Below are 56,851 nucleotides of genomic sequence, written 5' to 3'. Positions count from 1 at the left end.
GTTCGATCCACGCACGCTGTGGGACATCGCCGACGACCTGCGCGCCGGGCGCTCGCCCGCCTCGCCCGACGGCACCGCTCCGCCGCCGCAAGCGCCCCGCCAATGACGATGCCGACCGCCGCCCGCGAGGGCTACGCCAGCTGCCACGCATGCGGGCTCGTGCAGACGATCGACCATCCGCACGCGCACTGCGCGCGCTGCGGCAGCACGCTTCACTTCCGCACGCCGAACAGCATCATGCGCACGTGGGCGCTGCTGATCGCGGCCGCGATCCTCTATATTCCGGCGAACCTGCTGCCGATCATGCGCACGTCGTCGATCGTCGGCTCGCAGGAGGACACGATCATGAGCGGCGTCATCTATTTCTGGACGTCCGGCGACTGGCCGCTCGCGGTCGTCGTGTTCGTCGCCAGCATCCTCGTGCCGATGCTCAAGCTCGGCGTGCTGACGCTCCTCGTCGGCACCGCGCAGCGGCGCACCGTGTGGCGGCCGCTGCAGCGCACGCGCCTGTACCGGATCGTCGAGCGGATCGGCCGCTGGTCGATGCTCGACATCTTCGTCGTGACGCTCACCGTCGCGCTCGTCCATTTCCGTTCGCTCGCCGTCATCACGGCCGGACCCGGCGCGCTCGCGTTCGGCTCGGTCGTCATCCTGACGATGCTCGCGTCGATGCAGTTCGATCCCCGCCTGATCTGGGATCCAGTCGAAACCTCAGGGAAACACCATGAATAGTCCGCAAGGCCCGCAGCAAGACGCGTCCCGGCCGCCCGATCCGGCGATCTCGACGAAAAGCGGCTGGCTGCCGTCGCTCGTCTGGCTCGTGCCGCTGATCGCCGCGCTGATCGGTATCGGCCTCGTGATCAAGTCCGTGCGCGAGCGCGGCCCGGAAGTCTCGATCAGCTTCCACAGCGCGGAAGGGCTCGAGCCGGGCAAGACGCAGGTCAAGTACAAGGACGTCGAGATCGGCATGGTCAAGACGATCAAGCTGTCGAAGGACCTGTCGCGCGTGCTCGTCCAGGTGCAGCTGAAGAAGGAGGCCGAGGACTTCGCGGTCAAGGGCTCGCGCTTCTGGATCGTGCGTCCGCGGGTCGGCGCGACCGGCGTGTCGGGGCTCGGCACGCTGCTGTCAGGCGCGTACATCGGCGTCGATGCCGGCCACGGGCAGGACACGCAAACCGACTTCACCGGCCTCGAGACACCGCCGGCCGTGACCGGCGACCAGAAGGGCACGCAGTACGTGCTGCGCGGCGACTCGCTCGGCTCGGTCGACATCGGCTCGCCCGTCTACTACCGCCGCGTGCCGGTCGGCCAGGTGGTCGGCTTCTCGCTCGACAAGGACGGCACGGGCGTCACGTTCAACGTGTTCGTCAACGCGCCGTACGACCAGTACGTCGGCGTGAACTCGCGCTGGTGGCAAGCGAGCGGCGTCGACCTGCGGCTCGATTCGAGCGGCCTGAAGCTGAACACGCAGTCGCTCGCGACGGTGATCCTCGGCGGCATCGCGTTCCAGACGCCGCCGAACCAGGACAGCGGCGCGACGGCGCCGAACAACACGACCTTCCGCCTCGGCTCCGACGAGACGGACGCGATGCGCGATCCGGACGGCCAGCCGCTGCAGGTCGTGATGAACTTCAACCAGTCGCTGCGCGGGCTCGCGGTAGGCGCGCCGGTCGACTTCCGCGGCATCGTGCTCGGCGAAGTGACGAACATCGGCATCGACTTCGATCCGAAGACGAAGAACTTCCTGATGCCGGTGACGATGAACGTGTATCCGGAGCGGCTCGGCCCGCGCTTCCGCGAAACGATCGAGAGCAAGGGCGAAGCGGGCCGCCGCGAGATCGTCGAGCGCCTCGTCAGGCACGGGCTGCGCGGCCAGCTGCGCACCGGCAACCTGCTGACGAGCCAGTTGTACGTCGCGCTCGACTTCTTCCCGAAGGCGCCGGTCGTGAAGATCGACGCGGCACGCCAGCCGCTCGAGCTGCCGACCGTGCCGAACACGCTCGACGAACTGCAGCTGCAGGTCGCCGACATCGCGAAGAAGCTCGACAAGGTGCCGTTCGACCAGATCGGCGCGAACCTGAACAGCGCGCTGTCGAACGCCGACAAGCTGTTCAAGCAGCTCGACACGCAAGTCGCGCCGGAAGCGCGCGACACGCTGTCGGCCGCGAAGCAGACCTTCTCGACCGCCGAGGCGACGCTGCAGCAGGATTCGCCGCTGCAGTCCGACGTGCGCGGCGCGCTGAAGGAACTCACGCGCACGCTGCAATCGCTGAACGCGCTCGCGGACTATCTGGAGCGCCATCCCGAATCGCTGCTCAAGGGCAAGCCAGGAGATCAATAATGACGACGACACGCGTGAACATCCTCGCGAGCGGCGCGGCGGCAGTCTTCGCCGCGCTCGCGCTCGCCGCGTGCAGCTCGCCGCCCGCGCGGTTCTATACGCTGAGCCCGGCCGACGCTGCCGCGCCCGTACGCACCGCGCCCGCCAACCCGTCGTTCCTGATCGAGGTGCCGTCCGTCGGCGTGCCCGAGCAGGTCGCGAAGAACCAGCTCGTCGTGCAGAAGAACGCCGCGCAGGTCGACGTGCTCGAGCAGGAGCGCTGGGCCGCGCCGCCCGCCGACGAAATCCGCCGCGCGTTGTCCGACGACCTCGCCGCGCAGCTCGGCACGATCGACGTCGCGAATTCCGCGTATCCGGCCGGCGTGCCCGTCTATCGGATCAGCGTGAACGTGCAGCGCTTCGAGTCGTGGCCCGGCAAACGCGCGGCGATCGATGCGGTGTGGAGCGTGCGCGCGCTCGGCACGCAGGCCGTGATGACGTGTCGCACGAGCGTCGCGGAACCGGTCGCCGACGGCTACGACGCGCTCGTCGCGGGCCACCGGCGCGCGCTCGACGTGATCGCATCGCAGGCCGCGTCCGGCGTGCGCGCGATGGCCGCGCGGCGCGGCGCCGCGGTTGCGTCGACCACCTCGACGACCGCATCCGGCAAGGCAACGGCCGCCGCGCCCGCCGTGCCCTGCCCGGCCAGTCCGACACCCGGCGACGACGTGGGCGCGACCGGCAAGTCCGGTGCGTAAGCGCGACGCGCGGGCCGGCGTCCGATAAACGTCGTCGGCATCGATCCGCGTGCGCGCGCGACCGCGCACGCGAACCTGCCGCTCTCGCCGCCCTCGCCGCTTCGGCCGACACTGCTCGGCATCCATCGGCCGGACGGCGGGTTTGCATTGTTTGTCAAAATCTGCCGGAACCGGCACCACGCAACACGGTCGGCTTGCGTTTTCGCGCCCGATTGACGATCCTACGCACTTTCCGGCTCGCGCCGCTCGTCGTGCGCGCCCGCCGGCGGCGATCCGCCCGTCGTGTCCGGTCCGATCGCCGCGTCTCCTGGGGCGCGCATGCGTGTCCGCGTGCACCGCACCGGGGCAGCCGCATCGCGGGTCGCCGTGCGTCGTCCGGCCACCCGGCCAGCCTCACCGTTCTCCCCGGCGCCGCGCCGTGTTCCGGCCGGCATCCCGAACCCGCCCGTCCAGGGCTTTCGCTATTCCGTTTATGTTTCGTTCCCTGACGACCCTGATCAAGAAGTGGCGCGCGTCGCGCAATGCGGGCCACCAGCTCGATGCGCTGCTCGCGCATGCCGACGCGGACGCGCCGTACGCCGAGCGCAGCGAATGGCTGATCGAGCTCGCGCACTGGCTGCGCCGCAACGGCGCGATGCAGGTCGCGCACGACGCGCCGGCCGAACGCGACGCCGACGCGCGCGCATATCCGGCGCACGCGCGGCTGCGCTACCTGTTCCACGTGCTCGACCGCAATCCGGCATGGAAATCACACGCCGCACGCATCCTGCGCGGGATCCTGCGCGAATGCGACGGCATCTCGCTGCTGTGCGACGCGGGCATGCCCGTGCATTCCGGCTTCTTCGGCGCGCTGTTCGAGCGCATCGACACGTCGCTGATCCCGCCCGCGCCGAACCGCCGCGAACTGACGGCGCTGTTCACGCTGATGTTCCCGACGCCCGAAGACGTGCAATGGATCGAGGCGCTGCCCGACGACCTGCTCGCCCGCCTCGCCGAGCTGATCTCATTCGACGTCACCGACGAAGAGCGCCACGAGCCCGGCTCGTTCTCGCGCGACCTGCTCGCCGCCCTGCACAACCTGACCTGCCAGATCAGCTCGACCGGCCTGTCGCAGACGGTGCGCAGCCGCCTGTCCGACGACGACGCACGCAAGCCGCTCGAAACGCAGCCGTTCTATCGGCTCACGCGCGCGATGCTCGCGGTCGAGACCGCGCACGCGGCCGTCGAGGACGGCGGCGACCCGAGCAAGCTGCTGCACGAGGTGAACTACCTGCGCGTGCTGCTCGACGAATGCCGGATCGCCGTCGACGACGTGTTCGCGCACCTGTACCGCAACGGCGTGTCGGTCGACATCGTGTTCCAGGTCGAACGGATGCGCATGCGCATCCTGCGCGCGGAAATGCTGCTCAACGCGTGGATGGCACGCGACGATCTGCGCGGGATGGCGCGCCTGACGGCCGAGCTCGTCGACGCGAACCAGAACAGCCAGAGCGTGTCGCACCTCGTGCGCAGCAACTTCTCGCTGTTCGCGCGCAAGCTCGTCGAGACCAACGCGGACACCGGCGAGCACTACATCTCGCGCGGCCGCGCCGAGTATCTGAAGATGCTGCGGATGGCCGCGGGCGGCGGGCTCGTCACCGTCGTGACGGTGTGCGTGAAGTTCGCGATCACCGGCGCGCACCTGCAGTCGATGCTCGAAGGGCTGCTCGCGGGCGTCAATTACGCGGCGAGCTTCATGCTGATGCACTTCCTGCACTTCACGCTCGCGACCAAGCAACCCGCGATGACCGCGCCGACGCTCGCGCGCGAGCTCGACGACACCGGTCACGAGGCAGGCGTGAAGGCGTTCGTGGCATCGGTGATCGCGCTGATCCGCACGCAGGCCGCGGCGATTTCCGGCAACGTGCTCGTCGTGCTGCCCGTGTGCCTGCTCGTGCAGCTGTTCGCGGGCAACCTGATGCACGCGAACCTGATCTCGCCGGAGAAGGCGCACGCGACGCTGCACTCGTTCTCGCTGCTCGGCCCGACGCCGCTCTACGCGGCGCTGACCGGCGTGCTGCTGTGGGCGTCGAGCCTGCTCGCGGGCTGGGCCGACAACTGGTTCGTGCTGCATCGGGTCGGCGACGCGCTGACGTACAACCGACGGCTGCGGCTCACGCTCGGTGCGTCGGGTGCCGCGAAACTCGCACACTTCTGTCGCTCGAACGTCGCGGGCGTGGTCGCCAACGTGGGTCTCGGCCTGATGCTCGGCTTGGTTCCGGCGATCGTCACCGTGTTCCTGTTCCCGTTCGAGGTGCGCCACGTGACGCTGTCGGCCGGGTCGATCGGGATCGCGCTCGGCGTGCTCGGCAAGGGCGCGCTCGGCACGCCTGAGCTGTGGTGGGCCTGCGCCGGCGTCCTGAGCATGGCGATCCTCAACGTGCTCGTGAGCTTCGCGCTCGCGTTCACGATGGCCGTGCGCTCGCGCAGCCTGCGCCGCACCAAGGTGCGCGCGCTGGTCGGCGCGATCGTCCGCACGGTGCTGTCGAAGCCGTCCGCGCTGTTCTGGCCGGCCGGCACCCCGGCCGCGCGGGCCAGCCAGCCGGGCTCGCACTGATTCTTCGACGGCGGCGTGCCATCCGGGTGGGCGCCGCCGCACGGGCCCGCCGGCTCGCCGTCGCGGCCGGCGCACCGGCGCCGGCGTCCCGAATCGGATGCAACGCCGGCTCCGGCCGCTCGCGCCGCGTACAATAGTGGACTTTTGCACGTCCTCACCCGCCTTATGTCCTCGCCCACCCTGTACGAATTCTTCGCTCCCTGCCCGCGCGGCCTCGAAGCGGCGCTTGCCGCCGAGCTGGCCGAAATCGCCGGCCGACATCTGGACGGCTCGCCGTTCACCGCGGGCGCGCAGGTGCCGGGCGGCGTTCATTTCCGCGGCGGCTGGGCCGCCGGCATGGCCGCGAACCTCCATTCGCGAATCGCGAGCCGGATCCTGCTGAAGATCGCGCACCGCCCGTACCGCACCGAGCAGGACGTCTACGCGCTCGCGCTCGAGCAGCCATGGGAACGCTGGTTCGCATCGACGCAGACGCTGCGCGTCGACATCACCGCGATCAAGTCGCCGCTGAAGAGCCTCGAATTCGCGACGCTGCGCGTGAAGGATGCGATCTGCGACCGGATGCGCGACAAGACCGGCGCACGCCCGAGCATCGACACCGGCGCGCCGGACGTGCGCGTGTTCGCGTTCCTGACGGCCACCGAGTGCACGCTGTACCTCGATACGTCGGGCGAGCCGCTGTTCAAGCGCGGCTGGCGCCTCGACAAGGGCGCGGCGCCGCTGCGCGAGAACCTCGCGGCCGGCATCCTGCGCCTGACGGGCTGGACGCCCGGCACGCCGCTGTACGACCCGATGTGCGGCAGCGGCACCTTCCTCGCGGAAGCCGCGCAGATCGCGCTCGGCGTCGCACCGGGCGTCGAGCGCCGGTTCGGCTTCGAAAAGCTCAAGCAATACGACATCACCGCATGGCAGGGCCTGAAGGTCGCGGCGCTCGACGCGAAGCGCGCGGCGCGCGGCAAGCGCGATTCGCTCGGCGTGTACGGCAGCGACATCTCGGGCGACATGCTCGAGAAGGCGCGCGCGAACCTCGAGCGCGCGGGCGTGCCGTCGGTGTGGCTCAAGCAGGTCGACGCGCGCGGGATGACGCCGCCGTGCGACAGCCCGGGCATCATCCTCGCGAACCCGCCGTACGGCGAGCGGATCGAGGTCCGCGGCCGCAGCGCGCGCGGCGAGGTGCGCGAGACCGGTCGCAACCGCGGCAACGACGACGCTTTCCGCCGCACGCACACCGACGCGCCGGACAGCGAATTCTTCAACGCGCTGGGCGATGCGCTCAAGCAGCGCTTCACGGGCTGGCAGGCGTTCCTGCTGACGTCGGACCGGTCGCTGCCGGGCCAGTTGCGCCTGCGCGAATCGGCGAAGACGCCGCTGTTCAACGGCGCGCTCGAATGCCGGCTGTTCCGCTTCGACCTGATCGCCGGCAGCGTGAAGGCACGCCCGGCCGCGCCGGAAGGCGACGCCTGACACGCGAGACGGCCATCGCGGCCGCCTGCTGACACCCCACGACGCCCGGCCTGTGCCGGGCGTTTTTCTTTCCACCGCCCCCACGCGGGCGGCGCCCCGCGTGCCGCCCCGCCACCCCGCGCGCCGATGCGGTTCCCGCACCGCCCTTACCCGCCCAGGCCGTCAGGTTCGCCCTTTTGTCAGCACCGCCACGACTACTGACAGCACGCTGTCAGCAGCCCCCGATCACACTGCAATCCCGGCGCAATGCAAGGCTGGTTTCCATCAAGAACCCGAACAACAAGGAGCTCGTCATGACGTCCGCAACTGCAACCGCAACCCTGGAACGCGCGATCGCGTGGTTCGACATCCCGTCCCTCGATTTCGACCGGGCGATCCGTTTCTACGAAACCGTGCTGCAGACGACGCTGCAGCGCGAAGTCATCGGCGGCGTGCCGATGGCCGTATTCGATCACGAAGCGTCGAGCACGGGCGGCAGCATCGTGTTCGATCCGCAGCAGATGAAGCCGAGCGCGAACGGCGTGCTCGTGTACCTGAACGCCGGGGAATCGGTCGTCGCGGCGCTCGAACGCGCGAAGCGCGCGGGCGGCGTCGTGCAGGGCTCGGTCGTCGAGCTGCCGAACAACTACGGCTACATCGGCTACCTGATCGATACCGAAGGCAACCGCGTCGGCCTGCACGCACCGAAATGCCACTGAGCGCATCCACGATCCGGCCGGCACGGCGCTATCATCGCGAAGTCCCCGTAGCCGTTGGAGTCGAGGTTCAGCCATGACGCGCCGTGCCGACCGCCTGTTCCAGATCGCCGAGCTGCTGCGCGGGCGTCGTCTCACGACCGCGCAGCAGCTCGCCGACTGGCTGTCGGTGTCGCCGCGCACGGTCTATCGCGACGTGCGCGACCTGCAACTGTCAGGGGTGCCGATCGAAGGCGAAGCCGGCATCGGCTACCGGCTGAACCGCAACGCGAGCCTGCCGCCGCTCACGTTCACGGCCGAGGAGCTCGCGGCGCTCGCGGCCGGCGCGCGGATGCTCGAGACCTGGGGCGGCGCGCGCTTCGCGGGCGGCGCGCGTTCGGCGCTCGCGAAGATCGCGTCGGCGATGCCGGCCGACAAGCGCACCGCGCTCGATCGCCTGCCGGTGTTCGCGCCGTCGTTCCACATCGACGAGACGTTCTGCGCGAAGGTCGACGCGATCCACCAGGCGGTCGACACGCACCACATCGTCAGCTTCGACTACCGCGACCGGCTCGGCGCGCACACGAAGCGCCGCGTGTGGCCGCTCGGGCTCGTCTACTGGGGCGGACGCTGGACGATCGGCGCGTGGTGCGAGCTGCGCGACGACTTCCGCACCTTCGACATCGCGCGGATGGGCGACATCACCGTGCACGAGCAGTTTCCGGACATGGAAGGCCGGCGCATCGCCGACTACATGCGAATCGCGGAAGCGCCGATGCGCTGACGCGCGCCGCCGCCATTCGCAAGCCGGGGCGTCCGCGCCCCGGCAACGCCCGTCATTCCCCGAACACGACCGACCGCTTCGGCCGCTCGTCGACGTGCAGCGAAAACACGTCGGGGCGCGCATAGTGCCCGACCACGTCGAAGTCGTAACGCGCACGCACGAGCTCGTCCGTATCGATGCGCGCGGTCACGAGCCCGGCCTCGCCGATCAGCGGCTCCGTCAGCAGGTCGCCGAGCGGCCCGACGATCACGCTGCCGCCGCGGATCAGCGGCCGCTCGGGATCCCAGCCCGGCACGTCGATGCCGAGCGCGCGCGGCGACGGCTGCACCTGGCACGCGCTCACGACGAAGCAGCGCCCTTCGTGCGCGATGTGCCGCATCGCGCTTTGCCACAGGTCGCGCTCGTCGACGGTCGGCGCGCACCAGATCTGCACGCCTTTCGCATACATCGCGCAGCGCAGCAGCGGCATGTGGTTCTCCCAGCAGATCGCGGCGCCCGCACGGCCCGCGGCCGTGTCGATCACCGGCAGTGTCGAGCCATCGCCCTGCCCCCAGATCAACCGCTCAGTGCCGGTCGGCATCAGCTTGCGGTGCTTCGCGACGAGCCCGTCGCGCGGATCGAAGAACAGCGCCGTGCAGTAAAGCGTGCTGCCGCCACGCTCGATCACGCCGATCACGAGGCTCGCGCCCGTGCGCTGCGACAGCGCGGCCAGTTCGTCGGTTTCGGGCCCCGGCACGTCGATCGCCTGCGCGGCGTAGCGCGCATACGCGTCGCGGCCCTCGGGCAGCCGGTAGCCGAGCCGCGTGCCGAAGATCTCGCCCTTCGGATAGCCGCCGAGCACGGCCTCGGGCAGCACGACGAGCGACGCGCCGCTGTCGCTGATCGCGGCTTCGTAGCCGAGGATCGTGTCGAGCGTGGCGCGCGTGCCGGCGGGCGATGCGCCGATCTGCAGCGCGGCGATGACTGAGGTGGACATGAAGGCGTCTCCGGTGAGTGGGTGACGCCATCTTTATCGATATCATTTCATCGATCAAATCGATAAAACGATAACTGACATGAATACGGATGATATCGCCGCGCTCGACCTGAATCTGCTGAAAGTGTTCGAGGCGCTGTACGAGGAAGGCGGCGCGAGCCGCGCGGCGCTGCGGCTCGGCCTCACGCAATCGGCGGCGAGCGCGGCGCTCGCGCGGCTGCGCGTGATCTACGCCGATCCGCTGTTCGTGCGCACCGGCCGCGGGCTCGCGCCGACGCCGCGTGCGGACGAACTGAAGCCGATCCTCTCCGATGCGCTCGACCGCTGCCGCGCAAGCCTCGCGATCGCGGCCGACGGCGGCGAGCGGGTCGGCCGTACGATCTCGGTCGGGCTGTCGGACGACTTCGAGATCGCGCTCGGCCGCGCGCTGATCGACGCGGTCGCCCGCGAAGCCGCGGGCATCCGGCTGATCTTCCGGCAGACGCACAGCGGCATCGCGGGCGACGCGCTGCTACGGCACGGCGTCGATCTCGCGATCGCGTCGGGCGGATTCTCGGCGAACGGGCTGAGCCGGCGCGCGGTCGCGACGGGCGGCTACGCGTGCCTGATCGATCCGGCCGGCCGCGCGCACGCGCCGCGCACGCTCGCGCTCGCCGATTTCGTGCAGCGCGATCACCTGCTCGTGTCGTCGGGCGGCGTGATCGGGATCGTCGACGAAGCGCTGGCCGCGCTCGGACACAAACGGCGCGTCGCGGCGTCGACCACGCATTTCGCGGCGCTGCCGTACCTGCTCGCCGGCTCCGACGCGGTGGCGACGATTCCGGCGCACGCCGCTCGCGCGATCGCGCAGTCGACGTCGCTGCGCGCGCTCGCGTGCCCGGTCGAACTGCCGCGCTACCCGGTGGAAATCGGCTGGCGCACGAGCACGCAGCGTGACCCGGCGATCGTGCGCGTGCGGGACACAATCGCCGCCTGCGTCGCGACGATCGTCGCGCCATGAAAAACGGGGCGCGATTCGCGCACGTGGCGGTCCGATCCTCCCGCCCCAGCCGGCCACCGACCGAGGCAGGCCGCGCCGCCGACGTGCGTCGCGGCAATCGGCAAGGCCTGCGGCGCCGCAACAATGACCGGGGTCGGATTCGTCTAACCTGACGGCCGGCAGCGCCCGGGCGCAACCGGTAAAATGCCGAACCATGAAACCCGAAATCTGGACCCCGCATGTGACCGTCGCGGCGCTCGTCGAGCGTGCCGGTCGCTTTCTCGTGATCGAGGAAGAAACCTCGACGGGCCTGCGCATCAACCAGCCGGCCGGCCATCTCGAAGCCGGCGAGACGCTCGCCGACGCCGTGATCCGCGAGACGCTCGAGGAAACCGCGCATCCGTTCGTGCCCGACGCGCTCGTCGGCGTCTATCTCGCGCACTACGACCGCCCCGGCAGCGCCGGTGCGACCTACCTGCGCTTCACGTTCTGCGGCACGGCCGGCGAACCGCTGCCGGGCCACATGCTCGACGACGGCATCGTCCGCACGCTGTGGATGAGCGCCGACGAACTGCGCGCGTGCAGCGAGCGCCACCGCTCGCCGGCGGTGATGCGCTGCGTCGACGACTATCTCGCCGGGCGGCGCATTCCGCTCGATTTCGTGCACACGCATTCGGTCGCGCCGCGCCCGGAAGCATTCGACCGTCAGGCGGTAAACAAATGAGCAAGCGCCGTGTAGTAGTGGGCATGTCGGGCGGCGTCGATTCGTCGGTGACCGCGTGGCTGCTGAAGGAACAGGGGTACGACGTGGTCGGCCTGTTCATGAAGAACTGGGAAGACGACGACGACGGCGAATACTGCTCGACGCGCCAGGACTGGATCGACGTGGTGTCGGTGGCCGACCTGATCGGCATCGACGTGGAAGCCGTGAACTTCGCGGCCGAATACAAGGACCGCGTGTTCGCCGAATTCCTGCGCGAATATTCGGCCGGCCGCACGCCGAACCCGGACGTGCTGTGCAACGCCGAGATCAAGTTCAAGGCGTTCCTCGACCACGCGATGTCGCTCGATGCGGAAATGATCGCAACCGGCCACTACGCGCGCGTGCGCGAGCGCGACGGTCGCTTCGAACTGCTGAAGGCATTCGATCACACGAAGGACCAGTCGTACTTCCTGCACCGGCTGAACCAGGCGCAGCTGTCGAAGACGATGTTCCCGCTCGGCGAGATCCCGAAGACGAAGGTGCGCGAGATCGCCGCGCAGATCGGCCTGCCGAACGCGAAGAAGAAGGACTCGACCGGTATCTGCTTCATCGGCGAACGGCCGTTCCGCGACTTCCTGAACCGCTATCTTCCGACGAAACCCGGCCCGATGAAGACGCCCGACGGCAAGGTGGTCGGCGAGCACATCGGCCTCGCGTTCTACACGTTCGGCCAGCGCAAGGGCATCGGCCTCGGCGGCAGCAAGGACGGCAGCGGCGAACCGTGGTTCGTCGCGGCGAAGGACATCGCGTCGAACACGCTGTACGTCGTGCAGGGCCACGACCACCCGTGGCTGCTGTCGCGCGAGCTCGTCGCCGGCAACGTGAGCTGGGTCGCGGGCGAGCCGCCGGCCGAAGGCTTCTCGTGCGGTGCGAAGACGCGCTACCGGCAGGCCGATGCGGCCTGCACGTTCGGCCGGGCCGCGCTCGGCCGGGCCGACGGCGAGCGCTTCTCGCTCGCGTTCGACGACGCGCAATGGGCGGTCACGCCCGGCCAGTCGGCCGTGCTGTACGACGGCGAGATCTGCCTCGGCGGCGGCATCATCGAGTTCGCGGCCACCGGCCAGCCCGGCCAGACGGCGCCGGCGGCAACGCACGCGGGCGCGCTCGCGGAAGCACGCTGACATCCATTCGGTTTAGACTTGCGGCACGCCGCGCCCGGCGGAACACGATTCCGCCGCGGCCGGTGCGCCGCCGCGCAGCGTACGCATGGCGGCATTTCAAGATGCTTACGGAGCCCCCATGCTTTCACGACGCTACCTCGCGATGTGGTGTGCCGTCCTGCTGCTCGTTGCCGCGGCCGCACTCGCGTCGATCCACGTGCTTTCCTGGCTGTGGATCATCATCCCCGTCGCCCTCGTCGCTCTCGGCCTGTACGACCTGAACCAGGACCGCCACGCGATCCTGCGCAATTACCCGCTCTGGGGCCATTTCCGCTTCCTGTTCGAGTTCATCCGCCCCGAGATCCGCCAGTATTTCGTCGAGGACGACACCGACGAGAAGCCGTTCTCGCGCGCGCAGCGCAGCCTCGTCTACCAGCGCGCGAAGAACGTCGCCGACAATCGCCCGTACGGTACCGAGCTGAACGTGAAGGCCGTCGCGCACGAATGGATCAGCCACTCGCTCGCGCCGACGAAGCTGCCGAACCATGACTTCCGCATCCGGGTCGGTGCGAATCGCGCGCAGCCGTACGACATCTCGATCTTCAACATCTCGGCGATGAGCTTCGGCTCGCTGTCCGCGAACGCGATCCGCTCGCTGAACCTCGGCGCGAAGAAAGGCGGATTTGCGCACGACACCGGCGAAGGCTCGCTGTCGAAGTACCACCGCGAGAACGGCGGCGACATCATCTGGGAAATCGCATCCGGCTACTTCGGCTGCCGCAACGACGACGGCACGTTCAATCCGGACAAGTTCGCGAAGCAGGCCGCCGATCCGCAGGTCAAGATGATCGAGATCAAGCTGTCGCAAGGCGCGAAGCCGGGCCACGGCGGCGTGCTGCCGGCCGCGAAGATCACGCCCGAGATCGCCGAGACACGCGGCGTGCCGATGGGCAAGGACTGCATCTCGCCCGCGACGCACTCGGAATTCTCGACACCGCGCGGGCTGCTCGAATTCGTCGAGCGGTTGCGCACGCTGTCCGGCGGCAAGCCGACCGGCTTCAAGCTGTGCATCGGCCATCCGTGGGAATTCTTCGGGATCGCGAAGGCGATGGTCGAGACGGGCATCGTGCCGGACTTCATCGTCGTCGACGGCGCGGAAGGCGGCACCGGCGCGGCGCCGCTCGAATTCACCGATCACGTCGGCGTGCCGCTGCAGGAAGGGCTGCTGCTGGTGCACAACACGCTCGTCGGCATCGGCGTGCGCGACCGCGTGAAGATCGGCGCGAGCGGCAAGATCATCACCGCGTTCGACATCGCGCGCACGCTCGCGATCGGCGCGGACTGGGTGAATTCGGCGCGCGGCTTCATGTTCGCGGTCGGCTGCATCCAGGCGCAGCACTGCCACACCGACCGCTGCCCGACCGGCGTCGCCACGCAGGACCCGGTGCGCCAGCGCGCCATCGTCGTGCCCGACAAGGCCGAGCGCGTGTACAACTTCCACCGCAATACGCTGCATGCGCTGCAGGAACTCGTGCAGGCGGCCGGCCTCGGCCATCCGTCCGAACTGCGCGCGCATCACATCGTGCAGCGGGTCGCGCCGCACGAGGTGCGGCTGATGTCGCAGCTGCTGAAGTACCTGAAGCCCGGCGCGCTGCTCGACGGCCAGACCTGCGGCTATACGCTGTACGACAAGTGGTGGCCGATCGCGCGCAGCGATTCGTTCGTGCTCGGCGAAACCGTTTACACGTCGATCGAGTAACGCGATCGCCAGCCGCCGGGCGGCTCGCCATAAGAAAAGCGCCCCGCGGGGCGCTTTTCTTTTGTCTGCGCGATCCGCCGCCGGCGGTCGGTCAGCCCTGCGGCAGCGTGTCGACGAACGTCTGCCGCTGCGACAGCTTCACGAAATGCTTGTCGAGGTTCGGATGGCGGTCGCGCCAGTTGAGTTCGGGCATCCGGAAGTCGAGGTAGCCGAGCGCGCAGCCGAGTGCGATGTCGGCGAGCGTGTAATGATTGCCGACGCACCACGTCTTGCCGCCGATGCCCTGCGACATCGCGACGAGCGCGTCGTCGATCTTGCGCTGCTGACGCGAGACCCAGCTCGCGCTGCGCTGCGCTTCGTCGCGCAACGTGTGTTCGAGACGAATCGCCACGGCCGCGTCGAGCACGCCGTCACCCAGCGCTTCCCAGCACCGCACTTCGACACGTTCGCGCCCCGACGGCGGAATCAGCTTGCCGACCGGCGACAGCGTATCGACGTATTCGCAGATCACGCGGGAATCGAACACCGCGGCACCATCCTCCATCACGAGACACGGGACCTTGCCGAGCGGATTCGATGCATGAATGTTCGTATCCGGCGCCCACACGTTCTCGAGCTCCAGCTTGTAGTCGATCTTCTTTTCAGCAAGCACGATCCGCGCCTTTCGGACGTACGGGCTGCTGAGCGAACCGATTAATTTCATCATCTGCCTTTTTAAGGGAACCGCCGAGAGTATACGTTGTCGCCGATCATAACCGGCCGGCGTGGCCGGGCAGAAAATCTGCCCGTCCGGCCTGTGGATGGTTTGCAACAGCCGTCGCCGAGCCCCGTCCGGCGCGGCTTGCAGCCGCGCCTCTCACACACCGCGTCCGGCGGCGCTACAATCGCACGATGAATGCGCCCCTCGATACCGCCATCGCCGTCGACGTCTACCGCCAGCGCCGCGAACGCGTGCTTGCCGCACTGCGCGCCGCGGGCGGCGGCGTCGCCATCGTTCCCACCGCGCCGGAAATGCTGCGCAACCGCGACACGGCCTTCCCGTACCGGCATGACAGCTACTTCCACTACCTGACGGGCTTCACCGAGCCGGATGCCGTGCTCGTGCTGAACGCCGCCGGGTCGCAAGGCACGCCGGAATCGATCCTGTTCTGCCGCGCGAAGAATGCCGATCGCGAGATCTGGGAAGGTTTCCATTACGGACCCGAGGCCGCGCGCGATGCGTTCGGCTTCGACGCGGCCTACGCGGTCGACGTGATCGACACCGAGATGCCGCGCCTGCTCGCCGATGCGGGCACCGTGCACTATCGGTTCGGCGCCTCGGCCGAGTTCGACCGCCAGCTCGCCGGCTGGATCGATGCGGTGCGTGCGCAGGCGCGCACAGGTGTCGCCGCGCCGGACGCGCTGCTCGACCTCACGCCGCTCGTCGACGACATGCGGCTCGTGAAGGACGAACACGAACTCGCAATCATGATGCGCGCCGCGCACATCTCCGCGCTCGCGCACCGTCGCGCGATGCAGGTGTGCCGCCCGGGGATCCGCGAATACGAACTCGAGGCCGAGCTGCTGTACACGTTCCGCAAGCATGGCGCGCAGGCGCCCGCGTATGGCTCGATCGTCGCGGCCGGCGCGAACGCGTGCGTGCTGCACTACCCGGCCGGCAACGCGGCCGCGCAGGACGGCGACCTGATCCTGATCGATGCCGCGTGCGAACTCGACGGCTACGCGTCGGACATCACGCGCACGTTCCCGGCCAACGGGCGCTTCTCGCCCGCGCAGCGCACGCTGTACGACATCGTGCTCGCCGCGCAGCAGGCCGCAATCGACGCGACGCGCGCGGGCGTATCGTTCGAGGCACCGCACGACGCGGCCGTGCGTGTGCTGGCGCAAGGGCTGCTCGATACGGGCATCATCCCGAAGACGCGCTTCTCGAACGTCGACGACGTGATCGCCGAGCGCGCATACGCACGCTTCTACATGCACCGCACGGGCCACTGGATCGGCATGGACGTGCACGATTGCGGCGACTACCGCGAGCGGCTCGCCGCGCGCGACGCCGACGGCGCGTTGCCGTGGCGCACGCTGAAACCCGGCATGACGCTTACCGTCGAGCCGGGCCTGTACGTGCGGGCCGCCGACGACGTGCCGTCCGAATACTGGAACATCGGCATCCGCATCGAGGACGACGCGATCGTGCGCGAGCACGGTTGCGAGCTGATCACGCGCGACGTGCCGGTGGCGGCTGCCGAGATCGAGGCGTTGATGCGCGCTGGCGCGGCGCACGGCGCGTGAGCGTGCCGCAGGTTGCCCTCGCCCCGCTGTCGAGCCACCGTCGACTCGCTGTTGACCGCCGTTGACCGTTACCCCGTTTCACGAACATTGATGACGACCGCTTCCTCCCCGGCCACGCCGGACTACGATCTCGCCATCGTCGGCGCCGGCCCCGTCGGGCTCGCGCTCGCCGGCTGGCTCGCCCGCCGCAGCGCGACGCAGCACGCGTCGATCGCGCTGATCGACGCGCGCGAGCCGGCCGCGAGCGCGAACGACCCGCGCGCGATCGCCGTATCGCACGGCAGCCGCGTGCTACTCGACACGCTCGGATGGCCGGGCGACGCGACGCCGATCGAACACATCCACGTGTCGCAGCGCGGCCATTTCGGCCGCACGCTGATCGACCGCGACGAGCACGACCTCGCCGCGCTCGGCTACGTCGTGCGCTACGGTTCGATCGTGCAGGCGCTCGCGCAGGCCGTGCGCGGCACGCGCGTCGACTGGCTCACGTCGACCACCGCACGCACGCCGCAACAGGACGCCGACGGCGTCACGCTGACGCTCGACGGTCCGCAAGGCGAGCGTACGCTGCGCGCGCGCATCGTCATCAACGCCGAAGGCGGGCTGTTCCACGAACAGCAGGCCGATACCGGCAAGCATCGCCGCGACTACGGTCAGACCGCGATCGTCGGCACGGTCACGGTCTCGGCGCCGCGCCCGAACGTCGCATGGGAACGCTTCACGCACGAAGGCCCGCTCGCGCTGCTGCCGCTCGGTGGCCCACGCCAGGCCGAGTATTCGCTCGTATGGTGCTGCACGCCCGACGAAGCTGCCCGCCGCGCCGGCCTTCCCGACGACGCGTTCCTGCGCGAACTCGGCGCTGCCTTTGGCGAGCGGATGGGGCAGTTCGTCGCGATCGCGGGGCGCGCCTCGTTCCCGCTCGGGCTGAACGCGGCACAAACGCTCGTCAACGGGCGCATCGCGATCGTCGGCAACGCCGCGCAAACGCTGCATCCGGTCGCCGGCCAGGGGCTCAATCTCGGGCTGCGCGATGCGCATACGCTCGTCGACGCGCTGTCCACCCAAGGCTTCGAACCGACCGCGCTCGCAACCTTCAACGCGCGGCGTGCACTCGACCGGCGCTTCACGATCGGCGCGACCGACACGCTCGCGCGGTTGTTCACGGTCGACACCGGCCCCCTTCCGCTGTTGCGCGGCGCGGCGCTCACCGCACTCGAATTCGTACCGCCGCTGAAGAAGGCGATCGCGCGCCAGATGATGTTCGGCCAGCGCAACTGACGCGCGGCGCGGCGCGCGTTGCGTGTCGTCGGCGCCGTGCAAACCGGGTCAAATCGGCGGGGCATGGGAATACGGTAAAATGCGCGTTTTCCCTCCGCCCTTTTTTGCCCGCGACGCCCGGCGCTCGCGGGCGGTGCCATTGCGATGCCCGTTATCGGCCCTCACGTATTGCGTAACAACCTGTTCGTCGCCCCGATGGCCGGGGTGACGGATCGCCCGTTCCGCCAGCTGTGCAAGCGGCTGGGGGCCGGATACGCCGTGTCCGAGATGGTCGCGTCCAATGCGCAGCTGTGGAAGAGCGCGAAGACGATGCGGCGAGCGAACCACGAAGGCGAAGTCGAGCCGATCGCGGTGCAGATCGCCGGCGCCGATCCGGCGATGATGGCCGAAGCCGCCCGCTACAACGTCGACAACGGCGCGCAGATCATCGACATCAACATGGGCTGCCCGGCGAAGAAGGTCTGCAACGTCGCGGCCGGCTCCGCGCTGCTGCAGAACGAGCCGCTCGTGCAGCGGATCGTCGAGGCCGTCGTCGCGGCGGTCGGCACGGGGCCGGATGCGGTGCCCGTCACGCTGAAGATCCGCACCGGCTGGGATCGCGAGCACAAGAACGCGATCACGGTCGCGCGCCTCGCCGAGGCGGCCGGCATCTCGATGCTGACCGTGCACGGCCGCACGCGCGCCGACCTCTACCGCGGCGACGCGGAATACGACACCATCGCGGCCGTGAAGGCGGCCGTGCACATCCCGGTCGTCGCGAACGGCGACATCACGTCGCCGGCGAAAGCGAAGGCCGTGCTCGACGCAACCGGCGCCGACGCACTGATGATCGGTCGTGCCGCGCAAGGTCGGCCCTGGCTGTTCCGTGAAATCGATCATTTCCTGCAAACCGGCGAGCTGCTGCCCCCGCCGCGGATCGACGAGATCCAGCACGTGATGAACGAACACCTGGAAGACCACTACGCGTTCTATGGTGAATTCACCGGCGTCCGTACTGCGCGCAAGCACATCGGCTGGTACACTCGCGGCCTTTCCGGTGCCAACGGGTTCCGGCACAGGATGAACACGCTCGATTCCACCCGCGAGCAGCTCGCCGCCGTCAATGCATTCTTCGAGGCGCAAAAAGCGCTGTCGGACCACCTCGTCTACGTCGATGACGAAGAGGAAAACGGCCAGGGCGAGTCGGACGACCATAACCAGTTAGCAGCATGAGCAAGCACAACATCGAACAATGTGTCCGCGAGAGCCTGGACGTGTATTTCCGGGATCTAGACGGCTCCAATCCGCACGACGTCTATGAAATGGTGATGTCCTGCGTCGAAAAGCCGATGCTCGAGGTCGTGCTCGTACAGGCCGGCGGCAACCAGTCGCTCGCCGCCGAGTACCTCGGCATCAATCGCAATACGCTGCGCAAGAAGCTGCAGCAGCACGGCCTGCTGTAGGCAGCCGTCCCGTCCCCGTTTCCCTGGCTATTGGTGGTTCCATCATGATCAAGCAAGCGCTCATTTCCGTTTCCGACAAGACCGGCATCGTCGACTTCGCGAAGTCGCTGTCCGACCTCGGCGTCAAGCTGCTGTCGACCGGCGGCACCGCGAAACTCCTCGCCGACGCGGGCCTGCCCGTTACCGAAGTGGCCGACTACACGGGCTTTCCGGAAATGCTCGATGGGCGCGTGAAGACGCTCCACCCGAAGGTGCACGGCGGCATCCTCGCCCGCCGCGACCTGCCCGAGCATATGCAGGCGCTGGAGCAGCACGGCATCCCGACGATCGACCTGCTGGTCGTGAACCTGTATCCGTTCGTCGCGACGATCGCGAAGGACGACTGCACGCTCGCCGACGCGATCGAGAACATCGACATCGGCGGCCCGACGATGCTGCGCTCGGCCGCGAAGAACCACCGCGACGTGACGGTCGTCGTCGATCCGGCCGACTACGCGGTCGTGCTCGACGAAATGAAGGCGAACGGCAACGCGATCGGCTACGCGACCAACTTCCGCCTCGCGACCAAGGTGTTCGCGCACACGGCGCAATACGACGGCGCGATCACGAACTACCTGACGAGCCTGACCGACGAGCTGCAGCACGCATCGCGCAGCGCGTACCCGGCCACGCTGAACATGGCGTTCGACAAGGTGCAGGACCTGCGCTACGGCGAGAACCCGCACCAGAGCGCAGCGTTCTACCGCGACCTCGCGGCACCGGCCGGCGCGCTGGCGAACTACCGCCAGCTGCAGGGCAAGGAGCTGTCGTACAACAACATCGCGGATTCGGACGCGGCGTGGGAATGCGTGAAGACGTTCGACGCGCCGGCCTGCGTGATCATCAAGCATGCGAACCCGTGCGGCGTCGCGGTCGGCAACGACTCGGCCGATGCGTACGCGAAGGCATTCCAGACCGACCCGACGTCGGCATTCGGCGGCATCATCGCGTTCAACCGCGAAGTCGACGAGACGGCCGCGCAGGCGGTGGCGAAGCAGTTCGTCGAAGTGCTGATCGCGCCGTCGTTCTCGGACGCCGCGAAGCAGGTGTTCGCCGCGAAGCAGAACGTGCGCCTGCTCGAAATCGCGCTGGGCGACGGTCATAACGCGTTCGACCTGAAGCGCGTGGGCGGCGGCCTGCTCGTGCAGTCGCTCGATTCGAAGAACGTGCAGCCGAGCGAGCTGCGCGTCGTCACGAAGCGTCAACCGACCGCGAAGGAAATGGACGACCTGCTGTTCGCATGGCGCGTCGCGAAGTATGTGAAGTCGAACGCGATCGTGTTCTGCGCCAACGGCATGACGCTCGGCGTCGGCGCCGGCCAGATGAGCCGCGTCGATTCCGCGCGCATCGCGAGCATCAAGGCACAGAACGCGGGCCTTACGCTGGCCGGCTCGGCCGTCGCGTCGGATGCGTTCTTCCCGTTCCGCGACGGCCTCGACGTCGTCGTGGCGGCTGGCGCGACCTGCGTGATCCAGCCGGGCGGCTCGATGCGCGACGACGAAGTGATCGCGGCGGCCGACGAGCACGGCATCGCGATGGTCCTGACGGGCGTGCGTCACTTCCGTCACTGATCGCACGCGGCCCGCGCGGCCGCTGCATGCAAACCCGGCGGCATCACACCCGCCGGGTTTTTTATTGCGCGGCGCCGGCGCACACGACCATGCGGCCGGCACCGCACACCATTCGTTGTAGTATCGCTGCATCAGGTTTTTCTCCTCACTCATGCGAATTCTCGGCATCGACCCCGGCCTGCGCGTCACCGGCTTCGGCATCATCGACGTCAGCGGCCATCGGCTCGCCTATGTCGCGAGCGGTGTGATCCGCACGCCAACAGCCGACCTGGCCACCCGACTCGGCACGATCTTCCAGGGCGTATCGACGCTCGTGCGCGAACACGCGCCCAATCAGGCCGCGATCGAGCAGGTGTTCGTCAACGTGAACCCGCAGTCGACACTGCTGCTCGGTCAGGCGCGCGGCGCCGCGATCTGCGGGCTCGTCGCCGGCGGCTTGCCGGTGGCCGAATACACCGCGCTGCAACTGAAGCAGGCCGTCGTCGGTTACGGCCGCGCGACCAAGTCGCAGATGCAGGAGATGGTGACGCGGCTGCTCAATCTCACGGGCCAGCCGGGCAGCGACGCGGCTGACGCGCTCGGGATGGCGATCTGCCATGCGCACAGCGGTAATACGCTCGGCACGATCAGCGGCCTCGCGCCGGCGCTCGCGAAAAAGGGGCTGCGGGTGCGGCGCGGACGGCTCGTCGGCTGACGCAAACGGCACGCATGTCTACGGCGCGTCGCGCATTGCACCTGCAACCGCCCTGCCCACCCGATCGCCTCATCGCCCTGCATCACGCACGCGTGTCGCATCGCCCCGACCTGAAGGCCAACCCATCGGCATTGCGCCGCACCTGCGCTACACTCGCGCTTTCTTCCTCGCTTCCCGCCATCCATGATCGGTCGCATCGCCGGCATCCTGCTCGAAAAGAACCCGCCCCACCTGCTCGTCGACTGCAACGGCGTCGGCTACGAGATCGACGTGCCGATGAGCACCTTCTACAACCTGCCGCAGACCGGTGAGCGCGTCGTGCTGCTCACGCAGCAGATCGTGCGCGAGGACGCGCACCTGCTGTACGGCTTCCTGACGCCGCAGGAGCGCACGACCTTCCGCGAACTGCTGAAGATCACCGGTATCGGCGCGCGCATGGCGCTGGCCGTGCTGTCCGGCATGAGCGTGCAGGAACTCGCGCAAGCGGTGACGATGCAGGACGCCGCACGTCTCACGCGCCTGCCCGGCATCGGCAAGAAGACCGCCGAGCGCCTGCTGCTCGAGCTGAAGGGCAAGCTCGGCGCGGACCTCGGTGCGCTCGCCGGCGCCGCATCCCAGTCCGATCACGCGACCGACATCCTCAACGCGCTGCTCGCGCTCGGCTACTCGGAAAAGGAAGGCCTCGCCGCGATCAAGAACGTGCCGGCCGGCACCGGCGTGTCCGAGGGCATCAAGCTCGCGCTCAAGGCACTGTCGAAGGCGTAACACCCGCCCGAACCGGCTTTCGGAGCCAGTGTCGCGCCGCCGTGCGGCGCGCACCAGTCGGCCGTTCGGCCAGTTCGACCGCGTGACCGCGCGCGGTACAATGGCCGCATGATTGAAACCGACAAACTCGCCGCCGAGCGGATCATCGCCGCCACGCCCGCCTCGTCGCATGAGGAGGTGTTCGAACGCGCGCTGCGGCCGCGCCAGCTCGACGACTACGTCGGCCAGGAAAAGGTGCGCGGCCAGCTCGAGATCTTCATCGAGGCCGCGAAACGCCGCTCCGAGCCGCTCGACCACGTGCTGCTGTTCGGACCGCCGGGCCTCGGCAAGACCACTCTCGCGCACATCATCGCGCGCGAGATGGGCGTGAATCTGCGCCAGACCTCGGGCCCCGTGCTCGAGCGCGCGGGCGATCTCGCCGCGCTGCTGACCAACCTCGAAGCGAACGACGTGCTGTTCATCGACGAAATCCACCGGCTGTCGCCGGTCGTCGAGGAAATCCTGTATCCGGCGCTCGAGGATTACCAGATCGACATCATGATCGGCGAAGGGCCGGCCGCGCGCAGCGTGAAGCTCGACCTGCAGCCGTTCACGCTGGTCGGCGCGACCACGCGTGCGGGGATGCTGACCAACCCGCTGCGCGATCGCTTCGGGATCGTCGCGCGCCTCGAGTTCTACGATGCCGACCAGCTGTCGCGCATCGTGCGGCGCTCGGCGTCGCTGCTGAACGCACAGATCGATCCGAACGGCGCACTGGAAATCGCGAAGCGCTCGCGCGGCACGCCGCGGATCGCGAACCGGCTGCTGCGTCGCGTGCGCGACTATGCGGAAGTGAAGGCCGACGGCCAGATCACCGCGGCCGTGGCCGACGCCGCGCTCGCGATGCTCGACGTCGATCCGGTCGGCTTCGACCTGATGGACCGCAAGCTGCTCGAGGCGATCCTGCACAAGTTCGACGGCGGCCCGGTCGGTATCGACAACCTCGCGGCGGCGATCGGCGAGGAGCGCGACACGATCGAGGACGTGCTCGAACCATACCTGATCCAGCAGGGCTTCCTGCAGCGCACGCCGCGCGGGCGCGTCGCGACACTGCTCACGTACCGCCACTTCGGGCTCTCCGCGCCCGATGCCGGCAATACCGAACGCGGAATGTGGGATACCGCCGACGGGAAGTAACCCGCCGCCCACGCCACACCTGCCATGACCACGCCGCCCAGCCCGCACCCCGCCACGCCCACGCCGGGTCCGCGCTGGGTCGAACCGATCCGCAAGCGGCTCGTGGCCGGCATCACGCACCTGACGACGGGCGGCGGCGGCCCGTCGATCGACCTGTCGTCGCCACCCGGAGACCCGGGGCTGTTCGGCCCCGACGCCATCTGCTGGCGCGTGCATGCCGATTTCACGTCGATGATGACGGGCGGCATCGCCGCGCTGCTGCTGCAGGCGCTCCATCCGCTCGCGCTCGCGGGCGTCTGGGATCACTCGTCGTTTCGCACCGACATCCTCGGCCGCTTGCGGCGCACCGCAACGTTCATCACGGGCACGACGTTCGGCAGCCGCGCGGACGCACTCGCGCTGATCGAGCGCGTAAAAACGATCCACGCGCGCGTATCGGGTACCGCGCCCGGCGGCAGGCCGTACCGAGCCGACGATCCGGCGTTGCTGACCTGGGTGCATGTCGCGGAAGTATCGAGCTTCCTCGCCGCACATTTGCGCTATGTGAATCCGTCGCTGTCGGGCGAGCAGCAGGACGGCTACTACGCCGAGACGGCATTGATCGCCGAGCTGCTCGGCGCCCGGGATGTTCCCCGTTCGCGTGCGGAAGTGGCGGCCTACTTCACGCGCATGCAATCCGAACTCGAAGCAGGGCCACGCACCTTCGACGTCATGGACATCCTGCTGAATGTGCCGATCTCCACGCCCGCGCTGAGGCCGGCCGCGTCACTGATCATGCACGCGGGCATAGACCTGCTGCCGCACTGGGCGCAGCGCATGCTCGGCGTATCGACGTTCGCGCCATTGCGACGCGCGGTGGTCCGGCCCGGTGTCAGGGCGGTCGCGCCCGTGCTGCGCTGGGCGCTCGTCAACGGCGCCTCGAAACGCGCACGCCGACGCGCGACGGCGACGCCGCCCGACGGTACCCCGCCCGCCTGACGATCCGTTTCTTAGGATCATTTCAATTTGCCGTGACCGTGATATTCCCGTGACCGCCGCGTCGATGCGATCGATGGCGGCAAGAAATACCCGAAAGGAGAATTCGACAAGCTGCGCCAGCCGATTACGGCCGACAAGCCCGGCAGGATCGCGTACGCGCTCGGCTACAGGACGCGCCAGGCACTGCCGCACCAAACCTGAAATGGAGGGGGCCACCCCCGCCCGATCACGCCGGCGGCACCGGCATGACCGCATCAAAATCAAAGTACCTTGCGATACCCGTCGTCGTCGCTCGCGGTATCCAGATGCGACACGTCGGCCCATTGCACGACTTGCGCACGGCCATCGACGTAATCGACGACGTTGATGCTGGTGTTGAGCAACTGATAGCTGCGCGGCGCCGAGAGGTCGAGACCGTTGGCAAAGCGATACACGCAATCGAGCACGCCGCCGTGCGCGACGCAGGCGATGCGCCCGCCCGGATGCGCGGCGACGATCGGCTCGAGTGCATGCAGCACGCGATGATAGAACTCGCGCTGCGACTCGCCGCCGTCGGGCGCGAAACCCGGGTCGCGCGTCTGCCACGCGGCGTAGGCGTCCGGAAACAGCGTCTCGATCTCGGTGCTGTCATGCCCCTGGAACACGCCGTACGCACGCTCGCGCAGCCCTTCGCGCAACCGCAGCGGCAGCCCGAGCGCATCGGCAAAGGGTTGCGCGGTCTGCTGCGCGCGCATCAGGTCGCTCGAATAAATCGCGTCGATGCGCTGCCCTTCATGCGCGTCCCGTGCGAGCCGGACGGCCAGCCGCTGCGCCTGCGCGAGCCCCGTGTCGGCCAGCGGAATGTCGATATGGCCCTGAATGCGCTTGATGCGGTTCCAGGCCGTCTCGCCATGACGAATGAAGAGAATCTGCGTGGTGGCCATCGCGGCGCGTCTCCGGGAAAGAATCAGGGCCGCACTTGCAGCCAGAACGTCACGGGGCCGTCGTTGACGAGCGACACCTGCATGTCGGCGCCGAATTCGCCCGTCTCGACGACCGGATGACGCTCGCGCGCGGCCGCGACGAAATAGTCGAACAGGCGCGCGCCTTCGTCGGGCGGCGCGGCAGGCGTGAAGCTCGGCCGCAGCCCGCTGTTGGTATCGGCCGCGAGCGTGAACTGCGACACGAGCAGCAGGCCGCCGGCGCCGCCCGCGCCGTCGATGTTCGACACCGGCAGGTTCATCTTGCCGGCCGCGTCGCTGAACACGCGATAGCCGAGCAGCTTCGCAAGCAGCTTGTCGGCCGCGGCCTCGGTGTCGCCGCGCTCCGCGCAGACGAGCGCGAGCAGCCCTGCGCCGATCTCGCCCGTCGTGCGGTCGCCGACGCGCACGTCGGCGCGCTTCACGCGCTGGATCAGCGCGATCATGCGGTCAGCGTGACGCGCGCGAAGCGGCGCTTGCCGACCTGAACGACGAACTCGCCGGCCTCGACCTTCAGGCCCTTGTCGGACACCGTCGCACCGTCGATCTTCACGCCGCCCTGCTCGATGTTGCGCAGCGCTTCGCTCGTCGACGGCACGAGGCCCGCCTGCTTCAGCAACTGGCCGATCGCGAGCGGCGCACCCGCGAGCGTGACCGACGGGATGTCGTCCGGCACGCCGCCCTTCGCGCGATGATTGAAATCTTCGAGCGCACGCTCGGCGTCAGCCTGCGAATGGAAGCGCGCGACGATTTCCTGCGCGAGCAGCACCTTGAAGTCGCGCGGATTGCGGCCGCCTTCGGCGTCGCGCTTGAAGCCGGCGATTTCGTCGAGGCCGCGGAACGACAGCAGTTCGAAGTAACGCCACATCAGCGTGTCCGAGATGCTCATCAGCTTGCCGAACATGTCGGTCGGCTTCTCGCTGATGCCGACGTAGTTGCCCTTCGACTTCGACATCTTCTCGACGCCGTCGAGGCCTTCGAGCAGCGGCATCGTCAGAATGCACTGCTGTTCCTGGCCGTACTGCTTCTGCAGTTCGCGGCCGACGAGCAGGTTGAACTTCTGGTCGGTGCCGCCGAGTTCGAGGTCGGCGTTCAGCGCGACCGAGTCGTAACCTTGCATCAGCGGGTACAGGAATTCGTGGATCGAGATCGGCACGCCGCTCTGGAAGCGCTTCGTGAAATCCTCGCGCTCGAGGATCCGCGCGACCGTATAGCGCGACGCGAGCTTGATCATCCCGTCCGCGCCGAGCGGCATCGACCATTCGCTGTTGTAGCGAATTTCGGTCTTTGCGCGGTCGAGCACGAGCGCGGCCTGTTCGAAGTAGGTCTTCGCGTTCGACTCGATCTGTTCGCGCGTGAGCGGCGGACGCGTCGCGTTGCGGCCCGACGGGTCGCCGATCAGCGACGTGAAATCGCCGATCAGGAAGATCACGGTGTGGCCGAGATCCTGCAGCTGACGCATCTTGTTCAACACGACCGTATGGCCGATGTGGATGTCGGGCGCGGTCGGATCGAGGCCGAGCTTGATGCGCAGCGGCGTGCCGGTGGCCGCGCTGCGCGCGAGCTTCTGCGCGAACTCTTCCTCGATCAGCAGTTCGTCGACGCCGCGCTTCGTGACGGCGAGCGCATGGCGGACTTCGTCGGTGATCGGGAAAACAGGCTTGGAACTGGGTTCGGTGCTCATCGGTGCCAGGAAGAATGTCGCAAAGACAGGGATTTTCCCATAACTTGCGCGTGCATCGCTTAACGATGCGTCAGGTTGCGCGGATAATCGGGCGCAAGGCGCGCGGCACCGGCCCGCGCCGCTCGACCCAGGAGAACCCAACGTGCCGCAACGACATCCGCAACCCGCCCATCCGGCCGACGGCATCTACTTCGGGCTGATGTCGGGAACCAGCATGGACGGCGTCGACGGCGTCGCCGTGCGTTTCGAGACCGGCCGCGCGCCGGTCGTGCTCGCGGAAGCGTTCGTCGGCTTCGCGCAATCGCTGCGCGACGCGCTGTTCGCGCTGCAGCAGCCCGGCGACAACGAGATCGACCGCGAATCGCTCGCGGCGAACGCGCTCGTCGCGCGCTACGCGGTGTGCTGTCACGAGTTGCAGCGCACCGCCGGCCTGTCGCGCGACGAGATCCGCGCGATCGGCGTGCACGGCCAGACGGTCCGGCACCGTCCCGAGCGCGGCTACACCCGCCAGCTCAACAATCCGGCACTGCTCGCCGAGCTGGCCCACATCGACGTGATCGCCGATTTCCGCAGCCGCGACGTCGCGGCCGGCGGCCACGGCGCGCCGCTCGCGCCTGCGTTCCATGCGACGATGTTCGGCGCGCCGGGCGAGACGCGGGTCGTCTGCAACCTCGGCGGCATCAGCAACATCACGATCCTGCCCGGTGATGGCGGCGACGTGCGCGGCTTCGACTGCGGGCCCGCGAACGCGCTGCTCGACGCATGGGCGACCCGCCACCTCGGCAAGCCGTACGACGACGGCGGCAAGTTCGCCGCGCGCGGCACGGTGCACGCGCCGCTGCTCGACGCGCTGCTCGACGAGCCCTACTTCGCCGCGCTGCCGCCGAAAAGCACCGGCCGCGACTTGTTCAATCCCGCGTGGCTCGACGCGAAGCTCGCCGCGTTCGCGCAGGTCGCGCCGGAACACGTCCAGGCAACGCTGACGGCGCTCACCGCCGTCTCGGTCGCCCGCGAAGTCGCGCAGCACGCGACGGATTGCAAGGCCGTGTTCGTCTGCGGCGGCGGCGCCCGCAATCCGGTGCTGCTCGCCGCGCTCGCGGAAGCGCTGCGCGAGGCCGGCGTGCCGGCGACGGTGGAGACGACGGCCGCGCTCGGCGTGCCGCCGCAACAGGTCGAAGCGCTCGCGTTCGCGTGGCTCGCGTATCGCTTCACCGCGCGTCAGCCCGGCAACCTCGCGAGCGTGACGGGTGCAGCGGATGCGCGCGTGCTAGGCGCGCTTTATCCGCGCTGACGGAAGGCCGAAGGAAGCGGTTCGCGCCGCGCATGGGCACAAAAAAACGGGGCATGAAGCCCCGTTTTTCATTCCGGCGAACCGGACAGGATCCGTCGTGCGTTCAGACCGAGAACGACGAGCCGCACCCGCAGGTGGTCGTTGCGTTCGGGTTCTTGATCACGAACTGGGCGCCGTTGAGGTCGTCCTTGTAGTCGATCTCGGCGCCGACCAGGTACTGGTAGCTCATCGAGTCGATCAGGAGCTGGACGCCGTTCTTGTTCATCACGGTGTCGTCCTCGTTGACTTCCTCGTCGAACGTGAAGCCATACTGGAAGCCCGAGCAGCCGCCGCCCTGCACGAATACGCGCAGCTTCAGGTCGGGATTGCCCTCTTCGTCGATCAGTTGCTTGACCTTGTCGGCCGCGGCGTCGGTGAAGACGAACGGTACCGGCATTTCGGTGGTCGTTGCTGCGGATTCGGTAACAGCGTTCATGCGAACTCTCCAAAAAGCTTTAGCCGCTATTGTAGGGCCGATCAGAAGATCGTGCTGATGTCCATGAAATCAATAGGTTCTTGTTGATTTCCGTAAAGGAAACGGCCCGCGGGACCGCGCCGCGCGGGCATAAAAAAACCGCCAGCGCGAAAGCTGGCGGTTTTTCCGGCGGACGCCGCCCGGAAGCGGCGCGGCCATGAAGCGGAATTAACGCTTCGAGAACTGCTTTGCGCGACGTGCCTTGCGCAGACCAACCTTCTTACGCTCGACTTCACGTGCATCGCGCGTGACGAAGCCTGCGTTCGACAGCGACGGCTTCAGCGTCGCATCGTAGTCGATCAGCGCGCGGGTGATGCCGTGGCGCACCGCGCCTGCCTGACCCGTTTCGCCGCCGCCGTTCACGTTCACCTTGATGTCGAACGTCTGGCCGTGGTTCGTGAGTTCCAGCGGTTGACGCACGATCATCAGCGACGTTTCGCGCGAGAAGTAGTCAGCGATGGGCTTGCCGTTGACGATGATGTCGCCCTTGCCAGCCTTGATGAAGACACGTGCGACTGCGCTCTTGCGGCGGCCCGTACCGTAGTTCCAGTTACCGATCATGTGGGCTCCCCTTAGATCTCGAGCGCTTTCGGCTGTTGAGCCGAGTGCGGATGCGTCGCTTCAGCGTAGACCTTCAGCTTCTTGATCATCGCGTAGCCGAGCGGGCCCTTCGGCAGCATGCCCTTGACCGCCTTCTCGAGCGCACGGCCCGGGAAGCGTTCTTGCATCTTGCCGAACGTCGTTTCATAGATACCGCCCGGGTAGCCCGAGTGACGGTAGTACTTCTTGTCCAGAGTCTTGTTGCCCGTGACCTTCAACTTGCTTGCGTTGATGATGATGATGAAATCACCAGTGTCGACGTGCGGGGTGAACTCAGGCTTGTGCTTGCCGCGCAGACGGCGTGCCACTTCGCTGGCAACACGGCCGAGAACCTTATCCGTCGCGTCAATCACGTACCATTCGCGCGTCACCTCATGGGCTTTTGCGGAAAACGTCTTCATGATCGATCCAAAAAAAATGCTTTGCCCGATGTGTTCTTCCTGCTTGTCTGTGTGCGCTTCGAGGCGCGGTGCAGGCTCTCCCTGTTCTTTTTCCGTGGGCATGAATGCGGAAAAGCCCTGAATTATAAAGGAAATACGGCAGCGCGGTCAAAAAGAATCCACGTCCCGTGCCGGCGGCGCCCGAAATGGGCCAAAATCCGGTCGTGCCCCGATATGCCAGGCGAACCGAGCGCCCGGGGAGGCACCCATCGACGCGCGGCACCTGACCTTGCCGCGCCAGACCGGCCGACAACGGAAAAACAACAAACAAGCATGATGAAACAAGGACTTACGCCCCTTCTCGCGGCCGCATTGCTGGCCGCCGCGGCGCCCGCCGTCGCCGCCCGGGCCGGCTGCGAGGCCAAGCTCGACGCACTCGACGCTCGTATCGCCGACGCCCGCGGCGCCCATGCCGAAGATCGCATCGCCCGCCTGCGCGCGGTACGCGAACGTGTACGCCATTTCTGCGCGCGCGGTCATGGCCACGCATCGGCCGCGCAGGTTTCGCCCCCTGCCGCCGGCTCGACCGACACGCCAACCGGCGCGGCATCGCACGCGGCCGCACGACATCCCGCGTAAACGGAGTCAAAGACAGGGAGTCAACGACCGACATCGAAGCGCGCAAACTGCGCGTCGATGCTTGCATGGGACGAAAAAAAGCCCGAACGGCTGGTTCGGGCTTAATCCACCTTAGGAGGAGGGTGGAGGAGACATGCGGAGGTTGCCGCAGCGCGACAACCAATGAAGCTCATTATACGAATGCGCCGGCGACTTCACAAGAAAATTTGCATTGCGAAATTCACAACCATAATGTGGAATATGGATGATTTCGTCGCCAGATCACGTTTTCTCTTTTGAAATCAATCGATTGGAAAACAAGGATGCAACCGGGAGTCCGCCACATCTAGAGCAAAACCCCTAAAGCAGGCAGGGAAATCGGCGTTCGGCGCGCCGCCAGGCGCCGCGTGCGGCGGCGCGACGTTGCACGTCGTGCAGCGCATCAGCCGACCGTTGCACTGCGGGCTACAATGCATGATCGAATTCGAATCAGGCAACGCTGGAGTGCAAGCATGGAATGCAAAGTAAGCTGGATGGGTCAGGACGGCATGGCGTTTTCCGCTCAGACCGGAAGCGGACACCTCGTCGCGATGGACGGCGCACCGGAAGGCGGTGGCCATAATCTCGCACCGCGCCCGATGGAAATGGTGCTGGTCGGCACCGGCGGCTGCACCGCGTACGACGTCGTGCTGATCCTGAAGAAGAGCCGTCAGGAAGTCACCGGCTGCTCGGTCACGCTGAAGGCCGAACGCGCGAGCGAAGATCCGAAGGTGTTCACGAAGGTCCACTTCCACTTCACCGTCACGGGCCGCAACCTGAACCCGGCCACGGTCGAACGCGCGATCAACCTGTCGCACGACAAGTACTGCTCCGCGTCGATCATGATCGCGAAGACGGCCGAGCTCACGCATTCGTTCGACATCGTCGCGGCCTGAACGCCTAGCAGCCACGGATGAAAAAAAAGGGCCGGCGCTCCTGACGGAGCGCCGGCCCTTTCGCATTCGAACGGCAAAGCAGGCCGATAAGCCGGATTCTGTGCACGCTGCACGCCGAAGCGCACGGCGCGTGGCAGCCATTCCTCTAGGCGCGCCATTGCTGACGCGCTCAAGCTTCCTACCCGCAGACGAGACGGGGGCACCGTCCTGCATCCGAAAATGCGCGCCTGCCTACTTGGAATTGCTCCGGGTGGAGGTTACCGTGCCGGCGGACGTCGCCGTCGCCGCGGTGCGCTCTTACCGCACCGTTTCACCCTTACCTGATCCCGGCTTGCGCCGGGCCATCGGCGGTTTGCTTTCTGTTGCCCTGTTCCGCGTGTCGCCACGGATGGCCGTTAGCCATCACCCTGCCCTGTGGAGTCCGGACTTTCCTCGCCCTCGCCTGCCCGAAGGCGGCGAGGCCGCGACTGCCTAGCCTGCTTTGCGACGCGCATTCTAGCACTGCGCGCCGCCGCCGGCAGCGCGCGAACGGCGGCCGCTGCGGAAAACCGCCGGATCGTCGTAGAACGCGGGCACGGCATTCGCGTCACACCAGCCCGGCACGCCGAGCACCGGGAGCGGCGCGAAATCGCGGCTCGTCAGGTCACGGGTCGCGAGTTCGCCGGCGATCCGCTCATCGACGTGCGCGGCACGCTGCGCGTCGGGCCACGAGAAATAGTCGTCACTCACTTCGACGATCCACGTGTGCGCGGTGCAGGACTTGTACGGCACGACGAGCTTCTCGAGCAGCGCATGGCCGACGAGCCGCGCCTCGCAGCGCGTGCCCCACGCGTCGCGCGCCGCCACCAGCAGTTGCTGCCAGTTGAAGCCGCGCAGCGCGTCGGCGAGCGCGCGGTCGGCCGTCACGAACAGCGCGGCGTTCTCGTCGAACAGCGTGAGCGCATCGCGCAGCGTGCCGCGCACGGGACCGACGCCGCCCGCGGCGTCGATCGCCGCGGCCTGGCGTGCGTTCAGCGCGGCCTTGGTGCGCGGATACGCGAACCAGACGAGCGCATTGAAGAAGTCGTGAAGATTGTGGCGGGTCGGGACGCCGCCCGTGTCGGCGATATGGGTTTCGTATGCGATGCCTGGCGGCAGCTCCGCCTGCGGCACGAAGCGCAGCGGCCGGCCTCGGCCGCTCGCCCGCGTACCGCCACGCAGCGCGCCGTTCAACGCATCGAGCAACGCGGTCTCGCCCGTGAGCGCCGCCGCCTGCAGCGTACGACCGGGCGCCGCGTAAGGCGCGAGCCACGGCGCCAACCAGTCGATCTGCGCGAATACCGCCGCCCCACCGCCGGCCGTCAGGCCGGCCCCGCGCGGCGGCGTGCCGGTCACGCGAATTTCCAGCCGATCGTTTCGCCGGCGCGCAGCGGGACGACCGGCGTATCGCCCGCGAAGACCTCGCGCGGCAGTTCCCAGGTCTCGCGGCGCAGCGTGATCGTCTCGGTGCTGCGCGGCAGCCCGTAGAAATCGGCGCCGAAGCGGCTCGCGAAATTCTCCAGCTTGTCGAGCGCGCCGGCCTGGTCGAACGCTTCCGCATACAGCTCGAGCGCGTGCAGCGCCGTGTAGCAGCCCGCGCACCCGCACGCGGTTTCCTTCGCGCCGCGCGCGTGCGGCGCGCTGTCGGTACCGAGGAAGAAGCGCGGGTTGCCCGACGTCGCCGCTTCGACGAGCGCGACGCGGTGCGTCTCGCGCTTCAGCACCGGCAGGCAGTAGTAATGCGGGCGAATCCCGCCGACGAACAGCGCGTTGCGGCTGTACAGCATGTGCTGCGGCGTGATCGTTGCGCCGAGCAGGCCCGGCGCCGCGTCGGCATCGCGCACGTAGTCGGCCGCGTCCTTCGTCGTGATGTGCTCGAACACGACCTTCAGGCCCGGGAAATCGCGGCGCAGCGGCGTCATCACGCGGTCGATGAACACCTTCTCGCGATCGAACATGTCGATCGCCGGATCGGTCACCTCGCCGTGCACGAGCAGCGGCATGCCGGTTTCCTGCATGACCTCGAGCGTCTTCGCGCACTTCGCGAGATCGCTGACGCCGTGATCGGAGTTCGTCGTCGCGCCGGCCGGATACAGCTTCACGCCGTGCACGAAGCCGCTGTCGCGCGCGCGGCGGATTTCGTCGGGCGCCGTGTTGTCGGTCAGGTACAGCGTCATCAGCGGCTCGAACGCCATGCCCGCCGGCAGCGCGGCCAGGATTCGCTCGCGATAGGCCTGCGCCTGCGCGGTGGTCGTGACGGGCGGCTTCAGGTTCGGCATGACGATCGCGCGGGCGAACTGGCGCGCCGTGTGCGGCAGCACCGCGGCCAGCATGTCGCCGTCGCGCAGGTGCAGGTGCAGGTCGTCGGGACGGGCGAGCGTGAGCGTCGCCGGAGAGGAAGCGTTCGAGGCAGTCATAGGAGGCGTCGTGAGGAACGGGCTGGCCATCTGCGGGGCCGGAACGCACGTGCGCGGGCCGACTGACGGCAAACCGCAACACGAGGCCTTCGGCCGGCGGAATCCGCTTTTTACCGCTCAAGGCTCGGTGATATGCTAGAAGCCACATTGTACCGGGGTTCACCCGGTTGGTTACCCCGCTTCCGCCCCCGCCCCAAGTAAAATGTGCCAACTCCTAGGAATGAACTGCGCCGCGCCGACGGACGTCACATTCTCCTTCACAGGTTTCGCGGCCCGGGGCGGCCTCACCGATCACCATGCCGACGGCTGGGGGATCGCGTTCTTCGAAGATAAAGCCTGTCGGCTCTTCGTCGACCATCAGGCGTCGGCCACGTCGCCTATCGCCGAAATGGTGAAGCGCTACCCGATCAAGTCCAAGAACACGATCGCGCACATCCGCAAGGCCACGCAGGGCCACATCCTGCTCGAGAACAGCCACCCGTTCATGCGCGAGCTGTGGGGGCGGCACTGGATCTTCGCGCATAACGGCGATCTGCAGGACTACGAACCCGACCTCGACGGCAGCGTCTACCATCCGGTCGGCACGACCGACAGCGAGAAGGCGTTCTGCGTGCTGATGCAGGGGCTGCGCGAAGCGTTCCCCGGCGCGCAGCCGCCGTTGCCGGAGCTGTTCGAGCGCGTCGGCGAGCTGACGCGCGGCATCACCGATCACGGCGTGTTCAACTTCCTGATGTCGAACGGCCAGGCGCTCTTCGCGCACTGCTCGACGCGGCTGCACTACCTCGTGCGGCGCTGGCCGTTCTCGACCGCGCATCTGGTCGACGAAGACCTGTCGATCGACTTCGCGAAATACACGACGCCCGAGGATCGCGTCGCGGTGATCGCCACGCAGCCGTTGACCGACAACGAAATCTGGACCTCGTTCGAACCGGGCGAGCTGATCATGTTCCAGTGCGGCGACGTCGCCGCGCGGATGCAGATCCCGGTGCCCGAACGCGTGCTCGAGAAGCTGCGCAACCCGGCGCTCGACGCATCGGCGTCCGCGCCGTGCGGCGGTGTGCGGCGCGAGGCGCTGGCGGCCGGCACCGCGGACGACGCCGACGACCCGATCGACTTCTGAGCGCGCCGCGCCGTCGGGCGCCCGCTTTCCCGCCTTCCGCGTGTATACGAACGTCACGACCCGGCGATCACCGGCAGTGAAAGTCTGCGCCCGATGACGTTACACGTTTCATTCAGATCGTCATTAGATGCATGCGATCATCGACATGCAACATTCGCTTTTATTTTATTAATTTTCGAGTAAAAATAATTCATCGGCGAAAAACAAGACAAGAGCGATCGAAAGCGGATAATCCGGAAACCATAGAATAAAGCACAAACCAAATACCGACCGTGCGCTATCCCACCGACCGGACGATTCCGGCCGGTCTATAGAAAAACCCGCCAAACCCTTCCCCACCAATGCTTTCAGTTCGATTAACCACACAATTCAGAAATACCACCCCATACCGTTAGCATCCTCACATATCTTAATTTTTCGAAAATCGGCAACCTCCTCGATTAGTAGACTCGTTCCATCTTCGGTGTAACGCATCCTGATTGGCACTCGACGCAGCCCCGGCTGCCGCACGCCCATTCGAAATACACGTCACCGTGGAATGCGCATTCGCCGCATACGGCGAATACCAGTTCAAATAAAGAGAGAGGGGCTTGTCGTGAATCACTCATTTCGATCGATATGGAGCGAAACCGCCGGCTGCTGGGTCGCGGTTGCGGAAACGGCCCGGGCGCGCGGCAAGCGTTCGGGCAGCCAATCGGCCGCAAGCCGCCGTGCCGGCCGCACGGCCATCCGCCGCTCGCCGTTGCGCGTCGCCGCGCTCGGTGCCGCGCTGGCCGCGCTGTCGGCCGGCTCCGCGTACGCATCGACCTGCGGTAACGGTTCGGCGGTCGCAAGCGGCGGCAGTTGCGCGCTCGGCAGCGTCAGCCCGACCGTCAACGACAACCGGGCCGGCGCTACGACCGTGTCGGGCGGCGACACGGTCGGCGTGACGGGTGCATGGACGGGCGCCGCCGGCGACCCCGGCTATACGCTCACGCCGATCGGCAATACGTCCATCGTGTCGGGCAACCCGAACCAGCCGCTGCTGTCGCTCGGCGGCAAGACGCAGAGCGTCAGCACGCCCGACACGATCACGGGCACCCATACGTCGATCGCCACGTACAACTCGTCCGCGTTCGCCGCGTCGACGGCCGGCTCGACCAACGTGCCCGTCTACCATGACGTAAACGGCAACCAGTACGTGAACCTGCGGATCGGCACCGTCGACAACACCGGCGGCACGCTGAACGTGTCGATCGGCAACGCCGCGAACGCGCCCGACTCGGCCGGCAACGCGATCTCGATCGCGCCGAAGCAGACCGACCTGACCTTCGCGGACGGCACCGGCTCGGCAAAGAGCATCGTCAACTGGAATTCGCGCAACCAGGTCTGGCTCGGCACAGGCGACTATCTCGCGAGCGGCGGTGCCGTCGGCAATCTCCAGCTCGACGTCCCGGCCTACGCGGGGACCTTCACCGCATTCGACGGCAGCACGTGGACCGTCATCGACGCCGCGTCGCTCGCCGCGTACAACGACTTCCTGGTGCGCTCGGTCCAGAGCGGCGCGCTCGGCTCGCAGGCCGCCTACGACACGGCGTTCGGCCAGGCCGTCACGTTCTCGAAGGAAACCTTCCAGTATGCGAACAACGTGTCCGCCGGCGACAAGAACACGCTGCCGATCGATCACCTGTCGGCAATGCACGGCACCGGCGCGAACGCGACGCTGCAGATCGGCAAGGACGGCCAGATCGACTTCCGCGGCACCAACACGATCGCGTCGAGTTCGGCCGTCCTCGCGGAAAACGGCGCGCACTTCGTCAACGACGGGCGCCTGTCCGGCGACTTCACGCTGGTGCGCCTGCTGAGCGGCGCAAGCGGCGTCAACAACGGCACGATCTCGTCCGGCTATGCGTCCGGCGACAATTTCGACACGAGCGGCAGCGCGCCGCCCGACAACTTCGGCTTCCACGCGTACACCGAGGGCAACGGCGTGTACGCGAGCGGCACGGGCACCTCGTTCGTCAACAACGGCGTGATGAACGTCGGCGCGTGGACGCTCGACGGCAACCGCCCCGACCTACAGAACTACGCGGTGGCCGTGACGAGCGGTGCGAACGCGTCGAACGCCGGCACGATCAACGTCGGCGTCAACGCGACGACGCTCGACAGCCAGGTGATCGGCGGCCTCGCGGCCGGCGGCACCTTCACGAACGCCGCCGGCGGCACAATCTATCTCGGCCGCGCGGCCCAGTACGGACCGGGGGCAGCGGCGAACGACGTCGCGCTGTCCGCGCATTCCTACGGGATCCTGCTCGGCGCATCGGGCACCGCCAGCAACCTCGGCTCGATCGTGATCGGCTCGCAGACGCAAAACGGCGCCGGGATGGCGAGCATCGACTCGACGTCCGGCACGCTGCGCAACGCGGGCACGATCGCCGTGAACGGCGCGGCACCCGGCACGCCGTTCGCCAACGTCGGCATGCTCGCGGCCAATACGGCCGCGACCGTGACCAACACGGGCACGATCACGCTGAATGGCGTGAACGGCATCGGCATCATGGTGGTCGGCACCGGTGCGACCGCGACGGCCGCGACGTCGACCGGCACGATCAACGTGGCCGGCGGGCTCGATCCGGCGTCGGACACGCGCAACTACGGCGTGTGGGCCGAAGGGCCGCGCGCGAAGGCCACGGTCGACGGCGCGCTCAACCTGACCGGCAACGGTGCGATCGGCGTCCATGCACGCTCGGGCGCGACGATCAACGTCGACGCCAACGCCGTGCCGGCCTTCATGTCGGGCACGAACCAGACCGGCTTCTACGCATACGGCGCCGGCTCGAAGATCAATGTCGCCGCGCAGCATCTGAGCGTCGATACCGACGATTCGACGCTGTTCCGCATCGCGGGCGGCGCGGCCTACACGGGCGCGTCGGCGGCCGGCACGCTGACGACCGACGTGAACGGCCAGCGCGCGCGCGGCGTGCTCGCGACGGGCGCCGGCACGACGCTGTCCACCGGCCACGCCACCTACAACGTCAACGGCGCGAACGGCATCGCGGTCGCGGTCGAAGGCGGTGCGAAGGGCACGATCGACTCGGGCGCGACCATCGACCTGAATGCGGCCGGCGCGATCGCGGGCACCGTCGACGGCCAGGCACACGCGCTCAGCGGCGCGAACGCCGGTACGCCGGTGGCGACGACGCTGACCAACAACGCGGCGGTCGCGTCGTCGACGGCCGGCGTGACCGGCTTCGTCGCGCAAAACCTCGGCACGCTCGAGAACCGCAATACGGTGCTGCTGACCGGCGCCGGCTCGACGGGGGTCGTGGCCGGCACGCTGGGCACGGTGAACAACGCATCGGCGATCCGAGTATCGAACGGCACCGGCGCGCTCGTGCAGGGCGCGTCGGCCACGCTCGCCAACGCGGGCACGATCGAGGCGGACGACGGCATCGCCGGCGTGCACCTGACGGGGTCCGGCGCGTCGGTCGCGCTGTCGGGCGCGGGCACCGTCGTCGCGAACGGCAGCGCCGACGGCGTGCTGATCGACTCGACCGTGTCGGGCGGCGGGATCGCGGCCGGCGCGACGTCGATCGCGGTGGGCGGCGCCGGCAAGGGCATCGACAACCTCGGCGCAAACACGACGATCGTGCTGTCGGGCACGCAGATCGGCACGACCGGCAACGGCGCCGACGGACTATCGTCGACGGGCGCCGGCGCGCGCATCGCGACCGATGCGGCGACCGTCGTGCGCACCGCCGGCGACGACGCGCGCGGCCTCTTCGTGACGGGCGCAGATTCGACGCTCGCGGCCGACGGTACGACCGTCGCGACGACGGGTGCCGGCGCGCACGCGATCGTCGCGGGCAGCGGCGCGACCGCCCTGCTGTCGGGCGCGAAGGTGTCCACGGCGGGCACGGCGGCCGACGGCCTCGTCGCACGGAACGGCGGCCGCATCGGCGACACGGGTTCGTCGATCGCGAGCGCGGCCGGCAACGGCGCGACGGTCGACGGCGGCGGCGTGCTCGCGCTGACCGGCACGACGCTCAAGGGCGCGACGGCCGGCGTGCTGAGCACCGACACGCTCGCGACCGGCGCGACCAGCGCCGTGCTCGTCGACGGCGGCAGCGTCGCGTCCATCGCCGGGCCGGCGTTCGCCGCGCGCGGCGGCACGGTCGACATCGCTGTGCGCAACGGCACCGTCGTGACGGCCGGCAACGGCACGCTGCTGGACCTCGCGAACGGCAGCACCGCGACCTTCAACGCATCGGCTGTGAATCTCGCCGGCGACATCGTGTCGGACGCGTCGAGCACCGGCAACGTGTTCCTGACGAACGGCACGACCCTCACCGGCAAGATCGACCCGGTCGCGCTGACCGTCGACGGCACGAGCACGTGGCACATGACCGGCAGCTCCGTGCTGAGCAGCCTGAACAATGCGGGCCTGGTCGCGTTCGCCGCGCCGTCCGGCGCGCCGACGGCGGCAGGCAGCTACCGGACGCTGACGACGGGCAGTTATGTCGGCAACGGCGGCACGATCGCGCTGAACACCTATCTCGGCGCCGATGCGTCGCCGACCGACCGGCTGATCGTGAACGGCGGCGCCGCGACGGGCACGACGGGGCTGAAGGTCGCGAACACGGCCGGCACCGGCGCGCAGACGACGGGCGACGGTATTCCGGTGGTCGTCACGACCAACGGCGGCACGACCTCCGCATCGGCGTTCCATCTCGCGGGCCCGGTGCAGGCGGGCGCATATGAATACCGGCTCTACCGCGGCGGCCAGAGCGATGCGAACGGCTGGTATCTGCGCTCGCAACTCGACCCGACGGACCCGGGCGATCCGGTCGGCCCGAACGTCATCAACGGCGGCGGCGGCAATCTCGCGTACCGTCCGGGTGTTGCAGGCTATGCGATGACGCCGCTGCTGAACGCCGACTACGGCTTCTCGACGCTCGGCAAGCTGCACGAGCGCGTCGGCGACATCTACAACCTCGAGAAGCAGGCGCCGGGCAACCGCGACGGCGTCTGGGGCCGCGTGGGCGGACAGAGCCTCGATGCGAACGCGGGCCGCTTCGCGGCCGACGAGCGCACGTTCTTCGCGCAGTTCGGCAAGGACTGGACGCTCGACCAGGCGCCGGCCGGCGGCAGCACGCATGCGGGCGTGACGGCGAGCATCGGCGTCGCGAACGCGAGCTTCAGCGACATGGCACGCGCCGGCACGTCGGGCCTGTCGACGTCGACCGGCTCGGTCGAGATGCATGCACAGAGCATCGGCGGCTACTGGACGCGCTACCTGTCCGACGGCACCTACTTCGACAGCGTCGGCCAGGTCACGCACTACGGTAACCGCTATCGCGACAGCTACGGCAACGAGGCATCGCAGAACGGCTTCGGCATCGCACTGTCGCAGGAGGTCGGCAAGCCGTTCGGGATCGGCGGCACGCCGATCGCGGTCGAGCCGCAGGCGCAGTTGATGTACCAGTACCTGAAGCTGAACGGGTTCAACGACAACGTGTCGGCCGTGTCGGGCACGACGACCAGTGCGTTGCGCGGACGCGTCGGCGTGCGCATCTTCCGGCCGAACCTCGATGCGAACGCGGGCGGCGGCGCCGCGACGCCGTACTTCACGGCCGACGTGCTGCACGACTTCCTGTCGCCTGGCCAGACCGTCGTCGGCGGCACGCCGTTCGCGACGCACCTGGGCCGCACGTGGTACGAGCTCGGCCTTGGCGTGACCGCGGGCTTCGGCAAGTCGGGCGAGTTGTACGCGAACGTGAAATATGCGCGCAACATCGGCGGCGATTACCGGCGCGGCGTCACCGGGCAGGTCGGTTACCGCTACAGCTGGTGACGCCCGGTGCCGGAATCGGTCCGTCGCCGGCGGCGGCCGACGGGCAACCGACGAAAAAAAACCGCCCGGCATTCGGCCGGGCGGTTTGCGCATGCCGCGCGCACGAAGCGCGCGACGCACGAGCGCTCAGTGCAGGATCTTCGCGAGGAAGTCCTTCGCGCGATCCGACTTCGGATTCGAGAAGAAATCGTCCTTGCGGTCGTCCTCGACGATCGCGCCCTTGTCCATGAAGATCACGCGATGGGCGACCTTCTTCGCGAAGCCCATTTCGTGCGTGACGACCATCATCGTCATCCCTTCCTGCGCGAGCTCGACCATCACGTCGAGCACCTCGTTGATCATTTCCGGATCGAGCGCGGACGTCGGTTCGTCGAACAGCATCGCGATCGGGTCCATCGACAGCGCGCGCGCGATCGCGACCCGCTGCTGCTGGCCGCCCGACAGCTGGCCCGGAAACTTGTGCGCATGCGCCTTCAGGCCGACGCGATCGAGCAGTTTCATGCCCTTCTCGGTCGCTTCGTCCTTGCCGCGGCCGAGCACCTTGATCTGCGCAAGCGTCAGGTTCTCGGTGATCGACAGATGCGGAAACAGCTCGAAATGCTGGAACACCATCCCGACCTTCGAGCGCAGCTTCGACAGGTTCGTCTTCCTGTCGCCGACCGACTGGCCGTTCACGAGGATCTCGCCCTGCTGGAACGGCTCGAGGCCGTTCACGGTCTTGATCAGCGTCGACTTGCCCGAGCCCGACGGGCCGCACACCACGACCACTTCGCCTTTCTTCACCTCGGTCGTGCAATCGGCGAGGACCTGAAACTGGCCGTACCACTTCGAAACGTTCTTGATGGAAATCATCTTGTGACCTTTTTCTGGAGACCTTTGACGAGGGCAGACGCCACCGAGCAAATCACGAAATAGCATGCACCCGCGAACAGGACCATCTCGACGGTCGTGCCGTCGCGATCGCCGATGTTGGCGGCCGTGCGGAAGAAGTCCGCGAGGCTGATCACGTACACGAGCGACGTGTCCTGGAACAGAACGATCGCCTGCGTGAGCAGCAGCGGCACCATCGCGCGGAACGCCTGCGGCAGGATCACGAGGCGCATGGCCTGCGCGTAGTTCATGCCGAGCGCGAACGCGGCGTTCACCTGCCCGCGCGGCACCGCCTGGATACCGGCGCGGATGATCTCGGAATAATACGCGGCTTCGAACAGCGAGAACGCGACCATCGCCGACGCAAGCCGGATGTCGATCGTCGGCGACAGCCCGAGCACACCCTGCAGCACCTGCGGCACGATCAGGAAGAACCACAGCAGCACCATCACGAGCGGGATGGAGCGGAACACCGTCACGTATGCCTTCGCGAACCACTCGAGCGGCTTCACGCCGGACAGCCGCAGCAGCGCCAGCAGCGTGCCCCAGACGATGCCGATGACGATCGCGATCAGCGTGATCTTGAACGTGACGATCGCCCCCGTCCACAGCGTCGGAATCGCGCCGGGAATACTACTCCAGTCGAACTGATGCATCACTTGCCTCCGATGTAGCCGGGCAGCCGCGTGCGGCCTTCGATCCAGCGCATGAACGCCATCACGACGAGGTTGATGAGCACGTACGCGAGCGTCACCGCGATGAACGACTCGTAGGTCTGCGCGGTGTAGTCGACGAGCTGACGGGCCTGCGCGGACAGGTCGAGCAGGCCGATCGTCGACGCGACCGCCGAGTTCTTGAAGATGTTCAGGAACTCGGACGTGAGCGGCGGCACGATGATCCGGTATGCAACCGGCAGCAGCACGTAGCGGTACGTCTGCCATTGCGTGAAGCCCATCGCGAGGCCGGCCGCGCGCTGGCCCTTCGGCAGCGCGTTGATCCCCGAGCGTACCTGTTCGCACACGCGCGCGCCCGTGAACAGGCCGAGACAGATGATCGACGCGGTGAAGAACTGCGTGCCGGGCGGCAACTGCTTGATCCAGGTGCCGATCGACGCGGGCAGCAGTTCGGGCACGACGAGGTACCAGACGAAGAACTGCACGATCAGCGGGATGTTCCGGAAGATCGACACGTAGACGGTGCCGATCGCGGACAGCCATTTGTTCGGCACCGTGCGCAGCACGCCGAACAGCGAACCGACGATCAGCGCGACGACCCAGGCGACGAGCGACACCTCGATCGTCACCCAGAATCCGGACATCAGCCATCCGAAGTAAGTCGTCGGCTCGCCGGTCGAGACGGGGCTCAGGAAGATGCCCCAGTTCCAGTGGTAAGACATGGGCAAGACTCCAGCAAAAAGAAACGGAAGAAGCGAGGCCTCTTCCGTTTCAGTAGCGTCATTTCTGCGTCAACGGCTGCGTGGTCAGTCGAGCGCCTTGTCGTTCGGGTTCGCGTACAGCTTCTTCATCGAATCGGACAGCGGGAAGTTCAGGTTCAGCCCCTTCGGCGGGATCGGGTTCTCGAACCACTTCGCGTAGATCTTCGCGGCTTCGCCCGATTTCTCGACTTGCGAGATCGCGTCGTCGACGACCTTCTTGAAGTCAGCATCGCCCTTGCGCATCATGCAGCCGTACGCCTCTTCCGACTGCGGCGTGCCGACGATCACCCACTCGCCCGGCTGCTTCGCCTTCGCGCGTTCGCCCGCGAGCAGCGCGTCGTCCATCATGAACGCGACCGCGCGGCCCGACTCGAGCGTGTTGAACGAGTCGCCGTGGTCCTTCGCGCTGATGATGTTCATGCCCAGCTGCTTGTCGTTGTTCATCTTGCGCAGCAGGCGCTCGGACGTCGTGCCGGCGGTGGTCACGACCGTCTTGCCCTTCAGGTCCGCGAAGTCCTTCACGCCCGAATCCTTCTTCGTCATCAGGCGCGTGCCGATCACGAAGATCGTGTCGGAGAATGCGGCCTGCTGCTGACGCTCCGTGTTGTTGGTCGTCGAGCCGCACTCGATGTCCACCGTGCCGTTCTGCACGAGCGGGATGCGGTTCTGCGACGTCACCGGGATGTTCTTGACCTGCAGGTTCGGCAGGTTCAGCTTCTTCTTCACCGCGTCCACGACCTTCATCTGGAATTCGCGCGAATAACCGACGACCTGCTGGTTCTGGTCATAGTAGGAGAACGGAATCGACGATTCGCGGTGGCCCAGCGCGATCACGCCCGTGTCCTTGATCTTCTTCAGCGTGCCGGTCTCCTGTGCATGCGCGCCGCTCGCGAACGCGCACAGCGCCGCGACCATCAGGACTGCCTTCTGGTATTTCATTTTGGTCATCTCCTTGGCTAAAACCCGCGCCAGTGTATCAAAGTAATATTTTTGAAAGTACTGGTTGTTTACCGTACTACGAATCGTCCTGTACGAAGCCGTCCTCCCGGCTTCGCGCGCCTCCTGTAGCGCCTGAATGCACACGCGGGCGGTGCCGAATTCGGCACCGCCCGCGAGGGTTCATGCACACAATCGGGTGGATTGCGTCATGCTTTTGTCATAGTCATCCGATCGACTCGGAAATGACCGATCAGGGATACAGGCCGCGCATTTCGCGCGCCATCAGGATGCGCTTGCACGCAACGATGAACGCCGCCGTACGCACCGACACCTTGTGCTCTTCCGCGACCGCCCACACGCCGGCGAACGCTTCGCGCATCACGCGCTCGAGACGGTGGTTGATCTCGTCTTCCGTCCAGAAGAAGCTGGAGAAGTCCTGCACCCACTCGAAGTACGACACGGTCACGCCGCCCGCGTTCGCGATCACGTCGGGGATCACGAGCACGCCGTTCGCGCTCAGGATGTCGTCGGCCGCCGTCGTCGTCGGGCCGTTCGCGCCTTCAACGATGATCTTCGTGCGGATCTTCGATGCGTTCTTCTCGGTGATCTGGTTTTCCAGTGCCGCCGGGATCAGGATGTCGGTCTCGACCGTCCAGAACTCGTCGTTCGGCATCGGTTCCGCGCCTTCGAAGCCCGCGACGCCGCCCGTGCGTGCGACGTGGTCGAGCAGCTTGTTCGAATCGAGGCCGGCCGGCTGGTAGATCGTGCCCGTGTGATCCTGCACCGCGATCACCTTCGAACCCGCTTCCTGGAACAGCTTCGCCGCGATGCCGCCGACGTTGCCGAAGCCCTGCACCGCGATGCGCGCGCCTTCGATCTCGAGGCCCTTCTTCTTCGCCGCCTCGCAACCGACGACGAACACGCCGCGGCCCGTCGCTTCCTTGCGGCCGAGCGAACCGCCGAGCGAGATCGGCTTGCCGGTCACGACGCCCGTCGACGTCTGGCCCTGGTTCATCGAGAACGTGTCCATCATCCACGCCATCACCTGTTCGTTGGTGTTGACGTCCGGTGCCGGAATGTCGGTGTTCGGGCCGATGATGATGCCGATTTCGCTGGTGTAGCGACGCGTCACGCGTTCGAGCTCACCACGCGACAGCTTGCGCGGGTCGACGCGGATGCCGCCCTTCGCACCGCCGTACGGCACGTTCACGGCCGCGTTCTTCACCGACATCCATGCCGACAGCGCCATCACTTCCGACAGCGTCACGTCCTGGTGGTAGCGCACGCCGCCCTTGCCCGGACCGCGCGACACGTTGTGCTGCACGCGATAGCCCTCGAAGTGCGCGACGGTACCGTTGTCGAGCTCGATGGGCACGTCGACGATCAGGATGCGCTTCGGACGCTTCAGCGTTTCCAGCCAGCGCGACAGCGAACCGAGGTACGGTGCGACGCGATCGACCTGCTGAAGGTAGTTGCCCCACGGGCCGAGATCGTCGGCATGAAGGTAGGACGGGATGGACTGCAGTTGCGAAGACATGGACGCTCCAACGTTCAACGGATTGCGCACATTGTCGAAAAACCCGTTTTTTTTATCCAATGCCGTTTGCTTATTCGATTATGCGTTTCTTGCATGATCGCGATTTTTCGCAAATCCGCGGTCGATTTGCGCAAGAACGCCCGCGATCGGTCGTGCATCGCGTCGGCGAAAAATCGGCGGGGAAATACGCGGAACGCCCGCCGGACAAGCGTCCGACGGGCGCGGCAAGCGCGGCGGCGGCGGCGCGCGCTCGGCTGGCGCGGTTAACCGCGCACGGTTAACCGGCGGTTTCGCGCAGCTCGTCGCGCACGACTTCCCACAGCGCGCGCACGAGCTTCTGATGCGGGTCGTCGCCCTGCAGCGCGAGCTTGTCGCAGTACAGGCGGATCTCCATCGTCAGCGTGAACGGGTGCGTGCCGCCGCGCGCGGACCGGTCGAGCCGGATCAAGCGACCGCTGGCCACCGCATCCTCGACGGCGCTGTGCGGCAGGAACGCGACGCCGTGGCCCGCGAGCGCCATCGCCTTCAGTCCTTCGGCCATGTCGGTTTCGTACACGCGATCGAGGAACAGCGACGTCGGTGCGTTCGCAATGATGACTTCGGTCATCCGGCCGAGATACGCGTTCGGCGTATACGACAAGTACGGCACGCGCGCCTCGGCCGTGCCCGGGAGCGTGTAGCGCGGCCGGCCCGCGCGGCCCGGCGCCGAAAATGCGCTGATCGGCTCGCTGCCGAGGACCAGCATGTCGTAGCGGGCCGGATCGAGCGCGACGGGGTGGCTCGGATGGTGGTAGCCCATCACGAGATCGCAGCCGCCCTCGACCAGCGACAGCACGGCGTCGTGCACGTTCAGCGCGCGCAGCCGCGTGTGGACCTGCCCCATCTTCGCTTCGATCCGCTGCAGCCAGCGCGGAAAATACGTGAGCGACAGCGTATGCGGCACCGCGAACTCGATGGTCGGCACCGGCGCGCCGACGTGGCCGCGCAGCAGCGTGCGCGCCTCGTGCGCCTGAGACAGCATCGTCAGCGCCTGCTCGTAGAAGATCTGGCCGGCCTGCGTGAGCCGCGTCGGATAAACCGAACGATCGATCAGTTCGGTCGCGAGCCACGCCTCGAGCGCCTGGATGCGCCGCGAGAACGCGGGCTGCGACACGTGCCGCAGTTCGGCGGACCGGCTAAAGCTGCGCGTTTCCGCGAGCGAGACGAAGTCTTCGAGCCATTTCAGTTCCATGCAGGCGGGCGCGACGGGCGGCGGTCGGGAGGAAGCCTGCATTCTACCGGCGGGCGGGCCGGCCCGGCGGTGCGGCGGGCAGCCCGGCGAGCCGGCCCGGGCGCCGGCCGGCGGACGGCTTGCGCGCCGCCCGGGCGCCCGCACGCGTGCCGATCGCCCACGGCGGCGGCGGCCGGACCGGTTCGGCCGGAATCGCCCCGCGCCAATGGTAAAATGCCGGATTCTCCTCCCCTCGTTCGCACCGGCCCCAAAGGCCACGCCCGATCATGTCCGACACTCGTCCCGATACGCTTTTCGCCCTCACCGCGCTCTCGCCCATCGACGGCCGCTACGCCAGCAAGACCGAAGCGCTGCGCGACTGGCTCTCCGAAGCCGCCTTCATGCGCCACCGCGTCACCGTCGAGGTGCACTGGCTGATCGCGCTGTCGCGCGCCGGCTTCGCGGAAGTCCCGCGCTTCTCGGACGCCTCCGAACAGTTCCTGCTGCAGCTCGCCGAGCGCTTCACCGCGCACGACGCCGCGCGCATCAAGGAAATCGAGCGCGTGACGAACCACGACGTGAAGGCCGTCGAATACTGGCTGAAGGAATCGGTCAAGGGCCAGGCCGAACTCGAGAAGGCCAGCGAATTCATCCACTTCGCGTGCACGTCCGAGGACATCAACAACACGTCGCACGGGATGATGCTCGCCGGCGCGCGCGAGCACGTGATCGTGCCGGCGCTGCGCACGGTCCACCAGCGCCTCGTCGCGCTGTCGCACGCGCTTGCCGAGCAGCCGATGCTGTCGCGCACGCACGGCCAGCCGGCCAGCCCGACGACGCTCGGCAAGGAGCTCGCGAACGTCGCCGCCCGCCTCGCGCGCGCGATCACGCGCATCGAGAAGGTCGAGATCCTCGGCAAGATGAACGGCGCGGTCGGCAACTTCAACGCGCATCTTTCCGCGTATCCGGAATTCGACTGGGAAGCGTTCTCGCGCGACGTGATCGAGAACCGCCTGAAGCTCACCTTCAACCCGTACACGATCCAGATCGAGCCGCACGACTACATGGCCGAGCTGTTCGATGCGGTCGCGCGCGCGAACACGATCCTGCTCGACCTCGACCGCGACGTGTGGGGCTACATCTCGGTCGGCTACTTCAAGCAGAAGACGAAGGCGGGTGAAATCGGCTCGTCGACGATGCCGCACAAGGTCAACCCGATCGACTTCGAGAACTCGGAAGGCAACCTCGGCCTCGCGAACGCGACGCTGCGCCACCTCGCCGACAAGCTGCCGGTGTCGCGCTGGCAGCGCGACCTGACCGACTCGACGGTGCTGCGCAACATGGGCGTCGCACTCGGCTACTCGCTGCTCGCGTACGACTCGCTGATCCGCGGCCTCGACAAGCTCGAAGTGAACCCGCAGCGCCTGAACGAAGACCTCGACAACTGCTGGGAAGTGCTCGCGGAGCCGGTGCAGACGGTGATGCGCCGCTACGGCATCGAGAACCCGTACGAGCAGCTGAAGGAACTGACGCGCGGCAAGGGCATCACGCGCGAAGCGCTGCAGGAATTCGTCGGCACGCTGGCGATCCCGCAGGACGCGAAGGACCGCCTGCTCGCGATGACGCCTGCGTCGTACATCGGCAAGGCCGTCGAACTCGCGAAGCGGATCGCGTAAGCGCCGCCGTCGCCGGACGGAAAAAAGCCCGATGCGAGCAATCGCATCGGGCTTTTTCATTGGCGGCTCGCGCGCGGTCGGAACGCCGGAACGCCGGCGATCAGAACGAAATCATCCGCCCCGGATTGAGCGCGCTCATCACGCTCATCGCCGCCTTCGCGGCAGGAATTGCGATCGGCGACAGTTGCCGGCCGAGCGGAATCTCGCGGTGGTCGATGCCGGTCAGCATCGAGAAATCGTCGTTGCGTCCGACGAAGTCGTCGCAGATCGCCTTGCCGATCCGCACCGTCTGCGCGACGCCATGCCCGCTCCAGCCCTGCACCATGTACATCGGCACACGGCCGTCGGTCTTGCGGCTGTCGGTCGCGCCGTTCAGCGTGAAATCGCTGACGCCGCTCCAGCAGTAGTCGAGCGCGAAGCGGCCGTCGTGCTGCGGAAATACCGTGTTCAGCCGCGTCAGCAGATACGCGTTGACGTCGGGCTGCGCCCAGCACGTACCGGTGCCCTGCCCGCCGAACAGCAGGCGGTTGCCGCGCACAGGCCGGTAATAGTCGATCTGGAACTGCGTGTCGTACACCGGCATGCCGGCCGGCATCAGCGTCGCGACGTCGACGTCGAGCGGCGCCGTCACGCTCACGTACGTGAAGAACGGCACGGTGGTGGCGCCGCCGTCGTCCAGCAGCCGGAACGTCGTGTTGTGCAGCGCGAGCACGACGCCACGGCGCGCCGTAATCGTGCCGCCCGGCGTCGTCGCGACGACGCCCGCCGGCGTCTCGTCGAGCTCCAGCACCTCGGTGCCTTCGTACAGCGCGCCGCCGTTCAGCCGGAAGCCGTGCACGAGGCCGCGCACCAGCGCGAGCGGATGAAGCTGGCCGCCGGTCGCGTCGATCGCCGCGCCGTGATACAGCCCAGAACGCACGTATTCGTCGTGCAGCTGATGGCGGCCGACGAGCGTCACGCCGGCGTCGCCGAGATGGCGGCGGGCGTCCGCGCCGTCGAGCAGCGCGCTCATGTGACCCGGGTGTACCGCCGCCGTGATGTGGCCGCGCTTGCGGTCGAGGTCGAGTGCGTAACGCGCGCCGATCGCGTCGATCAGGTCCATCGATTCGGCCGACGCGAAGCGCCACAGCCGCTTCGCGTCGTCGTGCGACAGATGGTCGATCATGTCGGCCGCTTCCCAGCGCGCGAGGCCCGGCGTGAGCTGGCCGCCGTTGCGGCCCGACGCTGCGGAGCCGACGTGATGCTTGTCGACGAGAATCGTGTCGACGCCCGCTTCCGCGAGGTGCAGCGCGGCCGATGCGCCGAGCAGCCCCGCGCCGATCACCAGCACGTCGCACACCGTGTCGTGCGCGAGCGGCGCGCCGTTTTCATGGCGCGACAACGACGCCTCGTACCAGTTGGCCGGACGCTCACCGTCGTAGCGCGACGGATCGCACCAGTTCCAGTTGTCCTTTTCGATGTTCAGTTGCGTCTGGTCGAAACGCGATTCGCCCTGGATCAGGGGTTTGTGATTGGAAGTCATGATTGCACTTGCATGGTCTTGGGCCGCCTGTCGAAGAGCCGTTCTGGCTTCGCGGGTGGGGCAGCCGGTTCCACTTGGGTGTCAACGAGATAAAGGGCGCGATGGCCCGTGTTGACGGCAGACACGCTCGTGCCTGCCAGGATCCCGGACCGTGCGAAAGCACGCATTGAAAGGTGCCGGGACACCCAATTTCTACACCGCAGAAATAATTCTACAGCGTAGAATACGCTTTCGTCAAGATTACAGTCGTTGTCATCCTGCTTCCATGAAAGACAAACCCGCCCAAGGCCCGCGCGGCCTCGACAAGGATGCGATTGTCGCGGCCGCGCTCGCGCTGCTCGAAGAGGTCGGCGAAGCCGCGTTCAGCGTGCGCAAGCTCGCGCAGTCGGTCGGCTGCGACCCGATGAGCGTGCTCTATCACTTCAAGTCGAAAGAGGGCCTGAGCCGTGCGATCGCGAACGCGCTCTCGCGCTCGCTCGTGCCGGTCGATCCTTCGCTGCCGTGGCGCGAGCGGCTGCGCGATCTCGCACGCCAGTATCGCGCGCTCGCGCTGCGCCACCCCGCCGCGTTCGCGCTGCTGCAGCGTCATATGAGCACAGGGCCAGCCGATCTCGCGCACATCGAGACCGTGCATCGTGCGCTGGCCGATGCCGGCATCCCGCGCGCCGCGCTGCCGTCCGTGTGCGTGGGCTGGTATGCGAGCGTGATCGGACTCGCCGCCGCCGAGGCCGGCGGCCTCACGCGGCCCGCGAACGATGTCGAGCTCGCGGAAATGCATGCGCTGTCCGATACCGCGCACCCGCTCGTCAAATCGGCCGCCCCGCTCTATGCGCAGCTCGATCCGGCCGCCGTGCACGACACGATGCTGGACGTGCTGCTCGACGGCATCGCGCAGCACGCCCGCGCGACCTGAGCGGCGCACGCACCTCGAACGAAAAAAGGCGCCCCGAGGGGCGCCTTTTTCACTGCTGCATGACGATTGCCGCGAACCGCGCTCAGTGCTGCTGCGCGATACCGATCTTCAGCATGACCTGATCGACGATCTGTTCGGGCGTCAGCTCGATGCTGACCACGATCGCTTCATCCGGGCCCGGTTCCTCGAGCGTGTCGAGCTGGCTCTTCAGCAGCGACGGATCGAAGAAATGGCCGGTGCGGGTCTTCAGGCGCTCGTGCAACACCTCGAACGAACCCTTCAGATACACGAACCGCACGTCGGTGTCGGAGCCGCGCAGTACGTCGCGGTACGACCGCTTCAGCGACGAGCAGGTGAACACGGCGGTCTCGCCGGCACGCTGCTTCTCCTCGATGGCCGCGCGGATCGTGCGCAGCCACGGCCAGCGGTCGTCGTCGGTCAGCGGAATGCCGTTGTGCATCTTTTCCTTGTTCGCCGCGCTGTGAAACGCGTCGCCGTCGGTATAGCTGCACGACAGGCGTTCTGCCAGCATTTCGCCGATTCGCGATTTGCCCGCGCCCGACACGCCCATTGCGATCAGAATCATTGACTACCCCTTGTTACAAAACCACGCTCAGCAACAGCGTAAAGCTCAGACCGAGCACCGAGATGATGGTTTCAAGCAGCGACCAGGTCTTGAACGTCTGGCCGACCGTCATCCCGAAATATTCCTTGATCAGCCAGAAGCCGCCGTCGTTCACGTGCGAGAAGATCAGCGAGCCCGAGCCCGTCGCGAGCACGAGCAGCTCCGGACGAACCGCCGCGCCCGACGCTGCGGCGATCGGCGCGACGATGCCGCACGCCGTCGTCATCGCGACCGTCGCCGAACCCGTCGCCAGACGCATCAGCGCCGCGACGAACCAGCCGAGCAGCAGCGGCGACAGGTGCGCGTGCTTCGCGGTCTCGACGATCTGCTGCGAGATCCCGCTGTCGCGCAGGACGCCGCCGAAGCCGCCGCCCGCACCGACGATCAGCGTGATGCCGGCGATCGGCGCCAGGCACTCGCCGCAGAACTTCTGGATCTGGTCGCGGTTGAAGCCCTGCAGCTTGCCGAACGTGAAGAAGCTCACGAGCACGGCGATCAGCAGCGCGACGTCGGAGTTGCCGGCAAAGCGCAGCAGGTTGTTCGGCAGCGACTTCGGTGCGAACACCAGGTCGGCCCAGCTGCCGACGAGCATCAGCACGACGGGCAGCAGGATCGTGAACAGCGTGATGCCGAAACTCGGCAGTTCGCGCTTGCGACCGTCCGTATGCGTATCGACGAACTGCGCCGCGAGCGGGTTGTTTTCCGGCAGCTTCACGAACTTCGAGATCATCAGCGCGAACAGCGGACCGGCGATGATCGCGGTCGGCACGCCGACGATCAGGCCGAACGCGATCGTCTTGCCGATATCGGCGCCGTATTGCTGAACGGCCAGCAGCGCGGCCGGGTGCGGCGGGATCAGCCCGTGCACGACAGACAGGCCGGCCACCATCGGCAGACCGACGACGAGCAGCGACTTGCCGGTGCGCTTCGCGACGTTGAACGCGATCGGGATCAGCAGCACGAAGCCGACTTCGAAGAACACCGGCAAACCGACGATGATCGCGACAAACATCATCGCCCAATGGATGTTCTTTTCACCGAACCAGTCGATCAGCGTGGTCGCGATCCGTTCGGCGCCGCCCGATTCGGCCATCATCTTGCCGAGCATCGTGCCGAGGCCGACGACGATCGCGATGTGGCCGAGCGTGCCGCCCGTACCCGTTTCGAACGACTTGACGATCTTGTCCATCGGCATGCCGACGACGAGACCCAGGCCCAGCGAAACGATGATCAGCACCAGGAACGGGTAGATCTTGTAGCGCGCGATCATCAGGATCAGCGCGGCAATCGCGATCAGCGTGAATACGAGCAGCATGCTGCCTTGGACAGCCCCCATGTGGCACTCCTCCTTGAATTGTTCGAAACCGGGCGAGCTGTTGCGAGTATGCCCGGCTATGCAGGTCTCCGAAACACGGGGGGTACCCACCCCGTGAGGACGCTGAATTTTACTTATCTTTACGGCCCGCGGATAGAACCGGTTCCATCAGCAAAAACCCTCGGTAAAACAAGCACTAAGCGCTTGCTTGCCGAGGGTCAAACCTTCATTTCGTACAAGTATTAACGGTGAAGCTGGCTTGCGGCTTGCGCAAGACGCGTGACCTCGGCCCAGTCCTGCGCGGCGAGCGCGGCCTTCGGCGTGAGCCACGAACCGCCGACGCACACGACGTTCGGCAGCTTGAGGAAATTCGGCGCGGTGTCGACCGTGATGCCGCCCGTCGGACAAAACTTCAGCGCCGGGAACGGGCCGTGGAACGCCTGCAGCATCGGCACGCCGCCGGCTTGCTGCGCGGGGAAGAACTTGACGATTTCGTAGCCGAATTCGAGCGCCTGAATGATGTCGCTCGGCGTCATCACGCCCGGCAGCAGCGGCAGGCCGGCGTCGAGCGACGCGAGATGCAGATCCTTCGTCAGGCCCGGCGACACGCCGAACTTCGCCCCCGCGCGCTTCGCCTGCTCGCAGTGCTCGGGCTTCGTGATCGTGCCGACGCCGACGACGATGTCGTCCGCGAGCTGGCTCGCGCGCTGGATCGCCTCCAGGCCCGCCGGCGTACGCAGCGTGATCTCGAGCACCTTGACGCCACCCGCGTGCAACGCGCGCGACACGTGTTCGCCCTGCTCGACCGAGTCGAATGCGAGCACCGGAATCACCGGGCCCAGCTTCACGATTTCAGCAATCGTCTTCATCAAATTCGCTCCTTGAAATTCATGCAGAGACGCGGACGGCCGCTTCGCCGACCAGCGCCCCGAAAACCGATGCGCCCTGCTCGGCCGGCGCGGCCGCCGCGCGGAACACGCCGAACAGTTCGCGACCGAAACCGACTTCGTTCTCGGCCTGATGCAGCGGCTGCGCGACCGGGCGCGCCTGCCACTCGGCGTCGTCGACCTCGATGTCGAGGATGCCGGCTTCCGCGTCGATCACGAGCGTGTCGCCCGTCTTCACCTTGCCGAGCGGGCCCGCCAGCAGCGCTTCCGGCGACACGTGGATCACGGCCGGCACCTTGCCCGACGCACCGGACATGCGGCCGTCGGTCACGAGCGCGACGTGGAAGCCCTGATCCTGCAGCACGCCGAGCAGCGGCGTCAAACGGTGCAGCTCGGGCATCCCGTTGGCGCGCGCGCCCTGGAAGCGCACGACCGCGACGAAATCGCGCTTCAGCTCGCCGCGATCGAAGGCTTCCTGCACGGCTTCCTGCGAATCGAACACGATCGCGGGCGCGGTCACCTTGCGGTGCTCGGGCGCGACCGCCGAAATCTTGATCACGCCGCGGCCGAGCCGGCCCTGCATCAGGCGCAGGCCGCCGTCCGGCTGGAACGGGTCGCGAATGCCGCGCAGCACCTTCGTGTCGTGGCTCTCGGCCGTGCCGTCGACCCACGTCAGCTTGCCGTCGATCAGCTTCGGCTCCTTCGTGTAGTGCGACAGCCCCTTGCCCGCGACGGTCGTCACGTCCTCGTGCAGCAGCCCGCCTTCGAGCAGGTTGCGCACCAGGAACGCGACGCCGCCGGCCGCGTGGAAATGGTTCACGTCGGCCTTGCCGTTCGGGTAGATCTTCGCGAGCAGCGGCACGACCGCCGACAGCTCGTCGAAATCGTTCCAGTCGATCAGGATGCCGGCCGCGCGCGCGATCGCGACGAGGTGCAGCGTGTGGTTGGTCGAGCCGCCCGTCGCGAGCAGCGCGACGATCCCGTTGACGATCGCCTTCTCGTCGATCACATGGCCGATCGGCGTGTACTGGCCGCGCTCGACCGTCAGGTCGAGCACGCGGCGCGCGGCTTCGGCCGTCAGTGCGGAACGCAGCGGCGTGTGCGGATGAACGAACGCGGAACCCGGCAGGTGCAGGCCCATCAGTTCCATCAGCATCTGGTTGCTGTTCGCGGTGCCGTAGAACGTGCAGGTGCCATGGCCGTGATACGCGGCCGATTCCGCTTCGAGCAGTGCGTCGCGGCCGACCTGGCCGGTCGCGAACTGCTGGCGGATCTTCGCCTTGTCGTCGTTCGACAGGCCGCTCGTCATCGGGCCGGCCGGCACGAAGATGGTCGGCAGGTGGCCGAACTGGAGCGCGCCGATCAGCAGACCCGGCACGATCTTGTCGCAGATGCCGAGGCAGAGCGCCGCGTCGAACATGTTGTGCGTGAGGGCGATCGCCGTGCCCATCGCGATCGCCTCGCGCGAGAACAGCGACAGCTCCATCCCCGGGTTGCCCTGCGTGACGCCGTCGCACATCGCGGGCACGCCGCCCGCGAACTGCGCGACGCCGCCGTTCTCGCGTGCGGCGGCCTTGATGATGTCGGGGAAATCCTTGTACGGCGCGTGCGCGGACAGCATCTCGTTGTACGAGGACACGATGCCGATGTTCGGCTCGCGGATCGCCTTGATCTGGAATTTGTCGCTGCCTTCGAGACCCGCGAAGCCGTGCGCGAGGTTCGCGCACGACAGCGCACCACGCGCCGGGAACTTGCCCTGCGCGCCGTCGATGCGCTGCAGATAGGCGGAACGGGTCGATTGGCTGCGGGCGATCACGCGTTCGGTGACTTTCGCCAGGGTGGGGTGCAGCGACGTCATGCTGGGCGCTCCTGTATGCCGGACGACACCGGCGGTTGGAATCGTGGGGACGGTCGAGTGCGTCGAACGAACGAAGCCAGTCTAGTAGAAAAACTACACGCATGCAATGCGGATTCACATGCACGCAACCCTTATTCCCGCCACCAGCAAGGCTTTACTTAGTGAAAACCCTAATCTTCGGCACTCATCGCCCAGGGAATCTCTGTCGATTGAGCTAGCATTTTCATGTAGATTTTCTACAATTCGATTGCGATACACTCGCTCATCCGAACCCGATTTTCATTCGCCGTCCCATGCTGCCTCGCATTGAAGCGATCCGCGCCGACTTGCGCCCATCCGAGCGCAAGCTCGCCGACTACATTCTCGCCGCGCCGCGCGAGGTGCTCGACCTCGCGATGACCGAGCTGTCGACCCGCGCGGGCGTCAGCCAGCCGACCATCGCGCGCTTTTGCCAGGCGCTCGGCTGCAGCGGCTTTCGCGAATTCAAGATCCGGCTCGCGCAGAGCGTCGCGCCTGGCGTGTCGTCCGTCTATCGCGACGTCGAGCCCGACGAGCCCGCGCCCGGCATCATCGGCAAGGTGTTCGACCGCACGATCGGCGCGCTGATCGAAGTGCGCAACAGCTTGTCGGCCGGCAGCGTCGCCGACGCGATCGCGCTGCTGTCGAACGCGTCGCGCATCGAGTTCTACGGCGCCGGCGGCTCGGGCATCGCCGCGCAGGACATCCAGCACAAATTCTTCCGGCTCGGCGTGCCGAGCGTCGCGTATTCGGACCCGCACACGTTCTCAATGTCGTCGGCGCTGCTCGGGCCGCACGACGTCGTCGTCGCGATCTCGAACACCGGCCGCACGCGCGATATCGTCGATGCCGCGCGCTCGGCGCTCGCGTGCGGCGCGAAAGTCGTCGCGATCACGCAGAGCCACTCGCCGCTCGCGAAGCTCGCGACGGTGAGCCTCGCGTCGAACGTGGCCGAGGAAACCGACGTGTTCTCGCCGATGACGTCGCGGATGTCCCATCTCGCGATCGGCGACATCCTCGCGGTCGGCGTTGCGCTGTCGCGCGGACCCGCGCTGATGGAGCGCGTCGGCCGCGCGAAGGAAGCGATCACGCGCCGCCGGATCGACGACCAGACGAAGGAATGACGCGTACGACGCGCACATGAAAACGGCGCCCCGAGGGACGCCGTTGCGCATCGATCGACTGCCGGCATGCCGCCGGAAAGTTCAGAACGGCTTGATCACGACCAGCGCGACCGCCGCGAGCATGCCAAGCACCGGCAGTTCGTTGAAC

Annotated in this window: 51 protein-coding genes, 1 other RNA gene and 1 pseudogene (2 of these 53 cut by a window edge); 30 read left to right on the top strand and 23 right to left on the bottom strand. The window is 67.4% G+C overall.

Going from position 1 to position 56,851, the window contains the following annotated elements; genetic code table 11:
* From HWX22_RS12410 to HWX22_RS12375, 8 genes are all read left to right on the top strand, one after another.
* Positions 1–106: the 3' end of a paraquat-inducible protein A gene (locus tag HWX22_RS12410; RefSeq protein ID WP_059820462.1), read on the top strand. The gene continues 560 nt to the left of window position 1, outside the view; the window shows 106 of its 666 coding nt (coding positions 561–666); its start codon lies off the left edge, out of view; its stop codon occupies positions 104–106.
* Entirely contained in the window at positions 103–732 is a 630-nt protein-coding gene (locus HWX22_RS12405) for a paraquat-inducible protein A (RefSeq protein ID WP_059820461.1), read from the top strand. Before HWX22_RS12410 ends, HWX22_RS12405 begins: the two co-directional genes overlap by 4 nt.
* A complete protein-coding gene (locus HWX22_RS12400; protein WP_059535365.1) occupies positions 725–2,341 on the top strand; it encodes an MlaD family protein in 1,617 nt (538 codons plus the stop codon). Before HWX22_RS12405 ends, HWX22_RS12400 begins: the two co-directional genes overlap by 8 nt.
* Positions 2,341–3,078, top strand: coding sequence for a PqiC family protein (locus HWX22_RS12395; RefSeq protein ID WP_175915720.1), 738 nt, complete (start codon positions 2,341–2,343; stop codon positions 3,076–3,078). The genes HWX22_RS12400 and HWX22_RS12395 overlap by 1 nt, the downstream gene beginning before the upstream one ends.
* Positions 3,079–3,550: 472 nt before the next feature.
* Complete coding sequence (locus HWX22_RS12390) at positions 3,551–5,674, top strand: site-specific recombinase (RefSeq protein WP_175915719.1); 2,124 nt, start codon at positions 3,551–3,553, stop codon at positions 5,672–5,674.
* 165 nt (positions 5,675–5,839) lie between these two features.
* Positions 5,840–7,138: a class I SAM-dependent RNA methyltransferase gene (locus HWX22_RS12385; RefSeq protein ID WP_175915718.1), complete on the top strand. Its 1,299-nt coding sequence runs from the start codon at positions 5,840–5,842 to the stop codon at positions 7,136–7,138.
* A gap of 293 nt (positions 7,139–7,431) precedes the next feature.
* Entirely contained in the window at positions 7,432–7,836 is a 405-nt protein-coding gene (locus HWX22_RS12380; protein ID WP_175915717.1) for a VOC family protein, read from the top strand.
* Positions 7,837–7,909: 73 nt separating this feature from the next.
* Positions 7,910–8,596, top strand: a complete 687-nt coding sequence (locus HWX22_RS12375) for a YafY family protein (RefSeq protein WP_059535356.1) — start codon at positions 7,910–7,912, stop codon at positions 8,594–8,596.
* Between the two features lie 52 nt (positions 8,597–8,648).
* Here HWX22_RS12375 and HWX22_RS12370 read toward each other — a convergent pair whose 3' ends face one another.
* Positions 8,649–9,572, bottom strand: coding sequence for a carbon-nitrogen hydrolase family protein (locus HWX22_RS12370; protein ID WP_175915716.1), 924 nt, complete (start codon positions 9,570–9,572; stop codon positions 8,649–8,651).
* Between the two features lie 79 nt (positions 9,573–9,651).
* On the opposite strand from HWX22_RS12370, the gene HWX22_RS12365 reads away from it, so the two are divergent.
* The 4 genes from HWX22_RS12365 to HWX22_RS12350 all read left to right on the top strand — a co-directional run bounded on the left by HWX22_RS12365 (position 9,652) and on the right by HWX22_RS12350 (position 14,173).
* Positions 9,652–10,572 (top strand): LysR family transcriptional regulator, encoded by a 921-nt coding sequence (locus HWX22_RS12365; protein WP_175915715.1) that lies wholly within the window; start codon positions 9,652–9,654, stop codon positions 10,570–10,572.
* A 193-nt stretch (positions 10,573–10,765) separates the two neighbouring features.
* Positions 10,766–11,275, top strand: a complete 510-nt coding sequence (locus HWX22_RS12360) for an NUDIX hydrolase (RefSeq protein WP_174912778.1) — start codon at positions 10,766–10,768, stop codon at positions 11,273–11,275.
* Entirely contained in the window at positions 11,272–12,435 is a 1,164-nt protein-coding gene (mnmA, locus tag HWX22_RS12355; RefSeq protein WP_175915714.1) for a tRNA 2-thiouridine(34) synthase MnmA, read from the top strand. The genes HWX22_RS12360 and mnmA overlap by 4 nt, the downstream gene beginning before the upstream one ends.
* Positions 12,436–12,553: 118 nt before the next feature.
* Positions 12,554–14,173, top strand: a complete 1,620-nt coding sequence (locus HWX22_RS12350) for an FMN-binding glutamate synthase family protein (RefSeq protein WP_175915713.1) — start codon at positions 12,554–12,556, stop codon at positions 14,171–14,173.
* 91 nt (positions 14,174–14,264) lie between these two features.
* On the opposite strand, the gene HWX22_RS12345 is transcribed toward HWX22_RS12350, so the two are convergent.
* Positions 14,265–14,876, bottom strand: a complete 612-nt coding sequence (locus HWX22_RS12345; protein WP_059820513.1) for a glutathione S-transferase N-terminal domain-containing protein — start codon at positions 14,874–14,876, stop codon at positions 14,265–14,267.
* Positions 14,877–15,064: 188 nt separating this feature from the next.
* On the opposite strand from HWX22_RS12345, the gene HWX22_RS12340 reads away from it, so the two are divergent.
* The 10 genes and pseudogenes from HWX22_RS12340 to HWX22_RS12295 all read left to right on the top strand — a co-directional run.
* Positions 15,065–16,462: an aminopeptidase P N-terminal domain-containing protein gene (locus HWX22_RS12340; RefSeq protein WP_059820453.1), complete on the top strand. Its 1,398-nt coding sequence runs from the start codon at positions 15,065–15,067 to the stop codon at positions 16,460–16,462.
* Between the two features lie 90 nt (positions 16,463–16,552).
* Complete coding sequence (locus tag HWX22_RS12335; protein ID WP_175909095.1) at positions 16,553–17,740, top strand: UbiH/UbiF/VisC/COQ6 family ubiquinone biosynthesis hydroxylase; 1,188 nt, start codon at positions 16,553–16,555, stop codon at positions 17,738–17,740.
* Positions 17,741–17,884: 144 nt separating this feature from the next.
* Entirely contained in the window at positions 17,885–18,952 is a 1,068-nt protein-coding gene (gene dusB, locus HWX22_RS12330; RefSeq protein ID WP_059689065.1) for a tRNA dihydrouridine synthase DusB, read from the top strand.
* Positions 18,949–19,182, top strand: coding sequence for a Fis family transcriptional regulator (locus HWX22_RS12325; RefSeq protein WP_006476892.1), 234 nt, complete (start codon positions 18,949–18,951; stop codon positions 19,180–19,182). The genes dusB and HWX22_RS12325 overlap by 4 nt, the downstream gene beginning before the upstream one ends.
* A gap of 44 nt (positions 19,183–19,226) precedes the next feature.
* On the top strand, positions 19,227–20,792 hold the full coding sequence (purH, locus tag HWX22_RS12320; RefSeq protein WP_059820451.1) for a bifunctional phosphoribosylaminoimidazolecarboxamide formyltransferase/IMP cyclohydrolase: 1,566 nt from the start codon (positions 19,227–19,229) through the stop codon (positions 20,790–20,792).
* 151 nt (positions 20,793–20,943) lie between these two features.
* Complete coding sequence (ruvC, locus tag HWX22_RS12315) at positions 20,944–21,486, top strand: crossover junction endodeoxyribonuclease RuvC (protein WP_175915712.1); 543 nt, start codon at positions 20,944–20,946, stop codon at positions 21,484–21,486.
* Between the two features lie 183 nt (positions 21,487–21,669).
* Entirely contained in the window at positions 21,670–22,251 is a 582-nt protein-coding gene (gene ruvA, locus HWX22_RS12310; protein ID WP_059451998.1) for a Holliday junction branch migration protein RuvA, read from the top strand.
* Positions 22,252–22,359: 108 nt separating this feature from the next.
* Complete coding sequence (ruvB, locus tag HWX22_RS12305) at positions 22,360–23,427, top strand: Holliday junction branch migration DNA helicase RuvB (protein WP_059465408.1); 1,068 nt, start codon at positions 22,360–22,362, stop codon at positions 23,425–23,427.
* Positions 23,428–23,451: 24 nt separating this feature from the next.
* On the top strand, positions 23,452–24,405 hold the full coding sequence (locus tag HWX22_RS12300; RefSeq protein ID WP_175909090.1) for an oxygenase MpaB family protein: 954 nt from the start codon (positions 23,452–23,454) through the stop codon (positions 24,403–24,405).
* Positions 24,406–24,462: 57 nt separating this feature from the next.
* A pseudogene (locus HWX22_RS12295) lies at positions 24,463–24,606 on the top strand (chromosome partitioning protein ParB); the annotation flags it as partial.
* 59 nt (positions 24,607–24,665) lie between these two features.
* Here the strand turns inward: HWX22_RS12295 and HWX22_RS12290 are convergent.
* From HWX22_RS12290 to tyrS, 3 genes are read right to left on the bottom strand one after another with little or no spacing between them, the layout of a single operon-like run.
* Complete coding sequence (locus HWX22_RS12290; RefSeq protein ID WP_059535333.1) at positions 24,666–25,328, bottom strand: histidine phosphatase family protein; 663 nt, start codon at positions 25,326–25,328, stop codon at positions 24,666–24,668.
* A 23-nt stretch (positions 25,329–25,351) separates the two neighbouring features.
* Complete coding sequence (gene dtd, locus HWX22_RS12285) at positions 25,352–25,810, bottom strand: D-aminoacyl-tRNA deacylase (RefSeq protein WP_006751891.1); 459 nt, start codon at positions 25,808–25,810, stop codon at positions 25,352–25,354.
* Positions 25,807–27,048 (bottom strand): tyrosine--tRNA ligase, encoded by a 1,242-nt coding sequence (tyrS, locus tag HWX22_RS12280; RefSeq protein WP_059535332.1) that lies wholly within the window; start codon positions 27,046–27,048, stop codon positions 25,807–25,809. The genes dtd and tyrS overlap by 4 nt, the downstream gene beginning before the upstream one ends.
* Positions 27,049–27,190: 142 nt before the next feature.
* Here tyrS and HWX22_RS12275 point away from each other — a divergent pair, with 142 nt between their 5' ends.
* Complete coding sequence (locus HWX22_RS12275; RefSeq protein ID WP_059535330.1) at positions 27,191–28,339, top strand: anhydro-N-acetylmuramic acid kinase; 1,149 nt, start codon at positions 27,191–27,193, stop codon at positions 28,337–28,339.
* A 103-nt stretch (positions 28,340–28,442) separates the two neighbouring features.
* Here the strand turns inward: HWX22_RS12275 and erpA are convergent, their stop codons facing one another.
* From erpA to rplM, 3 genes are all read right to left on the bottom strand, one after another.
* Positions 28,443–28,814, bottom strand: a complete 372-nt coding sequence (erpA, locus tag HWX22_RS12270) for an iron-sulfur cluster insertion protein ErpA (RefSeq protein ID WP_059451991.1) — start codon at positions 28,812–28,814, stop codon at positions 28,443–28,445.
* A gap of 207 nt (positions 28,815–29,021) precedes the next feature.
* Complete coding sequence (rpsI, locus tag HWX22_RS12265; protein ID WP_011883283.1) at positions 29,022–29,414, bottom strand: 30S ribosomal protein S9; 393 nt, start codon at positions 29,412–29,414, stop codon at positions 29,022–29,024.
* An 11-nt stretch (positions 29,415–29,425) separates the two neighbouring features.
* Positions 29,426–29,854, bottom strand: coding sequence for a 50S ribosomal protein L13 (gene rplM / locus HWX22_RS12260; protein WP_009687896.1), 429 nt, complete (start codon positions 29,852–29,854; stop codon positions 29,426–29,428).
* A gap of 312 nt (positions 29,855–30,166) precedes the next feature.
* Here rplM and HWX22_RS12255 point away from each other — a divergent pair, with 312 nt between their 5' ends.
* Together HWX22_RS12255 and HWX22_RS12250 are read left to right on the top strand one after the other, a co-directional pair.
* Positions 30,167–30,472: a DUF1090 family protein gene (locus HWX22_RS12255; protein ID WP_175915760.1), complete on the top strand. Its 306-nt coding sequence runs from the start codon at positions 30,167–30,169 to the stop codon at positions 30,470–30,472.
* A 449-nt stretch (positions 30,473–30,921) separates the two neighbouring features.
* Positions 30,922–31,386: an OsmC family protein gene (locus HWX22_RS12250; RefSeq protein ID WP_082721941.1), complete on the top strand. Its 465-nt coding sequence runs from the start codon at positions 30,922–30,924 to the stop codon at positions 31,384–31,386.
* A gap of 71 nt (positions 31,387–31,457) precedes the next feature.
* Here HWX22_RS12250 and rnpB read toward each other — a convergent pair.
* The 3 genes from rnpB to pyrC all read right to left on the bottom strand — a co-directional run bounded on the left by rnpB (position 31,458) and on the right by pyrC (position 33,821).
* Positions 31,458–31,869, bottom strand: an RNA gene (rnpB, locus tag HWX22_RS12245) — RNase P RNA component class A.
* 12 nt (positions 31,870–31,881) lie between these two features.
* Positions 31,882–32,760: a DUF3025 domain-containing protein gene (locus HWX22_RS12240; protein WP_175915711.1), complete on the bottom strand. Its 879-nt coding sequence runs from the start codon at positions 32,758–32,760 to the stop codon at positions 31,882–31,884.
* Positions 32,757–33,821, bottom strand: a complete 1,065-nt coding sequence (gene pyrC, locus HWX22_RS12235; protein WP_059689071.1) for a dihydroorotase — start codon at positions 33,819–33,821, stop codon at positions 32,757–32,759. Before pyrC ends, HWX22_RS12240 begins: the two co-directional genes overlap by 4 nt.
* A 202-nt stretch (positions 33,822–34,023) precedes the next feature.
* On the opposite strand from pyrC, the gene HWX22_RS12230 reads away from it, so the two are divergent.
* Together HWX22_RS12230 and HWX22_RS12225 are read left to right on the top strand one after the other, a co-directional pair.
* Positions 34,024–34,941, top strand: a complete 918-nt coding sequence (locus tag HWX22_RS12230) for a class II glutamine amidotransferase (protein WP_059820446.1) — start codon at positions 34,024–34,026, stop codon at positions 34,939–34,941.
* 595 nt (positions 34,942–35,536) lie between these two features.
* A complete protein-coding gene (locus tag HWX22_RS12225; protein ID WP_175915710.1) occupies positions 35,537–40,774 on the top strand; it encodes an autotransporter outer membrane beta-barrel domain-containing protein in 5,238 nt (1,745 codons plus the stop codon).
* A 126-nt stretch (positions 40,775–40,900) separates the two neighbouring features.
* Here HWX22_RS12225 and HWX22_RS12220 read toward each other — a convergent pair whose 3' ends face one another.
* From HWX22_RS12220 to HWX22_RS12195, 6 genes are all read right to left on the bottom strand, one after another.
* The gene (locus HWX22_RS12220; protein WP_175915709.1) at positions 40,901–41,626 is read right to left on the bottom strand and encodes an amino acid ABC transporter ATP-binding protein; all 726 of its coding nucleotides are present in this window, start codon (positions 41,624–41,626) and stop codon (positions 40,901–40,903) included.
* Positions 41,623–42,300, bottom strand: a complete 678-nt coding sequence (gene gltK / locus HWX22_RS12215; protein WP_059535318.1) for a glutamate/aspartate ABC transporter permease GltK — start codon at positions 42,298–42,300, stop codon at positions 41,623–41,625. The genes HWX22_RS12220 and gltK overlap by 4 nt, the downstream gene beginning before the upstream one ends.
* Positions 42,300–43,040 (bottom strand): amino acid ABC transporter permease, encoded by a 741-nt coding sequence (locus HWX22_RS12210; protein WP_059535316.1) that lies wholly within the window; start codon positions 43,038–43,040, stop codon positions 42,300–42,302. The genes gltK and HWX22_RS12210 overlap by 1 nt, the downstream gene beginning before the upstream one ends.
* An 84-nt stretch (positions 43,041–43,124) precedes the next feature.
* The gene (locus HWX22_RS12205) at positions 43,125–44,018 is read right to left on the bottom strand and encodes a glutamate/aspartate ABC transporter substrate-binding protein (protein WP_059820512.1); all 894 of its coding nucleotides are present in this window, start codon (positions 44,016–44,018) and stop codon (positions 43,125–43,127) included.
* A 250-nt stretch (positions 44,019–44,268) separates the two neighbouring features.
* Positions 44,269–45,555: a Glu/Leu/Phe/Val dehydrogenase gene (locus HWX22_RS12200; protein ID WP_059465395.1), complete on the bottom strand. Its 1,287-nt coding sequence runs from the start codon at positions 45,553–45,555 to the stop codon at positions 44,269–44,271.
* 277 nt (positions 45,556–45,832) lie between these two features.
* On the bottom strand, positions 45,833–46,786 hold the full coding sequence (locus HWX22_RS12195; RefSeq protein WP_063548085.1) for a LysR substrate-binding domain-containing protein: 954 nt from the start codon (positions 46,784–46,786) through the stop codon (positions 45,833–45,835).
* Between the two features lie 266 nt (positions 46,787–47,052).
* Between HWX22_RS12195 and purB the strand changes: the two genes are divergently transcribed.
* Positions 47,053–48,441 (top strand): adenylosuccinate lyase, encoded by a 1,389-nt coding sequence (gene purB / locus HWX22_RS12190; RefSeq protein ID WP_059535312.1) that lies wholly within the window; start codon positions 47,053–47,055, stop codon positions 48,439–48,441.
* A 100-nt stretch (positions 48,442–48,541) separates the two neighbouring features.
* On the opposite strand, the gene HWX22_RS12185 is transcribed toward purB, so the two are convergent.
* Positions 48,542–49,963, bottom strand: a complete 1,422-nt coding sequence (locus tag HWX22_RS12185) for an FAD-dependent oxidoreductase (RefSeq protein WP_059820442.1) — start codon at positions 49,961–49,963, stop codon at positions 48,542–48,544.
* 265 nt (positions 49,964–50,228) lie between these two features.
* On the opposite strand from HWX22_RS12185, the gene HWX22_RS12180 reads away from it, so the two are divergent.
* Entirely contained in the window at positions 50,229–50,876 is a 648-nt protein-coding gene (locus tag HWX22_RS12180) for a TetR/AcrR family transcriptional regulator C-terminal domain-containing protein (protein ID WP_175909076.1), read from the top strand.
* 82 nt (positions 50,877–50,958) lie between these two features.
* On the opposite strand, the gene HWX22_RS12175 is transcribed toward HWX22_RS12180, so the two are convergent.
* The 4 genes from HWX22_RS12175 to edd form a co-directional block, all read right to left on the bottom strand.
* On the bottom strand, positions 50,959–51,462 hold the full coding sequence (locus HWX22_RS12175) for a gluconokinase (RefSeq protein ID WP_059535306.1): 504 nt from the start codon (positions 51,460–51,462) through the stop codon (positions 50,959–50,961).
* A 13-nt stretch (positions 51,463–51,475) separates the two neighbouring features.
* The gene (locus HWX22_RS12170; RefSeq protein WP_059535304.1) at positions 51,476–52,837 is read right to left on the bottom strand and encodes a GntP family permease; all 1,362 of its coding nucleotides are present in this window, start codon (positions 52,835–52,837) and stop codon (positions 51,476–51,478) included.
* Positions 52,838–53,058: 221 nt separating this feature from the next.
* Entirely contained in the window at positions 53,059–53,685 is a 627-nt protein-coding gene (eda, locus tag HWX22_RS12165; RefSeq protein ID WP_059465387.1) for a bifunctional 4-hydroxy-2-oxoglutarate aldolase/2-dehydro-3-deoxy-phosphogluconate aldolase, read from the bottom strand.
* Between the two features lie 19 nt (positions 53,686–53,704).
* The gene (edd, locus tag HWX22_RS12160; protein ID WP_175909074.1) at positions 53,705–55,561 is read right to left on the bottom strand and encodes a phosphogluconate dehydratase; all 1,857 of its coding nucleotides are present in this window, start codon (positions 55,559–55,561) and stop codon (positions 53,705–53,707) included.
* 293 nt (positions 55,562–55,854) lie between these two features.
* Here edd and HWX22_RS12155 point away from each other — a divergent pair, with 293 nt between their 5' ends.
* Positions 55,855–56,703 carry a MurR/RpiR family transcriptional regulator gene (locus HWX22_RS12155; RefSeq protein ID WP_059820437.1) on the top strand — a complete coding sequence of 283 codons (849 nt, stop codon included), beginning with the start codon at positions 55,855–55,857 and terminating at the stop codon, positions 56,701–56,703.
* 81 nt (positions 56,704–56,784) lie between these two features.
* On the opposite strand, the gene HWX22_RS12150 is transcribed toward HWX22_RS12155, so the two are convergent.
* Positions 56,785–56,851: the 3' end of a CopD family protein gene (locus HWX22_RS12150; RefSeq protein ID WP_107938103.1), read on the bottom strand. 356 nt of this gene lie beyond the right edge of the window; 67 of the gene's 423 nt are visible here — the last part of the coding sequence; its start codon lies beyond the right edge, outside the window — the gene reads right to left on this strand; the stop codon is at positions 56,785–56,787.

The organism is Burkholderia sp. BCC1638, assembly GCF_902833195.1.
Lineage (GTDB): Bacteria > Pseudomonadota > Gammaproteobacteria > Burkholderiales > Burkholderiaceae > Burkholderia > Burkholderia diffusa.
The sequence above is the reverse complement of the archived record's forward strand: the minus strand, read 5'-3'. Positions and strand labels throughout refer to the sequence as shown.

Coding starts and splice junctions, on each gene's coding strand:
- HWX22_RS12335 (WP_175909095.1), top strand. CDS start 16,553: ATGACGACCGCTTCCTCCCCGGCCACGCCGGACTACGATCTCGCCATC.
- HWX22_RS12325 (WP_006476892.1), top strand. CDS start 18,949: ATGAGCAAGCACAACATCGAACAATGTGTCCGCGAGAGCCTGGACGTG.
- HWX22_RS12290 (WP_059535333.1), bottom strand. CDS start 25,328: ATGGCCACCACGCAGATTCTCTTCATTCGTCATGGCGAGACGGCCTGG.
- HWX22_RS12340 (WP_059820453.1), top strand. CDS start 15,065: ATGAATGCGCCCCTCGATACCGCCATCGCCGTCGACGTCTACCGCCAG.
- HWX22_RS12365 (WP_175915715.1), top strand. CDS start 9,652: ATGAATACGGATGATATCGCCGCGCTCGACCTGAATCTGCTGAAAGTG.
- HWX22_RS12185 (WP_059820442.1), bottom strand. CDS start 49,963: ATGACTTCCAATCACAAACCCCTGATCCAGGGCGAATCGCGTTTCGAC.
- purB (WP_059535312.1), top strand. CDS start 47,053: ATGTCCGACACTCGTCCCGATACGCTTTTCGCCCTCACCGCGCTCTCG.
- HWX22_RS12300 (WP_175909090.1), top strand. CDS start 23,452: ATGACCACGCCGCCCAGCCCGCACCCCGCCACGCCCACGCCGGGTCCG.
- HWX22_RS12360 (WP_174912778.1), top strand. CDS start 10,766: ATGAAACCCGAAATCTGGACCCCGCATGTGACCGTCGCGGCGCTCGTC.
- erpA (WP_059451991.1), bottom strand. CDS start 28,814: ATGAACGCTGTTACCGAATCCGCAGCAACGACCACCGAAATGCCGGTA.
- HWX22_RS12155 (WP_059820437.1), top strand. CDS start 55,855: ATGCTGCCTCGCATTGAAGCGATCCGCGCCGACTTGCGCCCATCCGAG.
- dusB (WP_059689065.1), top strand. CDS start 17,885: ATGCCCGTTATCGGCCCTCACGTATTGCGTAACAACCTGTTCGTCGCC.
- ruvB (WP_059465408.1), top strand. CDS start 22,360: ATGATTGAAACCGACAAACTCGCCGCCGAGCGGATCATCGCCGCCACG.
- HWX22_RS12195 (WP_063548085.1), bottom strand. CDS start 46,786: ATGGAACTGAAATGGCTCGAAGACTTCGTCTCGCTCGCGGAAACGCGC.
- dtd (WP_006751891.1), bottom strand. CDS start 25,810: ATGATCGCGCTGATCCAGCGCGTGAAGCGCGCCGACGTGCGCGTCGGC.
- rplM (WP_009687896.1), bottom strand. CDS start 29,854: ATGAAGACGTTTTCCGCAAAAGCCCATGAGGTGACGCGCGAATGGTAC.
- eda (WP_059465387.1), bottom strand. CDS start 53,685: ATGAAGACGATTGCTGAAATCGTGAAGCTGGGCCCGGTGATTCCGGTG.
- HWX22_RS12350 (WP_175915713.1), top strand. CDS start 12,554: ATGCTTTCACGACGCTACCTCGCGATGTGGTGTGCCGTCCTGCTGCTC.
- HWX22_RS12255 (WP_175915760.1), top strand. CDS start 30,167: ATGATGAAACAAGGACTTACGCCCCTTCTCGCGGCCGCATTGCTGGCC.
- HWX22_RS12220 (WP_175915709.1), bottom strand. CDS start 41,626: ATGATTTCCATCAAGAACGTTTCGAAGTGGTACGGCCAGTTTCAGGTC.
- HWX22_RS12400 (WP_059535365.1), top strand. CDS start 725: ATGAATAGTCCGCAAGGCCCGCAGCAAGACGCGTCCCGGCCGCCCGAT.
- edd (WP_175909074.1), bottom strand. CDS start 55,561: ATGACGTCGCTGCACCCCACCCTGGCGAAAGTCACCGAACGCGTGATC.
- pyrC (WP_059689071.1), bottom strand. CDS start 33,821: ATGACTGCCTCGAACGCTTCCTCTCCGGCGACGCTCACGCTCGCCCGT.
- HWX22_RS12175 (WP_059535306.1), bottom strand. CDS start 51,462: ATGATTCTGATCGCAATGGGCGTGTCGGGCGCGGGCAAATCGCGAATC.
- HWX22_RS12230 (WP_059820446.1), top strand. CDS start 34,024: ATGTGCCAACTCCTAGGAATGAACTGCGCCGCGCCGACGGACGTCACA.
- mnmA (WP_175915714.1), top strand. CDS start 11,272: ATGAGCAAGCGCCGTGTAGTAGTGGGCATGTCGGGCGGCGTCGATTCG.
- purH (WP_059820451.1), top strand. CDS start 19,227: ATGATCAAGCAAGCGCTCATTTCCGTTTCCGACAAGACCGGCATCGTC.
- rpsI (WP_011883283.1), bottom strand. CDS start 29,414: ATGATCGGTAACTGGAACTACGGTACGGGCCGCCGCAAGAGCGCAGTC.
- HWX22_RS12170 (WP_059535304.1), bottom strand. CDS start 52,837: ATGGGGGCTGTCCAAGGCAGCATGCTGCTCGTATTCACGCTGATCGCG.
- HWX22_RS12180 (WP_175909076.1), top strand. CDS start 50,229: ATGAAAGACAAACCCGCCCAAGGCCCGCGCGGCCTCGACAAGGATGCG.
- ruvC (WP_175915712.1), top strand. CDS start 20,944: ATGCGAATTCTCGGCATCGACCCCGGCCTGCGCGTCACCGGCTTCGGC.
- tyrS (WP_059535332.1), bottom strand. CDS start 27,048: ATGAGCACCGAACCCAGTTCCAAGCCTGTTTTCCCGATCACCGACGAA.
- HWX22_RS12395 (WP_175915720.1), top strand. CDS start 2,341: ATGACGACGACACGCGTGAACATCCTCGCGAGCGGCGCGGCGGCAGTC.
- HWX22_RS12205 (WP_059820512.1), bottom strand. CDS start 44,018: ATGAAATACCAGAAGGCAGTCCTGATGGTCGCGGCGCTGTGCGCGTTC.
- HWX22_RS12345 (WP_059820513.1), bottom strand. CDS start 14,876: ATGAAATTAATCGGTTCGCTCAGCAGCCCGTACGTCCGAAAGGCGCGG.
- HWX22_RS12385 (WP_175915718.1), top strand. CDS start 5,840: ATGTCCTCGCCCACCCTGTACGAATTCTTCGCTCCCTGCCCGCGCGGC.
- HWX22_RS12405 (WP_059820461.1), top strand. CDS start 103: ATGACGATGCCGACCGCCGCCCGCGAGGGCTACGCCAGCTGCCACGCA.
- HWX22_RS12250 (WP_082721941.1), top strand. CDS start 30,922: ATGCATGATCGAATTCGAATCAGGCAACGCTGGAGTGCAAGCATGGAA.
- HWX22_RS12210 (WP_059535316.1), bottom strand. CDS start 43,040: ATGTCTTACCACTGGAACTGGGGCATCTTCCTGAGCCCCGTCTCGACC.
- ruvA (WP_059451998.1), top strand. CDS start 21,670: ATGATCGGTCGCATCGCCGGCATCCTGCTCGAAAAGAACCCGCCCCAC.
- HWX22_RS12200 (WP_059465395.1), bottom strand. CDS start 45,555: ATGTCTTCGCAACTGCAGTCCATCCCGTCCTACCTTCATGCCGACGAT.
- HWX22_RS12380 (WP_175915717.1), top strand. CDS start 7,432: ATGACGTCCGCAACTGCAACCGCAACCCTGGAACGCGCGATCGCGTGG.
- HWX22_RS12390 (WP_175915719.1), top strand. CDS start 3,551: ATGTTTCGTTCCCTGACGACCCTGATCAAGAAGTGGCGCGCGTCGCGC.
- HWX22_RS12370 (WP_175915716.1), bottom strand. CDS start 9,572: ATGTCCACCTCAGTCATCGCCGCGCTGCAGATCGGCGCATCGCCCGCC.
- HWX22_RS12375 (WP_059535356.1), top strand. CDS start 7,910: ATGACGCGCCGTGCCGACCGCCTGTTCCAGATCGCCGAGCTGCTGCGC.
- gltK (WP_059535318.1), bottom strand. CDS start 42,300: ATGCATCAGTTCGACTGGAGTAGTATTCCCGGCGCGATTCCGACGCTG.